This window comes from Bradyrhizobium sp. USDA 4461 (genome assembly GCF_054055655.1).
This window is the reverse complement of the sequence record NZ_JBSRXM010000001.1, coordinates 4,331,080-4,388,750: the sequence shown is the minus strand read 5'-3', so window position 1 is coordinate 4,388,750 and position 57,671 is coordinate 4,331,080. Positions and strand designations below refer to the sequence as shown.

At 58.9% G+C, this 57,671-nt stretch carries 37 protein-coding genes, 1 pseudogene and 1 riboswitch (2 of these 39 only partly in view); of the genes and pseudogenes, 20 read left to right on the top strand and 18 right to left on the bottom strand.

Annotated features, from left to right (window positions below; genetic code table 11):
• The 4 genes from ACVINW_RS20240 to hemN form a co-directional block, all read left to right on the top strand.
• A protein-coding gene (locus tag ACVINW_RS20240) for a universal stress protein (RefSeq protein WP_456752911.1) crosses the window boundary here: on the top strand, positions 1–139 show its end. The gene continues 695 nt to the left of window position 1, outside the view; the window shows 139 of its 834 coding nt (coding positions 696–834); its start codon lies off the left edge, out of view; its stop codon occupies positions 137–139.
• A 461-nt stretch (positions 140–600) separates the two neighbouring features.
• Positions 601–1,284, top strand: a complete 684-nt coding sequence (locus tag ACVINW_RS20235) for a helix-turn-helix domain-containing protein (RefSeq protein ID WP_456752910.1) — start codon at positions 601–603, stop codon at positions 1,282–1,284.
• Positions 1,285–1,432: 148 nt separating this feature from the next.
• A complete protein-coding gene (locus ACVINW_RS20230) occupies positions 1,433–2,032 on the top strand; it encodes a hemerythrin domain-containing protein (RefSeq protein ID WP_456752909.1) in 600 nt (199 codons plus the stop codon).
• A 582-nt stretch (positions 2,033–2,614) separates the two neighbouring features.
• Positions 2,615–3,967 (top strand): oxygen-independent coproporphyrinogen III oxidase, encoded by a 1,353-nt coding sequence (gene hemN, locus ACVINW_RS20225; RefSeq protein WP_456752908.1) that lies wholly within the window; start codon positions 2,615–2,617, stop codon positions 3,965–3,967.
• 629 nt (positions 3,968–4,596) lie between these two features.
• Here the strand turns inward: hemN and metE are convergent.
• Entirely contained in the window at positions 4,597–6,942 is a 2,346-nt protein-coding gene (gene metE, locus ACVINW_RS20220) for a 5-methyltetrahydropteroyltriglutamate--homocysteine S-methyltransferase (RefSeq protein WP_456752907.1), read from the bottom strand.
• Positions 6,943–7,044: 102 nt separating this feature from the next.
• A riboswitch (cobalamin riboswitch) is annotated at positions 7,045–7,243 on the bottom strand.
• Positions 7,244–8,530: 1,287 nt separating this feature from the next.
• Between metE and ACVINW_RS20215 the strand changes: the two genes are divergently transcribed.
• Positions 8,531–9,388, top strand: a complete 858-nt coding sequence (locus ACVINW_RS20215; RefSeq protein WP_456752906.1) for a nodulate formation efficiency C protein — start codon at positions 8,531–8,533, stop codon at positions 9,386–9,388.
• Positions 9,389–9,914: 526 nt separating this feature from the next.
• On the opposite strand, the gene ACVINW_RS20210 is transcribed toward ACVINW_RS20215, so the two are convergent.
• A complete protein-coding gene (locus tag ACVINW_RS20210) occupies positions 9,915–10,097 on the bottom strand; it encodes a hypothetical protein (RefSeq protein WP_456752905.1) in 183 nt (60 codons plus the stop codon).
• A 92-nt stretch (positions 10,098–10,189) separates the two neighbouring features.
• Here ACVINW_RS20210 and ACVINW_RS20205 point away from each other — a divergent pair, with 92 nt between their 5' ends.
• From ACVINW_RS20205 to ACVINW_RS20195, 3 genes are all read left to right on the top strand, one after another.
• Complete coding sequence (locus ACVINW_RS20205) at positions 10,190–10,537, top strand: hypothetical protein (RefSeq protein WP_456752904.1); 348 nt, start codon at positions 10,190–10,192, stop codon at positions 10,535–10,537.
• A 585-nt stretch (positions 10,538–11,122) separates the two neighbouring features.
• Entirely contained in the window at positions 11,123–11,848 is a 726-nt protein-coding gene (locus ACVINW_RS20200; protein ID WP_456752903.1) for a thermonuclease family protein, read from the top strand.
• An 8-nt stretch (positions 11,849–11,856) separates the two neighbouring features.
• Positions 11,857–12,606 carry a carbonic anhydrase gene (locus ACVINW_RS20195; RefSeq protein ID WP_456752902.1) on the top strand — a complete coding sequence of 250 codons (750 nt, stop codon included), beginning with the start codon at positions 11,857–11,859 and terminating at the stop codon, positions 12,604–12,606.
• A 191-nt stretch (positions 12,607–12,797) separates the two neighbouring features.
• On the opposite strand, the gene ACVINW_RS20190 is transcribed toward ACVINW_RS20195, so the two are convergent.
• Positions 12,798–12,968, bottom strand: a complete 171-nt coding sequence (locus ACVINW_RS20190; protein WP_456752901.1) for an IS1096 element passenger TnpR family protein — start codon at positions 12,966–12,968, stop codon at positions 12,798–12,800.
• A 721-nt stretch (positions 12,969–13,689) separates the two neighbouring features.
• Positions 13,690–14,832, bottom strand: coding sequence for an 8-amino-7-oxononanoate synthase (locus tag ACVINW_RS20185; protein WP_456752900.1), 1,143 nt, complete (start codon positions 14,830–14,832; stop codon positions 13,690–13,692).
• A gap of 1,014 nt (positions 14,833–15,846) precedes the next feature.
• Between ACVINW_RS20185 and ACVINW_RS20180 the strand changes: the two genes are divergently transcribed.
• Entirely contained in the window at positions 15,847–16,173 is a 327-nt protein-coding gene (locus ACVINW_RS20180) for a hypothetical protein (protein ID WP_456752899.1), read from the top strand.
• Positions 16,174–16,893: 720 nt separating this feature from the next.
• Here the strand turns inward: ACVINW_RS20180 and ACVINW_RS20175 are convergent.
• Together ACVINW_RS20175 and ACVINW_RS20170 are read right to left on the bottom strand one after the other, a co-directional pair.
• Positions 16,894–17,475: a LabA-like NYN domain-containing protein gene (locus ACVINW_RS20175; RefSeq protein ID WP_456752898.1), complete on the bottom strand. Its 582-nt coding sequence runs from the start codon at positions 17,473–17,475 to the stop codon at positions 16,894–16,896.
• A 353-nt stretch (positions 17,476–17,828) separates the two neighbouring features.
• Positions 17,829–18,689, bottom strand: a complete 861-nt coding sequence (locus ACVINW_RS20170) for a Crp/Fnr family transcriptional regulator (protein WP_456752897.1) — start codon at positions 18,687–18,689, stop codon at positions 17,829–17,831.
• A gap of 764 nt (positions 18,690–19,453) precedes the next feature.
• Between ACVINW_RS20170 and ACVINW_RS20165 the strand changes: the two genes are divergently transcribed.
• Entirely contained in the window at positions 19,454–19,762 is a 309-nt protein-coding gene (locus tag ACVINW_RS20165) for a hypothetical protein (protein WP_456752896.1), read from the top strand.
• A gap of 1,044 nt (positions 19,763–20,806) precedes the next feature.
• A pseudogene (locus tag ACVINW_RS20160) lies at positions 20,807–22,523 on the top strand (MFS transporter).
• Between the two features lie 233 nt (positions 22,524–22,756).
• Here the strand turns inward: ACVINW_RS20160 and ACVINW_RS20155 are convergent.
• Positions 22,757–22,894 carry a hypothetical protein gene (locus ACVINW_RS20155; RefSeq protein ID WP_456752895.1) on the bottom strand — a complete coding sequence of 46 codons (138 nt, stop codon included), beginning with the start codon at positions 22,892–22,894 and terminating at the stop codon, positions 22,757–22,759.
• An 861-nt stretch (positions 22,895–23,755) separates the two neighbouring features.
• Here ACVINW_RS20155 and ACVINW_RS20150 point away from each other — a divergent pair.
• The 7 genes from ACVINW_RS20150 to ACVINW_RS20120 all read left to right on the top strand — a co-directional run bounded on the left by ACVINW_RS20150 (position 23,756) and on the right by ACVINW_RS20120 (position 34,655).
• A complete protein-coding gene (locus ACVINW_RS20150; RefSeq protein ID WP_456752894.1) occupies positions 23,756–24,874 on the top strand; it encodes a branched-chain amino acid ABC transporter substrate-binding protein in 1,119 nt (372 codons plus the stop codon).
• Between the two features lie 1,487 nt (positions 24,875–26,361).
• The gene (locus ACVINW_RS20145) at positions 26,362–26,988 is read left to right on the top strand and encodes a Crp/Fnr family transcriptional regulator (RefSeq protein WP_456752893.1); all 627 of its coding nucleotides are present in this window, start codon (positions 26,362–26,364) and stop codon (positions 26,986–26,988) included.
• A 1,219-nt stretch (positions 26,989–28,207) separates the two neighbouring features.
• Positions 28,208–29,722, top strand: coding sequence for an FAD-dependent oxidoreductase (locus ACVINW_RS20140; RefSeq protein ID WP_456752892.1), 1,515 nt, complete (start codon positions 28,208–28,210; stop codon positions 29,720–29,722).
• Positions 29,723–29,750: 28 nt separating this feature from the next.
• Positions 29,751–31,061: an aminotransferase class III-fold pyridoxal phosphate-dependent enzyme gene (locus ACVINW_RS20135; RefSeq protein ID WP_456752891.1), complete on the top strand. Its 1,311-nt coding sequence runs from the start codon at positions 29,751–29,753 to the stop codon at positions 31,059–31,061.
• Positions 31,062–31,090: 29 nt separating this feature from the next.
• The gene (locus ACVINW_RS20130; RefSeq protein ID WP_456752890.1) at positions 31,091–32,032 is read left to right on the top strand and encodes a sulfotransferase family protein; all 942 of its coding nucleotides are present in this window, start codon (positions 31,091–31,093) and stop codon (positions 32,030–32,032) included.
• Positions 32,029–33,276: an MFS transporter gene (locus ACVINW_RS20125; RefSeq protein WP_456752889.1), complete on the top strand. Its 1,248-nt coding sequence runs from the start codon at positions 32,029–32,031 to the stop codon at positions 33,274–33,276. Before ACVINW_RS20130 ends, ACVINW_RS20125 begins: the two co-directional genes overlap by 4 nt.
• Positions 33,277–33,293: 17 nt before the next feature.
• Complete coding sequence (locus tag ACVINW_RS20120; protein ID WP_456752888.1) at positions 33,294–34,655, top strand: condensation domain-containing protein; 1,362 nt, start codon at positions 33,294–33,296, stop codon at positions 34,653–34,655.
• A gap of 1,044 nt (positions 34,656–35,699) precedes the next feature.
• On the opposite strand, the gene ACVINW_RS20115 is transcribed toward ACVINW_RS20120, so the two are convergent.
• Complete coding sequence (locus ACVINW_RS20115; RefSeq protein WP_456756450.1) at positions 35,700–36,347, bottom strand: FkbM family methyltransferase; 648 nt, start codon at positions 36,345–36,347, stop codon at positions 35,700–35,702.
• A gap of 481 nt (positions 36,348–36,828) precedes the next feature.
• Here ACVINW_RS20115 and groES point away from each other — a divergent pair, with 481 nt between their 5' ends.
• Both groES and groL read left to right on the top strand, forming a co-directional pair.
• On the top strand, positions 36,829–37,143 hold the full coding sequence (gene groES / locus ACVINW_RS20110; protein ID WP_456752887.1) for a co-chaperone GroES: 315 nt from the start codon (positions 36,829–36,831) through the stop codon (positions 37,141–37,143).
• Between the two features lie 83 nt (positions 37,144–37,226).
• Positions 37,227–38,867, top strand: coding sequence for a chaperonin GroEL (gene groL, locus ACVINW_RS20105; protein WP_456752886.1), 1,641 nt, complete (start codon positions 37,227–37,229; stop codon positions 38,865–38,867).
• Between the two features lie 1,484 nt (positions 38,868–40,351).
• Here groL and ACVINW_RS20100 read toward each other — a convergent pair.
• The 10 genes from ACVINW_RS20100 to ACVINW_RS20055 form a co-directional block, all read right to left on the bottom strand.
• A complete protein-coding gene (locus tag ACVINW_RS20100; RefSeq protein ID WP_456752885.1) occupies positions 40,352–40,564 on the bottom strand; it encodes a hypothetical protein in 213 nt (70 codons plus the stop codon).
• 297 nt (positions 40,565–40,861) lie between these two features.
• Entirely contained in the window at positions 40,862–41,533 is a 672-nt protein-coding gene (locus tag ACVINW_RS20095; protein WP_456752884.1) for a hypothetical protein, read from the bottom strand.
• 68 nt (positions 41,534–41,601) lie between these two features.
• Positions 41,602–42,774, bottom strand: coding sequence for an alanine racemase (gene alr / locus ACVINW_RS20090; RefSeq protein ID WP_456752883.1), 1,173 nt, complete (start codon positions 42,772–42,774; stop codon positions 41,602–41,604).
• A gap of 30 nt (positions 42,775–42,804) precedes the next feature.
• Positions 42,805–43,875 (bottom strand): NAD(P)/FAD-dependent oxidoreductase, encoded by a 1,071-nt coding sequence (locus ACVINW_RS20085; RefSeq protein ID WP_456752882.1) that lies wholly within the window; start codon positions 43,873–43,875, stop codon positions 42,805–42,807.
• On the bottom strand, positions 43,872–44,204 hold the full coding sequence (locus ACVINW_RS20080) for a cupin domain-containing protein (protein WP_456752881.1): 333 nt from the start codon (positions 44,202–44,204) through the stop codon (positions 43,872–43,874). The genes ACVINW_RS20085 and ACVINW_RS20080 overlap by 4 nt, the downstream gene beginning before the upstream one ends.
• A 56-nt stretch (positions 44,205–44,260) precedes the next feature.
• A complete protein-coding gene (locus ACVINW_RS20075; protein WP_456752880.1) occupies positions 44,261–45,571 on the bottom strand; it encodes a lysine N(6)-hydroxylase/L-ornithine N(5)-oxygenase family protein in 1,311 nt (436 codons plus the stop codon).
• 25 nt (positions 45,572–45,596) lie between these two features.
• On the bottom strand, positions 45,597–46,814 hold the full coding sequence (locus tag ACVINW_RS20070; protein WP_456752879.1) for an MFS transporter: 1,218 nt from the start codon (positions 46,812–46,814) through the stop codon (positions 45,597–45,599).
• Positions 46,811–48,472 (bottom strand): class I tRNA ligase family protein, encoded by a 1,662-nt coding sequence (locus ACVINW_RS20065; RefSeq protein WP_456756449.1) that lies wholly within the window; start codon positions 48,470–48,472, stop codon positions 46,811–46,813. Before ACVINW_RS20065 ends, ACVINW_RS20070 begins: the two co-directional genes overlap by 4 nt.
• A gap of 893 nt (positions 48,473–49,365) precedes the next feature.
• The gene (locus ACVINW_RS20060; RefSeq protein WP_456752878.1) at positions 49,366–56,904 is read right to left on the bottom strand and encodes a shikimate kinase; all 7,539 of its coding nucleotides are present in this window, start codon (positions 56,902–56,904) and stop codon (positions 49,366–49,368) included.
• Positions 56,905–57,555: 651 nt separating this feature from the next.
• A protein-coding gene (locus ACVINW_RS20055; RefSeq protein ID WP_456752877.1) for a hypothetical protein crosses the window boundary here: on the bottom strand, positions 57,556–57,671 show its final stretch. The gene runs 466 nt beyond the window's last position; 116 of the gene's 582 nt are visible here — the last part of the coding sequence; its start codon lies off the right edge, out of view; its stop codon occupies positions 57,556–57,558.

The window sequence follows — 57,671 nt, the reverse complement described above, 5'->3', positions numbered from 1 at the left end:
GTCGCTTGTCGCCGACGAAAGCCTCGACCTGCTGGTGATGGGCGGATCCGGCCGCTGTCGGCTGCGCGAAAGGCTGCGCGGGGGCCTCTCAGGAGACCTGCTTCGTGCAAACATCATCCCGGTCTTGATGTCGCAGTGAAGGCAAGAATTGGAGACGCGACATGCGGTCTGAACGCGGTCCATCGGCTCAGGGAAGTGCCGGCCGACCGCTCGTCTGAAGAACAGGAGCGCCGTCTGCTGACTTTCGCGGCCCGCCGCCGCTCCATCGAGGCGACATGTAACCGCTGAGCAGGCGCCGATGTTTACGAACACTGCACCTGCGCTACCGTTCTGGAGGAGCGACACCACCCCCCGACGATAACCGAGCTCAAGCTGAACGACCGCCAAACCAGCATGCAGCTTCCCAATTCAAACGCAGCCTGGTCGACTTTAAGCCGTATCCGATCAAACAAAGGGCCGCGCCGCACGTTTTGGGAGGATCCAGCTCTCGGCATACGTATAAATACTTAGTGGATTCTACTTAGGGGAAACATCCAAATTTTCCAATTCGTTGGAAGCGGCCAATCTGCGTCCTATCGACGTTCGAGGATCGAGTCCGCCATGTACGTACAGGCCGCGAGTATTCACGAGATCAGCCATCATCCGAGCAGGGTCTTGCACGGCCAGCCTCGTACCTATGGTCCGTTTGGTATGGTTGCGACCCCCATGCGGTTCGCCCGCAACAGCGAGATCTATGGCGAGGACGAAGCAGCGGAATACCTGTACCAGGTGGTATCGGGTGCTGTCAGAAGCTACAGGATTATGGTGGATGGACGTCGTCAGATTGGTGCGTTTTATTTGCCCGGCGACATTTTCGGCTTTGAGGCCGGAGACAACCATATCTCTTCGGCGGAGGCGGTCTGTGAAACGCACCTTTTGACGGTGAAGCGCAGTGCCCTCATTGGTCGCGCCAGCCACGAGAGCGAGCTCACACGGCAGCTCTGGGACGCGATGGCGCTTGAGCTCCGCCGCTTTCAGGAACATGTGATGCTCCTGATCGGCAGCGCTGAAGAGCGTGTTATGGCATTCCTGCTCGATATGTCTCGTCGTGCCACGAAGAACGCTGCGATCGAACTGCCCATGTCACGGCAGGATGTTGCCGATTATCTCGGTTTGACCATTGAAACCGTCTCACGCACGCTCACTCAACTTGAGCACAATGGCGTGATCGCGCTGCCGACCTTGCGCCGAATCGAGCTCCGTAGCGACAAACTGCCCAGCCGCGTGACACAGACTCTGGGCTAAGCTCAAGAGTCGCCGGGAACCACGCAAATTTCCGTGCACCGAACAGCCGGCAACTCGCAGCGCACGGCGGACACCCGAACCTCTGCTTGAGCGATCCAGGGCGGATGGCGGGATCGCCAGCTACATTGTTCCTCCGTGGAGCACCGCAATGATCATCGATTTTTTGCTTCGAGAACATCGCAATATTGATCTGCTTCTGGTCGCCCTCCAACGTGAATTGGAGATTTTTGAGCATGGCATCCGTCCAGACTATGAGGTCATTCGCGCGATTATCAGCTACTTTGAGGTTTACCCGGAGGTGTACCATCATCCTCAGGAAGACCTGATTTTCTCCAAGCTCAGAACTCGCGACCCGGACGCCGCTGCAATCGTGGGCGATCTGGCGCACGAACACCGGGAAGTCATCGACCGCCTGCACCACTTCGCTCGAGCTATCGATGGTATCCTCGCGGATCGTGAACTCGTTCGGCAAGAGGTCGGCAACATCGTACGCGACTTCATATTGCGGGAGCGGCGCCATATGATGTGGGAAGAACGAGATTTCTTCCCCGCCGCCGTCAAGGCTCTATCGGCTGAGGATTGGACCGAAATCGCATCCGCCCGCACTGATGCCGGGGATTTACTATTCAGCAAGACAGCGGAAGCGACATCCGATGCGCTAAGAGCGCATATTCTGGAATTGGAGCAAGAAGCTGAAGCCGAAAGGAGTTCAGTCGCGTTTTCGTCCGCCAAAGCCGATGGACCGTAGCTGATCGCTGATGTTTCACGATGGAAAGTGGACGTCAGGATCGTTCTTTTGAAATGAAGATGAAATCTTCCCGGCGCCCGCACGCTGCGCACGGCCGGGACGAACTCCGCGGTCGCTTGCCTTCGGTCAGCCGGTTGCAAATGACATGGCCGAAATCCATGCGCTCCGGGTCCGGCAGGTTCCATGGCTGAGCGTCGGTAGATGCAAGTGCCAGAGCATGGCTCGGCTTACGCAACACTGATAACGCGCCAGACGAGCCCTGCACGGACCGATCAAGATGGCCGGGGGCGGCCACTCGTCGAGCGCTGCGCCGACACGGAGTAGGATCTCAACCGATTGCAGCTTGGTTTGCTGACCGGATTGAATCACCAACGAAATACCGAGGCCCGCGCGGATAGGATGCGGCTCATTGCGACCGGTCAAGCGCTTGATTGCATTCCCAAAGTGCAATGCATAGGCCTCGGGTATGCCCTACCAATTTCGGCTTGATGGCTACGATGGTTGGGCGCGATATTTGAGCCAGCGCAAAGCTTATCTGTCGCGTGTCCGGTAATCGGCCCAAAGAGGAAGAAAGGCATCCGAATGCGACCGGACTTGGCAGAATCCTACGGGCAGCACCGGCTGCCGCGCTACACCAGCTATCCGACGGCCCCCCATTTCTCAGCATCGGTTTGCGAATCCGACTACCGAACCTGGCTCAAGTCGTTGGACGCCCAGCAATCCGCCTCGATCTACGTTCACGTGCCGTTTTGTCGAAGGATGTGCTGGTATTGTGGCTGCCACACATCCGTCGCGAAACGCCAGGAGCCGATCGCGATCTATGCAGCGGGACTGCGGACTGAAGCTTACCTCGTTGCAGAAACCGTTGGTCGACGGCAACCGATCTCTCACATCCACTTCGGGGGTGGTAGCCCGACGATCATGACACCTGAAACATTTGCTGATCTGGTCGGTTCGTTGCGCCATTCGTTCGCTGTCCTGCCTGATGCCGAGATCGCCGTAGAGATCGATCCACGCACGTTGAGCGAGCCGATGGCCGAGGCGCTGGGCTTTTGCGGGGTCAACCGCGCGAGCCTGGGTGTACAGAGCTTCGATCCAGTTGTTCAGCACGGCATCAATCGTCTGCAGAGCTTCGGACAGACCGCGATCTCGGTCGATCGATTACGCCGCGCAGGCGTCGGCCGGATCAATTTCGACCTGCTCTATGGGCTGCCCCTGCAAACGGTCGCTTCGTGCCTGGACACCGTCGCCAAATGCCTCGAGCTTCATCCGGACCGGTTTTCGGCCTTTGGATACGCGCACGTTCCTTCGTTCAAGAGACATCAGCGCAAGATCGATGCGTCCACCCTGCCCGACAGCGTCACGCGCCACCTCCAGTCCGAAACGATCGCGGAAGCTTTGGTCGATGCTGGATACGTTCGGGTGGGCGTCGATCACTTCGCCTTGCCGAACGACAATCTAGCCCTGGCGAGGCAGGAAGGCAGGTTAAGGCGCAACTTCCAGGGCTATACCGACGATTGCGCTGATGTCCTGATTGGTCTGGGGGCCAGCGCCATCGGCCGTATGCAACAGGGGTTTGCCGCGAACGCTGTCTCGACAAAGGACTACCTTGCTCGCATCGCCATGGATCAGCTCGCCGTCGCAAAGGGCTATTTGCTGACCGATGACGATCGCTTCCACGCCGAGATCATCGAGCGAATCATGTGCGACCTGGCAGTCGATCTTTCCGAGACATCCCGTCGTTACGGCCGGGATCCGAGATTGGCCGTCGTCGATCATTCTCGTCTCGGCAGCCTTATCGCTGACGGCGTCGTGGCGATCGGTGATGGCCGGCTCACTGTAGCCCGTGGCGCAGAGTTCCTGGCCCGGAGCGTCGCATCAGTCTTCGACGCTCACCTGCTTCGGTCCGGGGCTACACATAGTCAGGCGGTCTAGCGACTAAGCGGAACCCAGCGTTTCATATCCGAGCTCGGCATCCCCGCAACCGGTGCATGCTTTGGATGACGACCAATCGCACCGCTGAAGAACGCGTCGGTTGGTTATCCCGTTCGCCGCCCCGCTGCTGAGCCGCTCATTGGAACGGTCAGATGATATTTTTTTCCGTCGGCAGTATAGTGGCGTTGATCCAGCCCAGCGTTTTCCGGCAGAAACCCGTACCAACGTGCGCGCCTGATGCCGGGCCATGTTAGGGCGGCACTCCGCCCGACGTTGCCCAACCCCGCAACGCGTTGCGAACGTACACATCGACGACAAACCTTGGTTTAGAATTTTAATCCCGGGCAATATCGACGGCATACCACGGCATAATTGAGCTCCGCTGAGCTTGTGCATTAACTGGGGTCAGATTTCGGCGGATGTCCTCGCCGTGATCGAACCATCGGCTGGCTTCCCTCCGCCGACGGACGTCGGTGCGATGCATAGCAGCGTCGCTCCTCCCGGACGCACTTCGCCCGGCCGCTAAAGGCGGCCGGGCGTTTTTTCCTTTCCCAAGGCTCCTCACGATTACCGAGCGCGCAAGGCCCCAAAAGCGATCGGTTTCTCGACGAGAGACACCGGGCCGAGGATCAACGGTCGAAGGGAGCGGATCCAGCGCGCAGTTCGCGCGCGGCAGCGACCATGTTGGCCAACGCCGGGCGGACCTCCTCCCATTTCCGCGTCTTCAGGCCACAGTCCGGATTGACCCAGAGCTGCGAGTCCTGCAGCCGTTTTCGGGCCAAAGCCATGAGTTCCGTCATCTCGCCCGTCTCGGGCACGCGTGGAGAATGGATGTCGTACACGCCCGGCCCGATTTGATTTGGATATTTGTAGTTCCGAAACGCGTCGAGCAATTCCATCTTCGAGCGCGAGGTCTCGATCGAGATGACGTCGGCGTCCATTGCGGCAATCGCATCGATGATGTCGTTGAACTCCGAGTAGCACATATGGGTATGAATCTGGGTTTGATCGGCGACGCCCGATGAGCAGATGCGGAAGCAATCCCCGGCCCACTCGAGATAAACCGCCCACTCCGATCGACGCGGCGGCAATCCTTCGCGCAGCGCTGCTTCGTCGATCTGGATCATGGTCGCGCCAGCCTTCTCGAGATCGCTGACTTCGTCTCGGATCGCGAGCGCAATTTGACGGCAGGCCTCGCTTCGGGGAATATCATCGCGAACAAACGACCAATTCAAAATCGTCACCGGTCCGGTCAACATCGCCTTCATCGGCTTGTTGGTTAGCGATTGCGCGTAGCTCCACCAGTCCACCGTGATCGGCTTCGGCCGCGAGACGTCGCCAAACAGGATCGGTGGCCGGACGCAGCGCGATCCATAGGATTGTACCCAGCCGTTTTTGGTAAATGCGAAGCCGGCGAGTTGCTCGCCGAAGTACTGCACCATGTCATTGCGCTCAAACTCGCCGTGCACGAGGACGTCCAGACCAATGTCCTCCTGCCAACGTACGGCACGCGCAGTCTCTTCCTTGAGGAACGTGTCGTATTGCCCGTCGCTCATGGAGCCTCTCGCGTGCGCCGCGCGGGCACTGCGGACCTCTGCGGTCTGCGGAAACGAGCCGATCGTTGTGGTAGGAAACGCCGGTAGTTTGAAGCGCTCGCGTTGGATCTCGGCACGCCTGGCAAATGGACTGGCGCGCCGTCGCGCGGTCTGATTGATCGCACTCATCCGGGCGGCGACATTGGTGTCACGGATCTTCGGCGAAGTTCCGCGGCGGATGGTGACGCGCTCCGATTCCGCGAGAGCGTCGGCGACATTCTGATCGCCTGCGAGTGCCCGTGCCAACGTCGCAAGCTCGCGAATCTTCTGAACCGAGAACGCAAGCCAGCTTTTGACGTCGGAAGCAAGCCCCGTTTCGAGCTCAACATCGACCGGCACGTGAAGCAGCGAACAGGATGGGGCGATCTGTACGCGATCCCTGCCGAGTTTCGCAATGGCGGAATCGAGCCGCTGGCGCAGCGCCGATAAATTCGTCCGCCACACATTGCGGCCGTCGATCACGCCGAGTGAGATAACGAGACCACTTCGCCCGGCAGCAATGATCTGGTCCAATAACTCTGGCGCCCGAACCAGATCGACGTGCAGGCCGGCAACAGGTAGGCGCAAGGCGGTGTGAAGATTTTCGCCAAGGCCCCCGAAATAGCTGGCGACCATGATCTTGATGGCCGGCCCCTCCTTGACGAGCCGGTCATAGGCATGCAGCAAAGATTTTCTTGTCCCCTCATCCAGATCGAGGACCATGCAGGGCTCGTCAAACTGGACCCAATTCGCCCCGCGTCTGGCCAATTCCTGCAGAACCTCGATATAGACCGGTACCAGGTCATCCAGTAGTGCCAGTGGCTGGAACGCGGGATCAGCACTCTTGCCTAGCTTCAAGAAGGTGACCGGGCCGATCAGGACAGAGCGGGTTTGAAAGCCAAGGGCCTTGGCTTCCTCATACTCCTCGATAGGCTTGCGAGAGGAGAGCCTGAAAGTCTGCCCCCGATGAAATTCCGGGACCATGTAGTGGTAATTGGTGTCGAACCACTTGGTCATCTCCTGCGCGGGTGCGCCATAGCCGCGAGGTCGGTGACCGCAACTCGCATCCTGGCTGTCGCTTTGAGAACCGCGTGCCATGGCGAAATACGTCTTGAGGGAAGCAGGCTCGACTTTCGAGGCATAGACGTCCGGGATGGCGCCGACCATGACACTGGTGTCGAGCACCTGGTCGTATAGCGAGAAATCGTTCGACGGAATGATGGTGACACCGAGGGATTTCTGGCGCGCCCAGTTTGCCGCACGCAGGCCGGCTGCGTCCTCGAGCAACTGCTGTTCGTTGATTCTTCCGGCCCAATAGCTTTCGAGCGCGAGTTTGAGCTCGCGTCTTGGACCGATGCGCGGCGTTCCGAGCGTGGCAACCGGAAGTGAGAGAAGAGACATACCGTTAACCCCATGTTGGGGGCAAAGGCCATGGCGGACGCAGGCAGGAGACGTCACGCGAGCGACGGCTGCTTGGCGTACCACCGGGACACCCCGCCCGCGGACGAACATATTGTCGGGGCAGGTCTCCTGGCTCGCGGATCATCGCCACTGTCCGGCCTTCCCGAAGCCGCGCGGGCTTCAGTGACTCTGTTGGACAGCGGCTCGCCGCTTACAGTTGCGGGGGCAGCGCCGGCATCACCGGCTTCCCTCTTAGCTCCGGATCAAGCCGAACCGGAGAACCTCGACGACTTGGATTATCGGCAAGACAACTCCGCAGTCAACCTGTCAAAGTGATGCTGCTGACGATACACGGCCACTCTTGATCGCGACGTTGAAGCCACTCTCCAATCTGGATATCGGGATGACCATCTCCGAGGCGCGTTCGCGTCGGACCGCGTGTCAGATCGTGCAAGAGACGAATGCGGCCTTCGCGATGAAGGTCACGGTGCCGGGACAGGCCGCTCTTCACGCGATCCAGCTTTCGAAGCGCTCATCTAGCACGCTTCGATGCGCCCCCGGTTCTCCACCAACGACCAAGGATCAGCGTGAACAGGCACAATATGCGCAAAATCGGCAGCATACTGAGCGAGCATGTTGATCTACCACCAATCCTGGTAGGCGCCATGCGGATGCTTTTGGCGATACTGCGCAAAGCAAGCATAGTGACTCACCAACGAAAAGAGTAGCCCGTAATGAAAATGGCTGTTTGGAGTGCCCTCGGCGTCTTTGCTGCTGCCGTCTTTACGGTCGGCCTGTTCGGCTGGATAGCAAAGGCATTTATGAACCCGGCCGTCAGGCAGATGCTCTCGAGAATGTTGAGCAGCTCAAGCCGAAGCTAGCCCGACCTGAGACTTCCCTTCTTGTCCGGTCGATACGACTGCATGGAAGTGCAACTCCCCAATGTTGACTACGACGACGACCACATAGGCGCCCGCTAACGTGTCCTACGCGAGCGACGAATTTCATATCGCTTCGCCTGCGTGACTTTTGAACTTCCTTAGCGCCGATTCCAAATCGCTCGCCGCTGACGAGCGGCTTCGCCGCACTTTCCATCTCCGCAGCAGCGACAACGACCTCCGACCACATGGTTCGATGGCGGCAATCCTGCACCCAACTGTCGTCAGGCTTCCGGCAGCAAGGCTTCCCAACTGCGTTGCTCGAAGATGCAGCGCGTGACAGGAATCAGCCATTAAAGTCGAAAGTCGCCGCGAACAGGCTTAATGGCGACATAAATGAGGTAAGCAGGTCGGGAAGTCGACAGAGGCGGCACAAATCTGGTGCCAATTGCCTGGCACGAAGAATGCAAGTCTTCGCTCGCCCAGGCTTCTCCTCCTGGGCAGGTCCAGCATTGCAAGTTGACGCTTTGGCTGACCACTGAGGTTAGCGGCGCGTGACATCGAGGGACGCGCCTGCTCGCGCGGGACATCAGCAGGTGCTCGCGTCACGTTGCCGCTAACTTCCAACGATCTCGCAGGCACGTTGAAGATTGTCCTCTTTGGAATTGACGCGTGGATGAGAACCAGATGGGCCGGCAGCAATGAAGAGAATGGCTGGAACGCGCGTATTCTGGTTCTGTTTCGCTCGATCGCTGATTTGCCTGGCCGGGCTGGCAGCGACGAACAACAATGTTCGTGCCAACGACAGCGCTCTCGTCGAAAGGGTCAAGTCAACGTGGCGAGCGCAAGACGGCGAGACCATAGAACAAATCATCTCCAAGGTCTCGAAGGTGGCTCACTTCGTCCCTCGCTCGTGGGGAGTAGCCGAAGGGATTGACCGAACAGAGTATGTGTACTTTTCCTGGACCAGGCACCAAGATAACAAATCAGACGAACAGTACGCAATCACTTGGAAGATCGCGACCGACGGAACGATCAGACTTGCGTCGCCATATGCAAAGCCGATTGAATTGGGTTGGCGCGCCTTTGCCCTCTCGTTGATTGCCAGTGAAGTCACTGATGGCGAAAGGGACGCAAATCTTCGCTTTCTGCACGATCCTGTTAACTTTAACTTCGTGACGACCGCACGAGGCAAGCTCGGCATTCTTCTGCGGCGCGGCCGCTGCGATATCATTGAGCCCGTTGTGGTGGATTACGTGGCGAAATCGAATGACAAGCCGACAGCGAAGGGTGATCTGTGGCGCGTTTTGCTTTTGGTGAACTGTAAGATTCCGGGCCCCCGCTATTTTACCCACAACGGCGTCATCACTTTCGAGAAGCGCGAAGAACAGGATTGGCAGCCGCAATCTTTCCTTGCCAAGCGTATCGCGGCCTTTCCTCCAGGCTCCTGGTTCGATCGGATCGAGCCAAATGAACGAGAAACAAGAGAGAAGGCGCGAAGGGCCTCAGTCAATGATCGCACGGAGCAAGATCGCGACGCACGTCCTTGGCGCGCTGAGCAGCTCTGAGCAGCAGCCAAAGCACACGCACTCGGAAGCGTTGACCTGTGCTGATCTGTCTTTGCAACAGACCGGCAGCCTCTCTCGCATCTCGTCACAGGACAAAGGCAGGCAGCACCGTTGCTAGCGGCCCAATCCGCTAGAGACTCGATACCATGACCAGGCGACGACGTACCAGCTTACGAGAGCCGGCTTGGCCCGGCCCGCACACGTGCGGTGAGCGGACGCAATCTGCGGCGCGGCCATCTTTAAATCCCATGTTGCAGGGGAATTCGCCGGGGCCTCTTGATCAGGCGTGCGCGTAGCGCATCGCCTCAACGCAAAATGGCACCCGCAGGAGCGTGAGCATAGCGACGCCGAAGGCGGCACGCGGGACCGAGTGCAGCGACGAGACCGGTTAAATGGGTACCCGGGAACGGGGCAGTGATAGCGACGCCGTCATTCTTCATGGCGGCGGGCCCCTTTCCCGAGTACCCCCGGCGAGGAGCTCCGCAGCCATCCGCGATGGATGGACCACAGAATGGAGACGGAAGATCTAGATTTCCTCATGTGCATTCGTCTGCGCGTCATAAATCCTGATCTGAAGCATAGGAAAGCGCTTCTTTAATTCTTCTCCACCCGCGCGGGCGCCATCTCTCGTGGTAAATTCGGCTTTGAGTCGGCCGTCCACTTCAAGCCCGTAACAAGAGACCGGCAATTCACGGCTGGCTGCAACCATTTCGTTCCTATTGCGCAGTGAGGTGCTTGAGAACGATGCGTACGTGAGTCGCCCAAACTGCACCAGAGCAGGCTGCCTGAGTGCGATGACGCATGTTGTGGATCGATGCCTCGCACTGGCTGCGCCTGGGATGGGAATTCGTCCAGACAGGCGGCGCATTCAAGCCATCGGCTCGACATAGCTGCCCTCCCAGCTACCTGGGCCACGCGCACCTCGTGCTGAGCTTCGTGGTATCTGCCCTTCCGAATATTCGGGCAATTCAACGCAAGACCGTTGCGCACAAGCAATTCAGCAAGATCCCACCCGCGACCGAAAAAGTCGTGGCCGTTCCCGCGGCCTGCTGGGCGGCGAGAGAGGGATATCCACCCACGTACATCTTCGTCTCGATCTGGATCTGCTTCGGCAACATGTCTGTTGAAGCTCGCGAGCTTTTCGAGTGAGAAGGTAGGCGGCTGGCCGCCGGAATCGGATGCGATCCGTCTCTTTGGGCGGGATGCCCAGATAGCGCGGAGACGTCTGGGACAAATCGGCGCCATCGGGATCGATCCTTCCGGCGATGAGAAGCGGTGGCCCGAAGCGCTCCAATCCGATCGGCCACAGCGCCTCTCGGGGCCGCGCTCCCGACGGGAGCTCGAGAATTCCACCAAGAAGTAGAACGACCGCACCTTCGACGCGTCCGAGGGCTTTGCTATCGCCGACCATTCTTCGCGAGAAGATCCGATAACCGACATCCAAATACCTATTCTCCAGATTGCCTGGGGCGAGGGCTACGGTGTCGCGGGGCTTGTCGACATCGGATGAGGCGAACCCGTGCCAGCTCTTGGCTCGCCCATACTGGAAGAAATCACTTGAACCTCACGTCACGTCAGGGCGTAGGTTGGAAATCACAACCAAGCTTTCACTAACCGACGTCGAATGATGCAACACAGGTCAAATAACAGACATGGCGCGATCAAGCAGTCGAATGTAGCGACGCCGGATTGCACGTGGTGCTGAGCGGATGGACCAAGAGAAAGGTTGTCGGGATGAAACTGCGCGCAATGATGGCTGTATTGCTCGCGGCCATCACATCTCCGGCCTGCGCAGCGAAACTCAGCGGCCCTCCGCGCATCGTCGACGGCAATACGATTGAGATCGAGCAAACTAAAATTCGGCTCTCGGGCATCGACGCGCCGGAGACGGATCAGATTTGCCTCGACGCCCACGGTCAGAAATGGACTTGTGGCATAGTTGCTCGCGATGAACTTATCAAGCATTCGAACGGACGAAGTTGGGATTGTCATACCACCGGGCGAGACGAATACGGCAGGTCACTCGGGAGCTGCTTCATCGAAGGCGAAGACGTGAACGCGTGGATGGTACGCTCGGGTTGGGCACTGTCATGGGGTCGAAATATCCATGTCTACGCCGTCTATGAGGTTGTGGCGAGCCATGCCTATGCCGGCCTATGGTCGGGGGCGTTTATCACGCCTTGGGATTGGCGTCGCCGCAACAAGGGAACGATCATCATTGGCGCGAGCTCGGTACCAACCGATGCCCAGGAGCTCCTGCTCGGATCCGCTTTGCTATCGGACCCGCCCTCGCCCGAGTGTCTGATAAAAGGCACCGTGAGCGGCAACGGCGAGCGCATCTATCACTTGCCCGGGCAATTCGGTTATACACAAATCGACATGACAAAGAAGCAGGGTGAACGCTGGCTCTGCAGCGAAGCGGAAGCTGAAGCCACGGGATGGCGTAAAGCCGCGCGATGAGGCGACACATGCATGCCCACCATTCCCCGAATATATCTAGCGCGCTCATGAAAAAGCCTACGCGTCGGTCACTTTTGCTGTCGCTGTTGGCATTTTCGGCGGTTGGCATGCGGCTTGGCGACAACATAGTTGACGCCAAGGAAGCAAAAAGGCCACCCAAGCCGGATAATATCCTTGCGCCGGATGGCGCGCTCAGGCGCCTCGTCGAAGGCAATGACCGGTTTGTCCAAGGCATATCACGAGGCGGCGATTTCAAGCACGAGCGTCAGGTTTTGGTCGATGGACAAAATCCATATGCGGCGGTTCTGAGCTGCGCCGATTCTCGCATAGCGCCTGAACTTGCCTTCGACAGCGGACTTGGTGACCTATTTGTCTGCCGCCTCGCCGGCAATTTTGCCAACGATGACACGATCGCCAGCATGGAATATGCGGTCGCTGTGCTGAAAACGCCATTGATCCTGGTACTCGGTCACGATCATTGCGGCGCGATAGACGCCACGATAAAGTCGCTCAACGACGACAAGCCGTCGCCAGGACATATTCCGTCCCTCGTCGCTGCGCTTGCGCCTGCGGTACGGGAATCCCGACAGCAAACCGGTGATGCGTTCGCCAATGCCATCCGGCAGAACGTAATCGATAACGTTGACAAACTTAAATCGGCGGACCCGGTTCTGAAGGCGGCAGTTGAGCAGAACAGACTAAAGGTAGTCGGGGGTCTGTACCGGCTCGACACCGGCAAGGTCGATCTGCTGAACTGACGCTGGCACCTTCGCATTGTCTGAACGTCTAACGCGCCTTCGGTCGAGCCGCAAGCGTAGCTCTGCGGTCCCTTGATTGACGTTTGACGTCAATTTGAGCCGCGTGGAGCGACGCCCGGCTTCTAAAATCCGGACAGTGCGTTGACGGCGGCCTCGAGCGTCTTCCGCTCGACGACGCTCGGATCGAACTGTTAGGGTCCCCACAGGCGCATAGTTTCATGTCCTGGATGAGTAGGGTCGCCGATGCCCTCAAGGTAGTCGGCGTAGCCTGGCGTACCGCAGACGTCTTCGGACAACGACGCGCGGGCTCGAGGAAGTCCCTCTATCGTCGCGTTGTCGAACCATTTTTTGAATTTGATCATATGGTCCCAGCTGTCGCCGACGTCTTAGAGATAATGGATCGTCTTGGCGCCTGTCTCTTGAACGATATCGGAGAGCCGCGCCTTGCGGGCATCGATCGTCCGCGACGGACAGTGTCCGCGCCATCGTTCATTCCCTCGCCAACCCGGTTGACTGAAGCCGCAGAAATGCGCTGCGATATATGGTCGGATCTAAGCGCGGTCTCGGCGAGAATTTAAGCAACAATATCCTCGTCGGATCATTCGTCATGGAATCGATACGGATCGTCCGGTTGAGGCGTCCCCGGCTCAGCTGGGGCTAAAAATGACATACAGCAGAATTACAGCCACGACGGCTGCCCAGCCCGCTGATGTGAGGAACACTGTTGCTCGCGACGGCATCGGATGGTCTTTCTCCTTCATCAACTAACGAAGCGATCGCCGGTCTCGTAAACGCAGTATCGCTGGATCTTTATTAAGACCATTGCTTTGGCTCCGGCATAAGCCGTAACTTTCTTGCACGCAACGGTTGCGATCACCGGCTGGAACGCGGCCTTCTGCGCCTTCGCCTACACGCCTTGAGCCTGGCATTGAAGGATCGATGGACTCGTGAGAATGCTACCGGAAGCGCCGGTGGCCCCGCACAGGTGAGCCTTGCCAATCTGATTTCCAAAGGGCTCCATTCAAGAAGGAGCATCTGCGTGCGTCGAGCGCGCCTTTGACATGAGCCGCATGATGCGCGGCCTCATTGCACCTGTCCCCAGGTTTCTTCGACCAGCGCGTCGATCATGTCGGATACATCATCTTGCCCGACGTTAAGTGTCAGCGAGATCCGCAACCGTGCCGTTCCCACGGGCACCGTCGGCGGCCTTATCCCTCGAATATCAAAGCCCCGCGCCTGGAGTGCGGAGGCGAGTCGCATCGCGCGGGCGTTGTCGCCCACAACATAGGGAATGATCTGCGAGTTCGAGGAGCTCGCGCGACCGCACACAACGAGCTGCTGATGTGTGAAGTCGATCAGGTCGATCAGACGTCGTTGCCGCTCAGGTTCCTCCTGCAGAATTGAGATTGCCTCGCGTACCGCGACCGCCATCAGCGGTGATGGAGCGGTGGCGAAAATGAATGGACGGCACCGATTGACCATGAAGTCGCGCAATACGCCGGAAGCCGTGACAAGCGCGCCCGCCGCGCCCAGCGCCTTGCCGCAGGTGTGGACCACCAAAAGATTTTCGCGCCCCTCATAGGGCGCGGTGAGCCCCCGTCCCTGCTGGCCGTAAACACCTGTGGCATGAGCCTCGTCCACGACCAGGAACGCCTCGTAGCGCTCGGCGATCGCGACCAGATCTTGAAGCGGCGCGAAGTCTCCGTCCATACTGTAGAGACTCTCCACCACGATCCAGACGCGTCCCGTCCCGCCCTTGGCGCGCCAGTCGCCAATCGTGTCTTCGACCGACTGGGGGTCATTATGAGGGCATATCCGGACCTGGGCTCGGCCCGCTCGTGCGCCTTCATGAATGCTGGCATGTACGAGCGAATCGAGAACAAGCAAATCGCCCTGCTGCGGCAACGTCGTCAGAACAGCGAAATTTGCGATGTAACCGCTGCTGAAGAACAGCGCTGTCTGCGCTCGGAAGAACCGCGCGGCGTCAGCTTCGAGAGCTTCGTGCTCCTCGCAATTACCGCGGAGGAGCCGTGACCCACCAGCTCCTATTGGCGTGCCGGCATCCAGCGCCGTGCACAGGGCTTTCTTCATACGAGGCGCGCTCGCCAGCGCCAGATAATCGTTTGAAGCAAAATCGGTCCCTGTGCGCGGCTTCAGGCCGCGCTGCCGATCGTCTTCGTTCAAGGCTTCCAGGGCTGCGACATACCCATTGAGCGGCGTATTCATTGATCAATTATCCCTACCGCCCGCAGCAGGGCGCGATCAATCGAGCCTTCGTGGCACGGATGTTGGATTGTGTCACCTAGACGCGACAGACCTGCAAGAAAATCGAATCGCACCGGCCGAAGAACCAGGGCGCCTCCAGTCCATCGACAGAGGGACCGGAGTCCGGCGAACAAGCTTCATGTTCGGCTGGCTCACAATTCAGGCCGTCGCGACCAAGCGAGCCATGCTCGCTCAGCGGCATCACTAAACGCGCGTCCTTGACTTCGTTCCATAACGTGAATGAGCCAGCAAAACGAGCGTGCCGGCGCGATCGATGGGGATTATTCCCCCTCGCGCAGCTATTCGCAGATTGCGTATCCGCATGCGTGCGCAAACTTCGTACAGAACGGACAAATACGCGTTCGCTCGGCCATCGTGATCGAATTGTATCATAAGTGCGCGTTCCGCACCCCCGGCGCTCGCTAGCGCCATACCCAATCTTGGCGCGTCAAATCACCGATCTCCTTGGCACGCGTCACGACAGCCGCGCACCTGCATGTGGCGCGGCCAATCTCATGTTTGGTATCTCAGAATGCATCGTAACAGATGACCGCGCAGATTGTATTATCGTTTTCGTAAATTTAGTCGGCGTGCTGTGCCTGTTCAGATGTCACCCATTGCGCGGTTCAGCCAAAGTGATATGCGAGTGGCCAAATTCATCGTAGACCAGACCACGCCCGAACTTCGTATTCGCAAACGCAGTCGCGCCGTTGCCTGATGTGCATCGTCCGGAACACGGCTGCCAGCTTTGTACGAAACGGACGAATTCACATTGCTGTCACCGTCGACGTGCTCAAAGGGACCACAAGAGTACATCCTGAAGCGTCCGCGTCATGGTTATCGGACGCGAATAGTCGAGCCGTTCCGCAATGGCGGGCTCAAGCAGTAAGCAATTGTTAGTGCTCGATGCCACGGGGCGGTACAACAATCTTCTACTCACACTGGGGTCCTTCCCGGGCACAGGGGACCGGCGACATGTACGGGTACGTCGCGCGTGCCAACATTGATCGCTATCTCAGCGTGCTCTACGGCACTGACCTTACCCATCATGAGAGACAGACGGTCACGAAGTTGTTGCTCGGCGAGTTGGACAAGCTCCGTCATGCCCCCGCGCAGCTAGAGTTTGTCGAAAAGCGAGCCGCGAAGGGTCGCGAAAGGGTGAACCACGCCAGGCGTCTACGCGAATCCTATGCGCTCGGCACAACAGAACGCAAAGAATCGGACAGGTTGTTGGTAGACGTCGAAAGTCTTCAAAGCCTGCTGGACGCTTTCATCGTGGCTTGCACGACTCGCGGCATCTAAGACGGCGACTTGATCGTCGAATAACACCGGGTGCGGCACGAGATCGACTTGATCTTCGTCAGATCCCTGCCTGTCATCCGCTTCCAGCTCTGGCTCTACTATAGATTTCCATGGCGGAGATCGAATTTGCTGACCGCGGCTCTATGTCGTGAACCGCGATTCGTAGGATGAAAACCACCGAAATAGGCGCTACAAGGCCGATTTCAAGCGTCACCGGGCACCAAATTGCATTCAAACATCGCGCTCAGTGAAGACAATTATGCGATGAAAAGCGTCTCGCTGGCGAAATCTAAAATGGTCCAGGAGCAGCACATGGCCTGTCATTTCTGCCGATTGCTTTACCGATTCCGCATGCGCGCATATACTGAAACACTGTTTCGATGTAGCAGGCACGAGAAGCAGGAAAGACTCTGGCTGCAGTGCTGCTTGATGAGGCTTGGCAGTGAATTACGACAATCCGACCACTGGTCCGGCGCAGCGGGGCAGCCGGTGCAGAGCGCGGCCGACGCCATGTTCAGTCCCATCTGAGGATGCGCGAGGGCATGCTGTCGAGAACAGCGCGTTAGGCCGCAACAAGCGCCGCTGATGCCGGCGTTGCGAGCGGATGGCATCGGCATCTACAAACAACATGAACAGGTCCGAGGAGCTGTTGGATGGAGCCGACGCGCCGCTCGGCATCACGGCCACTTGCCATCAGTCTGGACCGCATCACCGCATGCGCTATTCTGCGCTGGCTGCCTCTGGCTTGCCGGCACCTGTCGTGGGCCCGAGCCGTTCAGTCGGATCGCACCCCAGCTTCGACTTCAGCTGCGCTAGTTCAATAAATTCGTCCGCCTGCCGGCGAAGCTCGTCTGCGATCATCGGCGGCTGGATCGCAATGGTGGAGATGACGGTGACACTGACGCCGCGGCGCTGCACCGCTTTAACCAACGAACGGAAGTCGCCGTCACCCGAGAATAGGACCATCTGGTCGATATGCTCGGCGAGTTCCATGGCATCGACTGCCAGCTCGATGTTCATGTTGCCCTTCACCTTACGCCGACCGCTAGCGTCGAGGAACTCCTTGGTTGCCTTGGTGACGACGGTGTAGCCGTTATAGTCCAGCCAGTCGATGAGTGGCCGGATCGACGAATACTCCTGATCCTCAGCAATTGCCGTGTAATAGAACGCCCTCAGCAACGGGCCCCGCCTTCGATACTCCTCGAGCAGGCGCTTGTAGTCGATCTCGAAGCCCAGCGCCTTGGAGGTAGCGTGGAGGTTGGGACCGTCGACAAAGAGGGCGAGCTTTTCGAATCGGGACATGATTGCTCCAACTTCCAAAATGGATGCGCGGGACCGCGCAGGTTGCGCCACTAGCCGTCTGCGAGGAAAAAGCTGGAGGATAGCAACCAGGATTCCTTCCAATGCCCCGGGACGAGATCTATGTCGTGCTCATGCGCCGTGGCAACAACCTCGTTACCTATCCAAGCATCTCATTCGGACCTTCAGCCCGAGGATTGACCACCTCCGATCAGGTCTTTGACACATCATGACCGAGCTTATGGTTCCCCAGTCCAAATGCCGCCGTCGCAAACCAGCGCAGCAACCCGGTCATCAGAGGTTGCGAAGGCTGGTGCAGTTGCTGCCCACAATAGAGTCAGCACCTTGTGCCTAAATCACCCAGGCGGGCCTCTCTTAGAGGTTGACGGATGGACTGTCCCAAGGAATCCACTCGTCTCAAGACAATGAACTGAAGAGGCATAAGCGCTCGAGACAAGCTTATAGCAACAGCAAGCCTTCTGCTCGAGGGACTTGCGATCATCAATCTGCAAAGCACCGCGCATCTTGCGAATAAGCCCGTGTTCTTCGAATCGGCCAAGCGTCTCACGGCGCAATCCGAAGGCTTCGGAAAGATAGTCATAGGTAACCGGCAGCATACGGGCGTCCATAGCATCACTTGCCAAACAGAGCCAGGAGGCGAGCCGCTGTTCGCGATCATGCCGAACTCCGCACAATCCTGTCTGAACGCACTGAAACGTCAGAGCTTGGATGTACCCAAAGAGATGCTTTCGGATCTCAGGGCGTTCCTTTGTCACTCGACGCAAATCCTCGACATGGACCCGCCGCGCGCTTCCGGCAAAGAGCGCGACCGATTGATGCGTCGAAAGGTGCCCTCCCCACAAGAATGAAGCGCCGACCACCCCCCGATATCCTACGACTGCCGCTTCCAGCATGCTTCCCGCCGTGACAATTCTCAGCGAAGCGAGACCCGACTCTATGAAGTAGACGTGCTCGACATGCTTATTCGGCTCATGCAGAGCCATGCCTTTTTTGATGGTGATCGGCTCGAGCGTCTCCCCTATTGCCGCTAGGTCTTGCAAGGAAAGTCGCGCCAGAATCGCATTCTTGACCAAGGGCCGCTCCTTGGGGTCGACCAAGGGAGGCCAAAGCGTCGGCCGCGTGCTGAACGCCCGCTTGTGAGCTGTACTTTTCGAACAGTCCAGTGCGTCGATGACGGCGGGCAGGTGGTCGGCCATGGTCCCTCTCCTGGCGTGCATTTTTTGTACCCCGCGCGGTAAATGGCCCCGCCCCCGCCCTGCGAGAGATTGAGAGTGGAGCATGGCCCCTTGCCCTAAAGCGGTAAGCCAAGCTGTGCCATAGACTCAAGGCGTTCTGGTCTTCCGCACGTTTACGATGTCGCGCAAGACAGTTTTAGATGGCGACACAACCAGCTCTTTGAAACGCGCATTCTCCAGCTTGCAACGTTCCGGGTGGCAGCCCTCGTCTGTCAATGCCGATGCTTTGCAGAGAACTTGTTGTCACGGTTCAGTCATGTACATGTAGAATCCACGGCGGTTAAGAATGCTCCCACAAAGACCGTACGCAAGGTACAAATAATCCAGCTTCTCGACAGAGTGCGTCATCTTGGCCTCAGATCGGATCATTTCGTGCGATGCTGAGAGCTTGGGACGGTTTTCATGCGCATGGTCAGAACAAAATATTCGCTTGAGCTCGGCTACGCCGGATGCCGGGATGTGGGATGAGCCTCGGCAGCATGTGCTACGTCACCGCAAGCAGCTTCGATCGATGCGACGCCTGCGTGGTCTGTGCCGCCGCAAGTAAGACGAGCAATTCCGCGAAATGGCCCGAAAATAACTAAACCATGACCACACGAAGCGGATTGTTATGACAATCGCGCCGTTCGCATTGTTGACGCGATATGACCGGTCCGGTGGAGGGCGAATGGCGCGGGGAATCACCGAATCGTTCCGTCGCAAAACAATCAATCCAGGAGACATGGATGAAGTTAGCGAAGACCTCTGTGATCGCATGCGCCCTTACGGCCTTGCTTGCGGGCCCTGTGCTCGCGCAAGGCCTCTCAGCCGACACCAAGGGTCGCAACGGCGCAGAGAGCGTACAGGGCGGCATGAGCGACGATGAGGATTCGTCTCCTGAACCCCGCGCCGCGAGTCAAACGGCCGGCACGAAGTCGACGAAATCGACCAGGGACACCAAGGGTTCAGCGGGCACCACCGGGACCGCCGCGCACAAGGGGATAGCCGGCGGCTCCGCAACCAGCGGCGCGCCGACAAGCGGCAAGCATCAATAACGCGCCCCCTCATCGGCAAAACCTCCGGTCGCGCGCTGCGGCCGGAGGTTTTATGCGGCGCCGATGGGCGACCGCCATGCGACACCGGCGCGATCATCGTTCGCGCCTCCTGTGAGAGCGGTGACTATATCCGTCCAGCGAACCGACGGTTGAATGGCATACGTGCTCGTTGGCGCCCCGATGAAATTGGGGCAGGTGATACTGCGCGCTGGCCGGGCCCATTGTCGGCTCAAGGCGACGACCGGCAGGGAAGAGAAGCTCTGCAGAAGACGACAAACGGCGGATCGCGGGATGCGGCGCGAACCGTATGTTGCTGCCTGAATGCCCTGCCACACGCAGGTGCCGAGTAGACATTGAACCGAATGTGCTTGAGCTGGCTGCAGGAACAATACACGCATCTGCTTTGCAGCGCGTAATCGCTCCCAAACCGATGACCACAGCGGGGCTGCGGTTGGAAACGTTGTTCCACGTACGGCGCGAAATAGGCGCACGGAGGCTCGATCCAGAACCCGATACCTCCTGGCGATGGCCTCCAATGCTCCACACTGACGGGAAACCACTTGGCAAGCGATAATAGTCTCCGTCAATCACTGCGCAGCTGAGAACTTCGGCGAGATCGCGTTTCGGTCGTTCGGCTTCTCGCGACGCAAATTGTTTCGCGCTTTAGAGATCCCGCGCGTTTGTCCGATTCGTACAAAGTTTGCAGCTGCCAGCGCAGCCCACTCTATCAATAACACCATGCAAGCAAGTGCGCTGGAGCGAATAGGTATGAGGCAGGCCTTCGATCTTTAGCGTCTACTGCGGCACGATGAAAGGTGATTCTATTGCTTGGAGAGCACGCCGGTGGTGGAGACTATTCCTGCTTTTTGCGGCGCTGCCTTTGCTGTGAGGCGGAAGGCGACGGAGGCAGTCGATCACTTTCAATCAAACGCGATCGAAGCATCTGATTTCACGGCCACGTCAGGATCTGAACGCGATATCGCGGCAGGAACTTCCTTGTGATCCCTACCAAGATCAAATCATGGTACATCATCATGAGTTGATATGACCGATTCACCCAAAGCCCAGACGCATAGTGTCGACGGCATCACGGCGCCGCTGCGGCACGCGACCTTCAGGCGCATCTGGCTTGCGAGCCTCTTGTCTAATGTCGGTATCTTGATTCAAGGCGTTGGTGCCGCCTGGGCTATGACGCAGATGACGTCGTCGGCTGACAAGGTCGCGTTGGTGCAGACTGCACTCTTACTGCCAGTGATGTTGATTTCGATGCCAGCCGGGGCGATCGCGGATATGTATGACCGCCGTATCGTGGCGGTGGCCTCCCTTGGATTGGCGCTCGTCGGGGCGACCGGGTTGACGCTCGTCGCCTGGCTTGGCTTGGCCACGCCAAACCTCTTGCTGATGCTTTGCCTCGTTGTCGGCAGTGGTATGGCGCTGATGGGGCCCGCCTGGCAATCGTCGGTTAGTGAACAAGTTCCGCTGGAAGCACAACTGCCTGCGGCCATCGCACTGAATGGCATCAGCTACAACATTGCGCGGAGTGTAGGTCCGGCAATCGGCGGGGTCGTGGTGGCAACCGGGGGTGTGGTGGCGGCATTTGCGCTCAACACGTTGCTCTATCTGCCGCTGATGATCGCGTTGTTGCTCTGGAAACGTATCAGCACGCCCCCGCGCCTGCCGCCTGAAAGATTGAGCCGGGCGATGGTGTCTGGCGTACGCTATATCAGCAATTCACCGTCGATCAAGATTGTGCTCACCCGCAGTCTGGTGACCGGCATCGTTGGCGGTGCAATCACCGCTCTAATGCCGCTGGTAGCACGCGATCTCTTGCATGGCGACGCCCAAACCTACGGCATCATGCTTGGCGCCTTTGGTCTGGGTGCGGTGGTCGGCGCATTGAATATCACCGAACTGCGCCGGCGGTTGAGCGGCGAGGCGGCGATCCGCGCCTGTGCGCTGTCCATGGGCGCGGCAATCGCTGCGGTTGCGCTCAGCCGCGAACCGGTGTTGACCGCAGCAGCACTCGTCCTGGCGGGGGCTGTGTGGATGATGGTGTGGGCGGTATTCAACATTGGGGTGCAGCTGTCGGCGCCGCGCTGGGTGGCCGGACGCTCGCTTGCAGCCTATCAGGCGGCGAGCTCAGGCGGAATTGCCGTCGGCAGCTGGGGTTGGGGCCGTCTGACCGACGCGGCCGGCGTCGAAACCGCGCTGCTGGTGGCGGCCGGCCTGATGCTCGCCTCACCACTCATCGGCCATTGGCTGCCCATGCCCCGTATCGGCGCACGCGGTGAAGAGCCTGAGCCGCTCGCCGATCCCGAGGTACGACTCGCCTTGACCGGACGCAGCGGCCCGCTCGTCGTCGAGATCGAATACCGCGTTGCACAGGAGAATGCGAGAGCGTTTCATAATGTGATGCAAGACGTTCAATTGTCTCGTCAGCGCAACGGCGCCCTACGGCTGGTCGATTGCGCGGGATATTGCCGATCCGGAATTGTGGACCGAGCGCTATCACTGTCCGACCTGGCTCGACTACTTGCGTTCGCGGAACCGCTCCACGCGATCGGAACGCACACTAGAGCAGCGGGCCATTCACTTCCATGTCGGCCCTGCGCCGGTACGGGTCCGTCGCATGCTGGAAAGGCCGTTCGGCTCGGTGCGCTCGAACGACGACACGACCGAGCGCGCGACCGGTGAAATGGGAGCCGAAATCGCAAACCCGCCAAAGGCACTCCGTAGCCGGCCGCTCCGCACCATCAAGTGACCCAGCTTGCTGGCAGGGTTGGGCCCGACGACAGCAATCGACGCGCGTCACACGAAAGAAGGTACCCAATATGGACGCTCTGTACATTGCTCTCGCGAAAATCTGCGGGAGCGTCGGACCGAGAAAGCGACAATCGCGGGGAGATTTCCGTCGAGAGCGACGAAAGGGCCGGGCTTTTGTCCACTCTTTTTCAAAACTCACGCTTGCTGCACCTTCGGTGGCTTCGTAGTCGGCTAGCCGTACATTTCCAGCATTTTGGCCGCGTCGCCGAGCTGATCCAGCAATACGTCGTGCTCACGACGTGCTGTCGGCAGACACGCAATTTCCCGGGTTACGAACCTCGGTTCCACCCAAGGCGTTTTTCTGGTCATTCCGAAACTCGTTCTGCTCTTCTCCTGCCGAACTTCAACAAAGTACGGCCGAATAACGCCGCAAAAATGCAGCGCAACCCGGGCGACGCAGAAATAGCACAATCAAAAGCGCATAGCTTGCTTGCGAAACTCAAAGTGACGAACTGCCGCTCCGGTCTCTTCTTAGGTACATTCGAGGGTGATTCATGGGCAATCATGACCTTGTCTCCGGTAGCCTCCTCGCGCTGACCGCAACCAGCTTCGCGCTACTCTGCTCGAGCTTGCTCGTCTTTGCCTTCATTTGAAGCCGTGCTGGTTGCCTGGCTCGCGCTATCGAGGCGATCAGGCTGTCGGAGCATGAAGTGCTTCTACGCTCCCCAAGGGACAAGGTTCGCGCACGACCTGAACGACCGTCTCTGCTTTCGGCTCAGCCGAGCGCTTGGTCTCAAGTGGTGGCGCTTCAGACGCGGCAAGCTCCGTACGTTCCGGACTGATCTAGTCCTTTCATAAACGCTCTGTTCAGTTAGTGTCCGGCAAGACAATCCTGCCACTGAGCTGGTGGGCGGTATGGGATCGGACGCGCGGCGAAGATGAGACTGGACGAAGGTTGTGTACGTTCTCGTTGCCTGCTCCCGTGCGCGTCGGCTCGTTGCCCTGCGGGAACGACATCGTCATGTATTGTTTCTGAGCGATGAGCGGTCCCCCGAACCTGGTCTCATCAAGTCAAGGTCGGTTCCTGCTCGCTCGTGGCGGTGCAATCGAACAGTTTGATGCGCGATCATGACTTGATATCTGGTGGCTTCCTGGCACTAACCGCCGCCGGGGTCGCCCTGCTCTGCTCGAGCTTACTCGCCGTTGTGTTCACCCTGTGAGGACCGCCCCATGAAATCACTCAAGCTGATCGGCTTTGCACTTGGAGCATCGATTGCAATGTCCACCGCGGCGTTGGCTGAGGAAATCACCATCGCGGTCGCCGGGCCAATAACCGGGGGCGAGTCCGCCTTCGGGCGGCAAATGAAGAACGGTGCCGAGATGGCGGTAGAGCAGATCAACGCTTCAGGCGGCGTACTCGGCAAGAAGCTCGCCCTCGACATCGAGGATGATGCCTGCGATCCCAAGCAGGCGCGATCGGTAGCGGAAAAGGTCGCTGCCGCTAAGATCCCGTTCGTTGCTGGGCACTTTTGCTCTTCGTCATCGATCCCAGCCTCGGAAGCCTATGCGGATGGCGGCGTGCTGCAGATTACGCCGGCCTCGACCAACCCACTATTCACCGAGCGCAAGCTATGGAACGTGGCACGCGTCTGCGGCCGCGACGACCAGCAGGGGCAGGTTGCCGCCCGGTACATCACGAAGCACTTCGGCGGCAAGAACATCGCAATTCTGAATGACAAGACCACTTATGGTAAGGGACTCGCCGACGAGACGAAGAAAGCACTCAACAAGGCCGGCATCACTGAGAAGATGTACGAGTCCTATAACAAGGGCGACAAGGATTTCAATGCAATTGTCTCGCGACTGAAGCATGACAATATCGAACTCGTCTATGTCGGCGGCTATCATCAGGAAGCAGGCCTTATCTTGCGCCAGATGCGCGATCAGGGCCTGAAGACCGTACTCATGTCGGGTGACGCCTTGGCTGACAAGGAATTTGCCTCTATCACCGGCGCAACTGGAGCAGGTACGCTCTTCACCTTCGGACCCGACCCGCGCAAGAAGTCGACAGCAGCTGCGATCGTCGATAAATTCAAGGCCAAGAACATCGATCCCGAAGGCTACACGCTTTATACTTACGCTGCGGTGCAGGTCTGGATGCAAGCCGCAACCAAAGTCGGCACCATCGACCCAAAGAAGGTGATGGACACGATCAAAGCGGGCTCTTGGGACACTGTGATCGGCACACTGGAATACGACGCCAAAGGAGACATCAAGCAGCTCGACTATGTCATTTATAGGTGGGACGACAAAGGCGGCTACAGCGAGACTGACCCGACCGCATTCTGACGCATCCTGGCGCGAGACATCAAAGTCAGCGTCCCCACGGAGGGTCGGACGGTAATGCCGTTCGATTGCTAAGACAGCAAGCTGCGGCCGGAAGAAATTGAATGTCTGAGCTCGGCCTATGCTCGGACCCTGCGCTCGCTCTGCCTGGTTGATTGAGACGATCCTATCGCCGGAATCATCGCAAAAAGGTCATCGAGGTCGGCGTAAGCGGGGTTGGCGATCCAGCGGGGATATCAAAGCGCGCCATCGAGCGGCTTGGTGTCCGCAGACCGCCATCGGTCCAAAGCGGGCACGCCCATGCGCAGTGTTGATCCTATTCCCGGACGCATAGTCTGCCACGGGTTCAATGCTCACGGGCTGGACTCAATGGCAGCTGGTCACTTGGCCCTAGGCAGATCTTTTGTGGCGAGCACGAGAGGTGTCGCTCGCCGGACTGCGGTCATCGGTTTCGGCTTATGGAGAGTTTCGACTATCGGACCGCGCGACGCGCGTTAGCTCAGGCACTCATCGTTCCACGAAGATGCTCGACCGGCAATTACGCGGCCCCGCCCCATAGAAATCAAGGGCGGGGCCGCCCTCCCTCCCCCGGGGAGGCCGCGCCGCCGATGACAATTGAAAGTCCAACTGCGATCCTCTGTCATTCATCTCATACGCCCAAGCGACTCACCTAGACCGCGGCTTTTGATCCTCAGTAACTTCCGCGACGTGCCGCAAGACCAGTTGAGAAAGCTGCACAACCAGATCTTTGAGACGCGCTATTTCCTGCCTGCACCGCGCCAACTCACATTCTTCTTCTGTCACTTTCGATACTTCATAGCGGTCCCCAGCCGCATGATTCATGTTGGACCTCAATCCGAGCAGGTAGTCACGAACGACAGCTAAAACATATCGTACCCCCGCACAATGCCAGAAAGCCCGTATTTTTACGTGGATAAACACCGTACGAAACGATCAAACGATATCGCCATCTCGGTCAGTGTGCCATCGCAGCTACAGATCTGAGCGTATCGTACAGAATCTCCCTGCCTGGCATGAGGGGCCGCGATCGAACTTTGTTCTTCTTCGAGTCCGGGCTTGCGCGGCGACCTCAATTGCCCCCGGCTGATCCGCGATCCACCAACCTGGAAACCATGCTCTATGCTGGGCCGCTTCGATCGCCGCTTCGTTGGGACCTTTCGCGGTCATACTCCATAGTTATCGAAGGCTCTTCGGTGCAGCGGAGGTCCACATCATGCGCGCAGTCCTATCTCGCGAAATGTCCGTTCCTTCCTTGATTGAGCGGTGACCACACTCGCACTCGCACCGACTACGCCGCGCGATTGCGTCGCCAACTCCATGGTGGGAATTGAGTTTGTTTGCGATACGAAAGATGTCAGTTGAGCCGACGTCAGCAAAGCCTTCCTGAACATTGACATCTGGTCGCTTTGGGCGACTGCGGCTGTGCGTTGGCGGGATTGCGCTCCCAAGAACGAGCTCGGCTCGAAAACATGCCGCACACCATCAAACGTTTTGCGAATGGCGAGTACTTGGCGCGCCAGGGAAACCGGCCTCTCAGCTGTGGCGTCGTGATCGGTGGCTTTCTGTCTCGTCAAAGAGTGGCGTCCGATCGAAATCAGATAACGTCCTTCTATGTACCGGGGAATATCCTAGATTTGCATACTCTTCACCTGCCGGAAATGGATCGCGATCTCTGCAGCATTGGCACGAGCACTATTGTCCTTGTGCCTCACTCATACCTCAAGGATGTCTCTGCAAGGTCCGCTGGGCTCACCCACGCATTTTGGCGAGAGACGCTGATTCACTCGGCTATCTATCGCGAATGCATCGAAAAGATTGGCTCCCCAGAGGCGCTGCCTCGACTTTCGCATCTTCTTTGCGAGATTGCCGCGCGGCTTGAGCTCGTGGGGCTGCTGGACAATGGTCGCCTTCATGTCCCTTTCACACAGCAAGACATCGCCGATGCATGCGGCCTTTCGACCGTGCATGTAAACCGGACAATCCAGGAGCTTCGGCACAGAAGGCTTATTGAATGGAACGGCCATGCTGTCGATCTTCTTCAGCGCGATCGGCTCGAATTGCTAGCGGAATTCCGCCCCTCATATCTCCTGCGCTGAATTGCCTGGGGTCTGCGCACTCTTCGCGCCAAAGCAAATCGACGAACGCCCCAGTGCCGACCCGCTCCGAATCTATTCGACTTGCAGTCGCGTTTGTCAGGTTGGTGTTGGCTCGAATTATTTGCACGCAGTTGCGGCCTGCGACCAGCCTGAGGTTACCGTCACGAAGCTTCGTCGCTGTAGAGGCCTCTGCGGAGAGTACGACAAATCGAGCCGGAGAAATCGCTCAATGTTCACGTGGTACAAACCCCATGCACCTAAGCAGATGCGACATGCACCCTTGCGGATCGCGCGCATTACTTAGCTGCCCGCGAGAGATCGGGTGGATTTTCATGGTGCACGCCGCAGCTCAAGCGACTTGATTCGCACCTAGCGTCACGTTGTAGCATTTCAAAGCAGGACGCGAAGGGTCCCGGGCGATCTGGCGGGGCCGCTCGGCCAGAGGCGTGACAACGATACCCATGAGGTCGGCGCTGCTCTAGGAGGATCTTCGAAATCATGCCGATCAGATGAGTGACGATGAACAGATGATCCGGGCGTCCGTGCATTCGGTGAATATCGACTTGGTAAAAGAGAAACAACACCAGACTATTCGACATCGATCCTTTCTAGAATTTGCGGTGAACGCTTCGCCGCAAACAACCGTCGGCAGCCCTCCCTCTGTCGACGGGAGCTGGCGCGACGCTCAGCAGCCTCGTGCGCCCAGACTGACTTCCGCCCGGCCCTCGAAATGAGGCCGGGCTTTTTTTCCGCATGATGTGCGGCTTTGGTGTTTCTGCCACCCGGCGCTTGGTGGGTTGCGAAGAATTCGGGAGATTCGATAGCCTTGGTCTGCAAAACGCGAGCCGCATGGCCTTAATCCAAGAAACTCGCGAGCGCCGCTCATCACACCAGGGACGCAGGTTAGCTGGACCGGACAACTGCCTGCCTGATCCCATAATTCTATTCGATGGTCTCGCGGCTTCTGAAGAACCATTAGTCATATTCATGCGGTTGCGGCTTGGATGGCCTTGAATCGTACGTAACGTCACATTGTACGATCTTGCGGTAGTTCACGATGATACTCGGGAGATGATCAGCTGAGCGAAACCACACCGGACAGTCTTGGGTAATCGTACAACTGCTGCGCGTTCACTACGGCAGCTGTCTCAGGCAGCCGGTCACTGATGAATGGGGCTTTGATTGCGCATCGTCGATATTTGTTGCTAAGGGCGGGATCATGAGGGCCGATATCGTTGATGTATGCGTAATCGGGAGTGGTGCGAGCGGCTCGACCGTTGCTTACGAGATCGCCCAGCACGGTTTGCGAGTGCTCCTCCTCGAGGAAGGTCGGGCGCTTCCTCCCGACGCCTCGCTGGCGAGCGTCCAAGATAGTATGGATACCGCGCTGGTGAAGTCTGCGGAAGATACGTTGACGCCGTTTGGACGTCCCTGGACCGCGTGCGCGCTCGGTGGCGGAATGACTTTGTACGCCGGAATAGCCTTCCGCTATCGGACCACCGATTTTGACGCGCGAGCGCGCGTGGCCGGAGACGCGCTTGACCCTACCTGGCCGATCAATTACGCCGAACTACGTCCGTTTTACGACGAGCTAGAACGGCGCATGGGAGTGGCCCGCCTGGCCGGCGCAGACCGGTTCGAACCACCGAGCGATCCTCCCGTTCTGCCCCCGCATGATTACAGCGCGAAGGGGCGGCTGATCGCCGATGCCGCCGGGCGCCTCGGCCAGTTACCGTTTCCCACCCCATTGGCTATCAACTCCGTACCCTATCGCGGCCGGCCAGCCTGCCATTGCAACGGAGCTTGCAACGAGCATCTGTGTCCTACCGGCGCGCGGGCCGACGCACGCTCGCCATTCACGGATGTCGCCCTTCCGCCCGGCGCGCTGACAGTTGCACCCGGCAGCAAGGCAGTGCGCATCGACCTGGCTAACGTCAGCCGCGCGGATTCCGTGGAATGGCTGGATACTCTCAGCCGACAACGCGCTCGGATCCGCTGCCGCTGCGTGGTGCTCGCCGGCAATGCAGTGCAGTCTGCCGCCCTGCTGCTAAGGTCGGCTCAGCGGGCGGCGCCCAACGGCATCGGCAACGCCTCCGGCATGGTCGGTAGTGGTATCTCGTTCAAGATCAGCGGCTACGTGTCCGGCAGCACCGCAATAGATGCAATGCCCGCACGCCCCGCCGGTGGCCCATTCTCCACCGTTGCGATTTCCGATCACTACCTGGACGACGAGGCTCCTTCGGGACTCGGCGGAATGATCTACGAAGCAAGTCGGGTTGAGCGCACGGACTGCGACGGGAAAATAACACTACGGCTGCATTTCCTGGCGGCCGACCAGCCGATGCGGAACAATGCGGTCCGACTGGCTACCAGCCTGGACCGGCTGGGTTTGCCGAAGATCATTCTCGATTACCGGACCCATCCGCTGGACATACGTCGATTAGGCTATTTGTGCCGACGTGCGTCGAACGTGCTGTCGGAGGCCGGGGCGAAACAGGTCGAGTATCAGGACTCCAATTATCAGTTTGGCAGCGGACACCTGCATGGCGGCTGCCGTGCCGGTGTCGACCCGACCCAATCCGTGGTCGACCGCTGGGGCCGGGTACATGACATCGACAATCTTTACGTCGCGGATGGCGGCTTCTTTCCCTATTCGGGAGGCGTCAATCCGACATTCACCATTCAGGCGAACGCGTTACGGATCGCTCGAAGAATAGTCACGCAGCTCGCCTAAGGGCATGATTATCAAACGGAGACGGCTCATGTCCATCGCCACCCCGACTGCTCCTGCGGCCGTGACCGACGCGCGCGGATCACCACTACGCCGTGCGTTGCGCGTCACCGCGTCGGAGAAGTGGGATCTCAACAGGCGTTTTCCGGTCGTAATGACGCGCGCTTCGGGTGCGCATGCATGGGACATCAATGGAAGGCAATATGTCGATCTAACCTCCTGTAGTGGAGCTGCGCCGCTAGGAGCCGGATACGAGCCGGTCGTGGAGCACGCAGCCGCCGAGATGCGCCGTACTGGCGGCATATTGCCCGGCCCCCTGTCCGTGCATCGGGTCGAATTGGCGGAGCGGTTGGCGGAGATCTTCCCCGTCGCGGAACGTTCAATGTTCTTCCGCACAGGATCGTGTGCGACCACCGCCGCCGTCCGCCTTGCCCGCGCGTTCACAGGCCTGAACCATGTGCTTACCAGCGGATATCATGGCTGGCACGACTGGCAGTTGCAGGACCGGCCCGAGATGGGGTTGCCCAATCGGGATCGAGACAGCGTGGATTTCCGCTACAATCTGGACTTGCTCGACGAGCTGGCAAGTGTCCAGCGCGTCGCCGCGGTGATCATCACTCCGGAAGTCAACTTCTTTCCGCCCGAATACCATCAGGAATTGCAAAGGCTGGTGCATCGGCACGGCGCCTTGCTCATCCTTGACGAGGTGATGACCGGATTCCGCTACGGCATTGGCGGCTACCACATGGCGGTCGGCCTCACGCCCGACCTGATCACGCTAAGCAAAGGATTGGCCAATGGAATGGCACTGTCCGCGGTCGCGGGGCGCGCGGACGTGCTCGCCGCCGCCGAGAAGACATACATGGGCAACACTTACCAGCGCGAGGTTACCCCGTTCGCAGCCGCACTGAGCACCCTGCACGCGCTGCGCGACGGGACCGTGCTGGCCCGGATGCGCGAGGTTGGCGATCAACTGATCAAGGGGCTTAACGAGGTCTTCGCCAGACAGCAGGTCGCGGCATGGGCATTCGCCTGGCCGACTATGTTCGATGTCGTATTTGCCAACGCCGAACTTGGCCACGGCTTTTTCCAGGAGATGTGGGCGCGGGGCTTTCTTATGCAGTACGGCGGCCGCTTCATGCCGTCGGCGGCGCTATCCGGCGCCGATGTGCAGGCGGCCATCGAAGCCGCTGGAGAGGCTTTGCCGGCGGCGCTGTCCCGCATGGAAAACATCGGCGGCGATCCGGATCCAGTCGCAGCCGCTGTACGGTTCGCCAGGGACCATTTCGTGGCCACTCCGGGGGCGGTTCGGCGCTGGTTCACCGCGCCCGGCTGCGGATGAGCACGCATTTTCCAACGGAGAACACGGCCATGCCGCTGCCCAATCCATTTTCCACATCCCCGGTGCTGCTCGGCGGCGAGAACCGCTCGGGCACCACATTGCTGAGCATCGTGTTGGATTCGCATCTGGATTTGGTAGTCGGACCGGAGATAGACTTCCTCGAACCACTCAATCTCGGTCCGCACGTCTTGCGCGCGATCGACCTGCTGGCGTCCGGCGATTCCCGGGTCGCGGGCATGACCAAAAACACTGTCGACCCGATCTGGTATGACGGGGTGCATTTCGTGGTCCAGTGCCGCCGCTTCGGCCTCGACTTCGATGACATGCGTGAATTGGTCAGCAAGGTGATGGCCGAGACGGGCGACGATATTGTTTCGTTCGCCGCCCGATGCCGCCTTATCAACGAGATCGGCGAATTGCGTCGAGCACGTAGCGGGGCCCAGCGCTGGGGCTTGAAACTGCAGCGTAAGATCGCCCAGACCGACGACTTCGCCCGGCTGTGGCCACGCGCACATTTCGTTCATATCGTGCGGGACGGCCGCGACGTAGCCGCCTCTCATCTGAATACCGTTCCTGATTGGGGATATCGAACGGTTTCCGATGCCGCGCGCGGTTGGCTCGAAGTGGTGTCCCGGCCGCATCGAATTGCGCCGCCTGACCGTTATCTTGAGGTGCGTTACGAGGATCTTGTAAGCAGTCCCCGTCCCACTCTGGCTCGAATTCTGGACCACCTCGGCCTGCCTTGGGATGAGGCCGTGCTGCGTCACGCTGAATACGAGCACGTATTGTTCGAACAACCGCACGGCCATCCGGCGGCCGAGGCTGCGGGCAGGCCGCTGCACCAGGGCAGGATCGGTCGGCACGTCCAGGATCTGGCGCGAGCCCAGATCGATGAGTTCGAGCAGATCGCGGAAAGTGAGCTGAGCCGACTGGGATATCTGTCGGTTCGCAGCCTGTCTGGCGACGCGTGAGCCGCCCGCGCTATCCCGCTCCGCTGCGCGGACTGCCGCGAAGTTATCTCGCGTTGCTCGTCGGCCAAACTATTTCGCTGCTGGGCTCCAATGTAACCATGCTGGCGCTGCCGCTAACCGCAATCACCTTGCTGGATGCTGGCCCGACGCAAACGGGGCTCCTGCTGGCCTGCGGTCGGGCGCCGTACCTGGTGGTGAGTCTGTTCGCCGGGGTCATCGTGGACCGCCTCCCGTATCGGCAGATCCTTTTGACCGCCAATTTGGCGATGGCGACGACGCTTGCCACGATTCCCTTGTTCGCCAGCCTTGGACATCTTGGACTGGTTCAGTTGTACATGACAAGCATGCTGGTTGGGGTCGCTGCAGTGATCGCCGACGTCGCATATCTGGCGTGCATACCCACCGTTCTGGAGCGCTCCCAGCTGGTTCGGGCGCAGAGTTCATTGGAGCTCAGCCAAGCGGGCGCGATGGCGGCAGGTCCGTTCCTGGCCGGTTGGCTCGTCACCGAATTCTCCGCCCCGTCCGCAATACTGGCGGACTCGGTTTCGTTTCTGGTTGCCGCCGCGTTGCTGTCGCTGGTGCCGATGCGTAGCGGTGGGGGCTCGGAGGCCGCATCGAGCGCGGTGCTCGGCCAAGTGGCAGAAGGGCTGGCGAGCGTGTTCGGCAATCCGATTTTGAGGGCAGTCACGTTGGCCAGCGCGACATTCGTCTTTTGGCACAACGCGTATTCTGCGGTCTTTCTGCTGCATCTGACCAAGGGTCTCGGGTTCGACGCCCAGATCGTCGGCATGGTGCTCGGCATCGGTGCGCTGGGCGGAGTGGTCGGCGCGGCGATCTCCCCGCGGGCGGGCCGGGCAATTGGCCTCGGCCCAATTTTAATGGTTGGTCTGGCAGTGAGCGCCGGAGGAATGGCCGTGACGGCCCTCCTCACCCAACCCTTGTGGGCCGCAGTCGCATGCGTGGCGCTCTCCCAATTCATTCTGTGGATCGGCCAAGGAATTTACAACGTGCAGCAGGTCCCCATTCGATATGTGTTGGTGCCGCAGCACTTGCAGGGCCGGGTCAATGCGAGCATCCGCAGCGTGGTGTGGGGATTGGCCTCATTGGGTGCGCTGGCCGGCGGCGCGGCCGCTGCTGCAACGAGCCTGCGTACCACGTTACTCGCGAGCAGCGTGCTTGGCACGGCCTCGATAGCGTGGATTTTGCGGTCGCCGCTGCGCACCACGCGCAGCTTGCGTCCGTGACTGCGAGGCACCCGCTCATGGACCTCAAAGAGTTCGTCGATCTTGATCGGCGGCCGGGCCGGCTCCTGGTGTGGCGAGTCAACGTCCCAGCCCCTGTCAGGTGGCGCCCTGACCCACGCCGGCCCTCCTATGTTCAAGAGGAACATCTTCGCTCTGCGGACGATGGCCAGCCGGGTTGGCTTGGCGCAGCATTCGAGTTGCCAGGTGAGTTCAACGCCGCCGCGCTACGCAAAGCGATCCTCGGCTGGGTCAACCGGCACGAGGTATTACGCAGCCGCTTGACCAAGGAGGGATCTACAATTCATCGCACAACGATTGATCCAGACGCGGTCGCGCTTGAGAAGACCGTTGAGGGTGAGCAGGTCGATGCCGACGACTTTGCTCAGCTCCTGGAAAAGCTGTTCGACGCGGAGACCAATCCCCTGCGCTGGCCAGCATATGTCTTTGTGACGATCAGCCGGCCGACATCGACGAGCCTCCTGCTCGCCTGCGACCACTCTGTTAGCGATGCCTATTCGATGGCCTTGGTACCGCATGAGATCCGCGAACTGTACACAGCCGCGATCCATGGAGTGGCCCCCCTGCTGGCACCGGTGCACAGCTATCTGGATCACGCCGAGGTCGAGCGAGAGCGACTGACAGGCCTAACCGATGACCATCCCGCGATCGGCCACTGGCGCGAACTGATCGGGGCGAACGGCGGTCAATTACCCGACTTTCCGCTACCATTCGACGTTCCGGCGCGATGCCTGCAGCGCAGCGGGCAAATGTGGCTACTCGATGCGGCTGGGGCATCCGAATTCGATCGCGGCTGCAGGTCTCAGGGCGGAAACGCGGCGACGGGAATATTCGCCTGTCTGGCGCTGGCAGGAAAGACACTGGCGAACCAACGGCAATTCCACGCCGTTGCGCCCTTTCACACCCGGTACGATTTGCCATCGATGCGTTCGGTTGGATGGTATGTCGGGATGAGCCCGGTGAGCTTCCGGGTGGCCGATACGTTGCCTGAAATCCTGCACGCCGCCCGGCTCGAGCTCAAACGCGCCAAGAAAACAGCTCAAGTGCCGTTTTCGAAGGCCATGGAGCTGATCGGCACCACGCTGCGCGACCGCTTTATGGTCTCTTACATGGACAACCGGACGGTGCCCGGGTCGGACTGTTGGCGCCATTGGCGGACGAAGTTTCTGATCAGCCGCAGCTCTGATGCTTGCGAGACGTACCTATGGGTCAGTCGCTGGCAGGACGGGATTTCCGTGAACTTCCGCCACCCTGGCACAGCCACCGCGCGAAGCGCAATGGACCACTATCTTGCTGAAGTGGCTGCGCAGGCTCATCTGATCGGCCGCGCACGTCCACCGCCGCGACGCTCCATCGACTGACGAAGGCAGCTGACAGTTGACCAAGAGCCGCCCGCGCTACAATCAGATCATCCGCGATTGGGTGATCCGAAGCGAGGTCAAATCCGGGAGGTCCGATCAAACCCTACCGGGACCGGTACCTGCAGGGAGGCCGGCGCAAGCATATGCCTATGCGCTCCATCTTCTGGTTTGGACGAACTTATCACGGATGGCTTGCGAGCGATCAAGGTGATCGTGATCAGCCCGACTCGACACAATTCGTATTCCTGAAAGTAACAAACACAGTGCCGACCTGCATGTCGGATTTAGAAACCGATCAACTGCGAGGCAGCATCCCCGTATGCGGTTTTTCCAAATCGAGTTAGACTATGGCACGGCCGTTGCAAGTCTACGTTCAATGAATGGATTCCTTCCTGCATGGAACGGATTTTTTCGCGATTTTGTGCTGATGCAAATGTATTGGCAACGTGATGACGCAGAGGCACCCATCGACGATGCTTTCTAACAGCGATCCAGAATACGAGCTGCAGCTGACGAAGACGACCAACGCGCTACCAACCTCACTGGGCGATTGACTTGGGCTGAACAGGACTGCTTCAGCATGCCTTCTGATCGACACAATAAAAGTACTAGGCGCGCAATCGAAGTGGCGAGCCTAAAGGATCTACGAGAACTGACGCAGTTGCTCTGGCATTTATTCAAGACAGTTGACCGGCTTCCCAGAGGGCCAGAGCATGCAGCAGCAGTTCAGACGATCAAGCGCTTAGAGCGTCGGCTGGCGGTTCTGGTTCATGCATCTGAGAAAGCTCGAGCTGCTGGCCCCGGGGTCGCTAGCCCTGCCAGCTCGCTGAATAAATGATTGCCACACGATCAACAAAATCATCGAAAGATCCTACCTATGGAGCATCGCCAAGACCCGCATGGCGACTGGAGATCGTGAAAGAAATGTTCAAAGCGCACCTATCCGGACGACAGCATCGTTGTAATCGGCCGTCGTGCAGCGGCACGCGGGAGATTACGCGGCAAGTCTTACAGGGCTGAATGAGGGCCGGATAGTCGCGGGCGCTAAAAGCGCGTATTCCTGAGCAGGATATCACCTTCCACAGCGCGTGGATAATGGGCCGCCACTTCGAACGACGGCAATAGTTCGAGAATGGCTTGCATCGACAGCTGCCCTTCGTAGAGCTCTCTGTCGCTATATTCCGTGTAGATGAATCGCGTGTTGCTCAAGGTCTGCATGCCGCCGGCGATGACGTCGGCCTCCGCGCCCTGGACATCCATCCAGATGAAATCGACCGTATTCACCTTGGCGTCGCTGCACCAATCGTCCAGCCGTCGGGTTTCAACCGAAAACGGGCGATCGAACCGAACCCAATCATACTCGGTAAGATGGTTTTTCGGCCGGCGTATTGAACCGGAAAGATCCCATTCTTTTGCATCTCCATCCGCATTGCTTGGATGGAAATCGATCGTCCCGTTGCGATCACTGATCGCGATTTCAAGCAGCTTCACCTTCTCGAGGGAAGGACCCAACTTCTGTTTGAAGCGCGCGATCGCCCGAGGGTCCGGCTCAAAGCAGTAAAGCCGAGCTTGTGGGCACAGGGCAAGAAAATGCTGCGTATCGGTTCCGTCATTGCAACCGATATCCAGGATGACCGGATCCGGCTTCTGAAGAAGCGAGATGATGTGCTGATGTACTTCTACAGACGACACAGGTTGTTTTTCCATTGGCGCGGAGATTGGTTGAATTCGTCCTCAAATCCGCAATCACACGGCAGACGCTTCGGCACAACGTATATCAACGTATATAATTTATACGCTGGTCCGATCCCTCAGCGAAATGCCGTCGATATCAACCAGGCCGGCCGCATAGTTGCTCCCCAGCCGAGTTCGTACGAGCAGATTTGGTCGCGGGCCGAGAAAGACGAACCGCGGAGAAGCTATGGAAAGAGACTGTCGGCGCTCGATTACCGTCAGGTCGCCCTCCTGAGGAAACGCAATGTCGGATTCGTAACAGCCTGGGAAGCTGTGTACATGAGAGTGCTTGCTTCCGAACGAACACAGAGCCGGCCAATACGCGATTCAGCAGAACTGCAGGCGGATTACTCTGCTCATCTCTGGCCTGGCTCTTGCAACAGTGGGGCTGTTCACAATGTGCCCATCGTCCACTTGTTCAAATGCTCAGGAGGCCTGCATGAATTTCCGTCCGCTTCACGACCGCGTCGTGGTCAAGCGCATCGACGCTGAAGAGAAGACAGCTGGCGGCATCATCATTCCCGACACAGCCAAGGAAAAGCCCTCGCAGGGCGAAGTCATCGCGGTTGGCCCAGGCGGCCGTGACGACAGCGGTAAGCTGATTCCGATCGATGTGGAGGTCGGCGATCGCGTACTTTTCGGAAAGTGGTCAGGAACCGAGGTCAAGGTTGACGGTCAGGAGCTGTTGATCATGAAGGAAAGCGATATCATGGGCGTTCTCACCGATGTGTTTTCCAAGAAGAAAGCCGCCTAGTCCAGCGCTCCCACCGCTCACCCCCGACGAGCGCCCTGCCGGGCGCACCGCAGGATGAGAAACGACACAGAGGAATTCGATTTATGACAGCCAAGGAAGTCAAATTCGGCGTAGAAGCGCGAGACCGCATGTTGCGTGGTGTCGACATCCTCGCCAATGCCGTGCAGGTCACCCTCGGTCCGAAGGGCCGCAATGTGGTGCTCGAGAAGTCGTTCGGCGCTCCCCGCATTACCAAGGACGGCGTCGCCGTCGCCAAGGAAGTGGAGCTTGAGGAAAAGTTCGAGAATATGGGCGCCCAGATGGTGCGCGAAGTCGCGGCCAAGGCAGCGGACGCGGCCGGCGACGGCACCACCACGGCGACCGTGCTTGCGGCGGCCATCGTGCGCGAAGGCGCCAAGTCGGTTGCCGCCGGCATGAACCCGATGGATCTGAAGCGCGGTATCGACCTCGCGGTCGAAGCCGTCGTGGCCGACCTCCAGAAGAACTCGAAGAAGGTCACCTCGAACGAGGAGATCGCCCAGGTCGGCACCATTTCGGCCAACGGCGATGCCGAGATCGGCAAGTTCCTCGCTGACGCCATGAAGAAGGTCGGCAACGAGGGCGTGATCACGGTCGAGGAAGCTAAGTCGCTCGAGACCGAACTCGACGTCGTCGAGGGCATGCAGTTCGACCGCGGCTACATCTCGCCCTACTTCGTCACCAACGCCGACAAGATGCGCGTTGAGATGGACGACGCCTACATCCTCATCAACGAGAAGAAGCTCTCGTCCCTGAACGAGCTGCTGCCGCTGCTCGAGGCCGTGGTGCAGACCGGCAAGCCGCTGGTGATCGTCGCTGAAGACGTCGAAGGCGAAGCGATCGCCACCCTCGTCGTCAACCGCCTGCGTGGCGGCCTGAAGGTCGCGGCCGTCAAGGCTCCGGGCTTCGGCGATCGCCGCAAGGCCATGCTGCAGGACATCGCGATCCTGACCGGCGGCCAGGCCATTTCGGAAGACCTCGGCATCAAGCTCGAGAACGTCACGCTGCAGATGCTCGGTCGCGCCAAGAAGGTGATGATCGACAAGGAGAACACCACGATCGTCAACGGCGCCGGCAAGAAGGCCGACATCGACGCCCGCGTTGCCCAGATCAAGGCGCAGATCGAGGAGACCACCTCGGACTACGACCGTGAGAAGCTGCAGGAGCGTCTCGCCAAGCTCGCAGGCGGCGTCGCGGTGATCCGCGTCGGCGGCGCGACCGAAGTCGAGGTGAAGGAGCGCAAGGATCGCGTTGATGACGCGATGCATGCGACCCGCGCGGCTGTCGAGGAAGGCATTCTCCCGGGCGGCGGCGTCGCCCTGCTGCGTGCCTCCGAGCAGCTCAAGGGCCTGCGCACCAAGAACGACGACCAGAAGACCGGCGTCGAGATCGTGCGCAAGGCGCTCTCTTGGCCGGCCCGGCAGATCGCGATCAACGCCGGTGAAGATGGCTCGATCGTAGTCGGTAAAGTCCTAGAGCAGGGTGAGTACTCTTACGGCTTCGACGCCCAGACCGGCGAGTACGGCAACCTTGTCTCCAAGGGCATCATCGACCCGACCAAGGTCGTGCGCATCGCCGTCCAGAACGCTTCCTCGGTAGCGGCACTCTTGATCACCACGGAAGCGATGGTTGCCGAGCTGCCGAAGAAGATCGCGCCGGGTCCCGCAATGCCTCCGGGCGGCGGCATGGGCGGCATGGACTTCTAAGGTCCGGCCGCTCAAGGCGATCCACGAAATGCAGAACCCTGGCAGCAATGCCAGGGTTTTTCGACTTCGGCCAGTCTTGCACCCGCGGGGGGCTATTGCCAGCCGGAAGCTGACGGCTGGCCCCGAAAAACCCGACGGCCGACCATTGAGCCATTATATCAGCGCCTAAGTTAGCTAGCCTGACGTCTTCGGGCGCCGCGCGGCCTTGAGCAGAATGAATGGGCATCAGCATAGCGGCGGATGAACCCGTAGTGTATGCTACGGAAAATACGCTGACTGTGTTCCACCGCGTGCCGGAATGCGTTTTGCCGATCACCACCGAATATTGATGACGTTCCATGAGCACATGTCCTCGGATCGCGGGTTTCGGACCTCTCAATTCGAAGCCAACGTTCCAGATCGATCCAGGGATCTGGTGTGTGTCAGCATGTTATCTAGTTGAACTGGGGGAGCACAGGGCCGCTTAGATGATGGGGTATGAGTTTTGACTAAGGAGCAACTTGCTCGAGACGCCGCAGAGATATTTCGATTGCTGCGTGCATTTCGATCGATCAAAAATCAAGCCGCGCGGCGCCGCGTTATCGAGGCTGTAGAGGCAATGGTCGAGGGCCGCAGAGCCGACGAAGCTCTGAACGAAGCCGCGAGCGATGTACATTTACTATAGAGTTGCGTTAGCAAGCCGCGGACCTCGACATTCGGGTGGACAACGTTTCTTCCGAACACGGTGTTTGGCATTGTCGCAGCTATCTGACCAGGACAGTTGTGGCGGCGTGCCAAGATACTTCTCGGGAAAGCAGGGCCATCTGGCGGTGGCCAGGAATAAGTTCGGCCCGGGCGATAGAAAGTCGCTGCGGAGGACACCGCGCTAACGGATACGTCACGAGCGCGCTCGTTACTCGAATCTCCTTCAGGCATGGACGATCGATCCGGCTGATCGAGCTTGGGAGAAATAGCGCCGACAAGCTCTCTGGTAGCACCCTGATTAGCCACAACGCACCAAGATCACGTAAAGAAGCGGCCCACCGAGGGGTTGAAGCTAAGCTCACCGAGCCGCCGGTCGCCGAAAATCAGCGGCCGAAAAACACGAAATGAAAATAGCCCCCCGCTGCGCTCGCATCATCGGAATGCATTTGGGTTCCGGAAATGACGCGTGTGACTCTCAGCCAATACGCGTCAACGTCCCGCCTGACGGGTACCACGATCCTGCCCTTTTGTTTGCTCACCGGTGTCTTCGCGTACATCGGTTTGGACGAGCATGCCATTAATCGCGTCCACTCCGCGAAAGCGGGAAATAGTCCCATAAAGCCGCTCGCTATCACTGTAGGCAGGTGCGATCGTTTGGGTTGTTGCAAGCGCTGACGTCTCGTCCGGATCACTGGAAGGCGCTCGCTCGCGAAAGGAGCTTTGGCACTCTCGGCCCGCCAATAAAACGCCGCGAATTTACGGTCGTTCGCAACCTATTTGCAGATCACTCGTTGTAAGTATCAAGCCGGCGTGCCAGCCAAGGTTTTCATCGAGCGACTTAGCGGGAGCTTTCGCCGATGGTAGCCATGGATTCGGACATCTTCGCGGATTTGCTCGCTGACCGAGCGAACGACACGTTTCTTTCGCCAGTTCCTGTTGAGATCGATTGGAATGCAACTGCCTCGAGGAACGACGAGAAGGTCGTTCCGTTCGTTCAGGTAGACGTCGTACATGGAAGTCCTCTCTCCGGCTGAACATAGGCCGAAGCTCAGACTCTTTGGTGACTTGGACGACACAGTCGCGAGAAAGTGCACAAGGGATTTGCTTTCGGAACGCCGAAGGCTGCGCAGTACGATTTCAGCCTCATCGCAAGAAGCGGAGCGAAGCCGAAGCAACACTCCGCGACGCCGCCTCGATCGGCACGAGCCTCAGCTCTCGGTTTGGCACGGCCCTATCCTCGTCGTTGCCTCATTGGGCTGACAAATGACGGTAGCATTCCTTGTTGCTTGTTGCCGCCTGACGTCGACGATCTAACATCTGCGTTCAGCATCTTGACCAGCTATTTCCTGGTGACTCTTCTTGAAATGGAGGAAGTTACAGACATCAAAATATTCTATGTCGTTCAAGCGGAAGCCATACGCCGATACGTGGTTCACGAGAAAGATCGGATCGAAAGCGAACGCTTGGAACCCGTTCGAGCAATCTAACCGAACATAGTCATCCGTGCGCACCACCTCCCGAACGGCAATGCCGCAAAGATCATAGTACTCGCGGCGAGCCAATGTTGCCGTCTCGCTCGTCGAAAAAAGCGACAAAGCTAGATCAAATGGCGTTTTACAGACCAGCGTCAGAAAGTCGATCGGCGCATCCATCGTACCAAGAAAATTAAATGGCAGTATGCAAAGCACCCTTTCCTCATATCGGCGCATTATCTCCTCGATCAGCCGTGTTCTTTTGAAGAACTTTCCGGCCTCACAACGGATCACTGCTCCTCTCCTGCTCTTTAACCGGCGCACATGAGGTGGACTTATATCGATGCCAAGATAATCATTGTCGTCGCTTTTGATGCCGATAAGGCGATAGCCGCTGCAACCTACTTCTATGATCAACCCGTATCGGGTCGCATCCAGGAGATCGAGGTAGAACAGTTTCTCGCGGCGGTGGAATCGACGCACCTCAGCGGTGAAATAGGTCGGACGCATGAGACGTATGCCTTCATCGCCTAGATAAATCGCCCGATTGACTTGCTGGGATCTGCAAGTGGAGGAGTTCACCGGTGCCTCATATCATTTCGTTCGGATGAGACGTAAAGCCTGCGGCATCGCCGTCCGATGCCTGTGGTCAATTCATCGCTCAGCATTTTCGCGGATGACGCCATATCTCCAACGGTTTGCTCGGGGCAAATGAGGTCCACCACCGTACCGGGCCGCGTCCAATTCTCGTGCAGGTCAGTTACATCAATGGTAATAACATCCATTGAAACGAACCCGACGATAGGGACGCGACTCCCACATATGAAGACATGCCCCCGATTGCCGAGCGTACGCGGAAATCCATCGGCATAACCAATAGCGGCCGCCGCGATCCGCATCCGCTTCTTCACAGTGTAGGACCTGAAGTAGCCAATGGTTTCTCCGCGCTCGACTACACGGGATTGGATGATTTTCGTTCGTAGACGGACGACTTGCCTTGGTTTGAAATCGGGATCATCGGACGTCGAGAAGCCGAAGATTCCTCCACCCGCTCTTATGAGATCAAAGTGAAATTCATACCCGGCGAGCAATCCCGCCGAATTCGATAAAGAAAGAATCGCATTCGGGAACAAATGGGCAAGTCTGCGAAACCGATTTAGTTGCTCGAGGCAGACCTCGTTTCGCCACTCTGCACAAGCGAGCTGGCTCATGAACAGCACGACAGGCATTTCCGATAACGCGCTTCCATTCCTGGCGATCGTGTGCAGCTCATCAACGGAAAAGCCCAACCGAGACAGGCCCGTGTCGACGTGAATTCCTGCTGGCAGCGCACGATTCCGAAGCCGGCAATGCCGAAGCCAAGCCTCCAATTGCTCCCTGCTGTTGAGGATTGGCAGCAAATTGTGCTGCTCGGCCGCCAGCTCCATGCCTGGCATAGCGCCGTGGAGCATATAAATCTTTGCGAACGATGGCACCTCATCGCGGAGGGCAATGCCTTCCTCCACATCGGCTACGAAAAAGTGCGCGCAACCGAGCGAAGCCAGGAAGGGCGCGATCCGTGCCGCGCCAAGACCGTAGGCATCAGCCTTGACAACGGCGCCGCAAGCGCTGCGAGGCGCAAGCGCCTGGCACTTGCGATAATTGGCTTCAATGGCGCTGAGATCGACGATCATGGTCGATCTCGACGTCTCGCGGCCAGGAGCTGCAAGATCATGCTGGGGATCGGCTTCCATACTAATCGTATCTGGCATTTGTCTTCTCATCACGGCACGCCGGCGAACCTATCGGTGGTGAGAATACAGAGATCCTATTGCGTCTTCCGCACACGCGGGCCCGAAGCGAAACCCGTTACCCGCTCCGCCGCCAATGACATACAGTCCGGCGACATCTTGAGCTGGACGAGAGAACGGAACACCATCGTCTGAATAGCAATCGCAAAACACACGCGCTGATGCCACCGCAGGCATGTCCGGGGAAAACCATTTTGCCAGGATTGCGTTGGCTCGCGCCAGATCGTCCGTACTGACCTGCAGCCCGCCGGCGTCAGGCCTCACATCCCATTCTTGCGATGTGAAGCTGAACAGCCAATACCCCTCCTCCATCATGGGAATGAGGAATGCGTAGTCATCGAACAAGCCGATCATTGGACAGTTCGCGGTAGGACGCGCCGCCAAGTGAAGTGCAACGACCTTTTTTACTCGCAATCGCGGCTCGTCCGCGAGATGCGCGCGCAACGGTGATCCTTGAAGCCATGGACCGATTGCCAGAATGGCTCGCCTTGCCGAGCGTTCGGTATCATCAGAGGCCTGAAGAAGGATACGGTTTGACCCCTGCCGTATCCGTTCGATAGATGTGCCCTCGCATATCGAAATTCCCCCGGCTTTGAGCCTTTGGGCCAAGTCCTGAAGAATGGAACGGACCGGGCAGTAAGAACCACGATCCAGCATCACGGTCATATCGTCGGGAACCAAAAACCGCGGCAGCGAGGAAAGCCTCTCTGTGAGCGTGAAGGATGCTGATGGGACGGTATCGCCCACGCAATTCATCTGAGCGAGTTCACTCGGATGACGCGTCAACCAGAACACGTCACAGTTCCGACCATCGGGCCACCGCCCATCGGGATAAAGCTCTCGCCAAATCTTCGAACCGCGATTGAACAGGCTTCTTTCCCTTTCATTACGGCCGATGTTAATTTGGATTCCTGGAGCAAATCCACTGGCACCCGCCCCTACCGTCTCTCGTTCGAAGATGACGATTCTGTCCCGAGGACTACTACGCGCAGCAATGAAGGCGGCACTCAGGCCCATGACGCCAGCTCCAATGACCGCCAGGTCATAAATGCTGTCGGTCATCGGGCCCGCTCCCAGGCGATGGACAAAGCACTCAGAACTTCGCTGCCACGATTTTCTAGATAGTGGGTTCGATCTGGCTGCAAAAACACCAGATCGCCTGCCTTAATAGCCAACTCTCCATCATCCGTTATCACCCGACCATGGCCGCTTGTGATGCGCCAGATCTCGCAGGAAGGATGGGAATGAGGCGTCGACACCGCGAACGGATCCAGTCGGAATTCGATGAGTTCGACGGGACAGGCGGTCTCTGACTCTCGGACGGGTTGCAAGATTACACCAGGACTATAGACCGTCATTTCACCCAGGGTCATCAACTGTGCGTTCTTCATGGTATACTCCGAATGACTATCGGCTGGTCGTGACATGCCGCGGACCCGTTCGCCGGTCAGCAGGAGGCCTCAAGATCAACGCCATCCCACTTGACGGCACCCGTTGCAGGCCCGCAATCGTAAGCTGCGCGGCCGATGATCGAATTGAGGATCAGCGAGGCGCGCCAAGGAACCAGGCTGAGATTTGTATCAGCGATGCCATGTTGAAAGCGTGCGCCGTTTTGGACGTACAAACGGCACTTTCCGGGACCGTCAAAGCGTGCCGAGAACTCCTTGTCGACCATGATCTCTTGGGAGCCACCCGGGGCATCCAAGACCGTGAGCCGACCTTCGATCGGCTTTAGAAACGAAGGGATTTCGGTGCGGTAGCCTGTCGCCAAGACGACAATGTCTGCGACATGCTGTGAACAAGTGCCCGTCTGCTGGTGCCGCAAGCGCAAGCGAAAGGGAGAGAGCCCGCGCAAGTCTTCAGCCGTCGTGGCGACGCGTATTTCCACATGCTGCGGGTAGGACCGCTTGTGAACTTCGCGATCGTACAATGCATTGTAGATAGCGCGCAGTGTCGAGCCATTGACGCCGTCGCTGGCCAATGACTGTCGCTCAAGAATTTCCTTCCGGGCCGCCGCACTCTTGTCAAAGAACCAATCACTATATTGTGGAAAGAACCATTCATTGACAAAAGGACTGTCTTCGAGCGCGAATATGTTCGCGCGGCGCGTCACCCAGGTCAGAGTTGCCAACGAACCGCACGCGCCACCGAGCAGATGAAGAAATATTTCGGCTCCGCTTTGGCCGCCGCCTACGACCACAACGCGCTTGCCGGAAAGCTCACGCCGCCGCAGGAGAAGGGTGCTCCCGTGAAACACCTCGTTTGGTGGTGCATTACGGCCCCATTCGGGGACAGACGGTACCCTGCCCACGCCAACCACAATCGTACTGGTTTGGTAATTGCGGCAACCCGTTATGATATTGAAGAGCTCGCCGCGCAATTCGACTGCGGTAACGTGCTCGCCAAATCGAATGTTTGGGAGCTTCGCCGCTGCCCAGCGCAAATAGTCTTCAAATTCACTGCGGCCGACACACGCCAGTCCCCGCACAATGGCTTGATAAAGTCGCCGTTTATCATGCAAATAGGCGAGGAAGCTGTATGCGCTCGTCGGATCCGCCGGCGTGACCAGGTCTTTTAGCGGGCTGGTTTGCATGACCGACCCTGCTATGAGCAGGCCGGGATGCCACTTGAGGGTCTCCGAACTCTCGAGGATGTTCAAGGAGACTTCCGGAATTGGAGTTGCGAGCGCTGCCAAGCTCAGATTGGCCGGACCCGCGCCAATCGCGACTACGTCATGGTTATCGGTTTGCTTCGGCATCCCGTGATTCTCCGCAAGAAGCTGGTCAGTGCGGCCGGCCGGCCGAGAACACCTGTGTCGCAAGAATTGCCGTATTGGCGACGACAAGCATCATCATGCTCATCAGAAGATGATCGAAGCTGCTGGCCTTCACGATTTGTCCGGCGATGCTCGGAAATCCGAACAGGCCGACGAAGTAGGAGAGCGTGAATACCTGAGACGCAATGGCAAGGGGGGTCCCATCCTGATCGGCAAGATCGACGGCCATGCTGTTCAGCGTCGAATAGCTTAGACCGTATCCCAGCGCGAACACCATTGTTCCGAAGATGTAGATCGCCGTACTGTCTACATTTACGAAGAGGATCAGCAGTCCGGCAATTGTGCACATGAAGAGCACGGCGATCGTGCGTTCAATGCGGAATTTTCCGATGATCGGTGCAACCGCAAATCGCATGAAAACGGCGGTCAGCGTGAAGACGAGAAAGAACGTGTCGGCAGATTGCGCCCGGGACGCCGCGTAAAGCGTTTGGAACGTGAAAAGACCTGCGAAAACGCATCCCCCTACGCCGATCATGATGATCGGATAGCGCGTGCTCGATCTGAAGACCTCCATCACGCTGTCCAGGGTGAGACCTAGATTCGGCATTCTCGGTTGAGCAGCGTGGGCCACCCTGCTGCCGGCAAACTCGAAGAAGGTCGCGCCGACCAGACATGCCGCGGCGAACAGGGCATAAACCGCAATATAGGATCCTGCAGTGTCGGCGACGGCGCGCGCGAGAGGAACAGCAAGTCCAATACCAAGCATTTGAGACCCTGAAAGCAGGGTAAGATACTTGATACGAGCCTCAGACCGGACGTGCCTCAGGACTTCGAGCGGCGCCAGCATATAAAAGCTGGACCACCCAATGCCGAGAAAAAATCCACCGAGGTAAGCGAAGAGCGTCGAAGTTGACGCTGATGCGAAGCATGCCATCGCGATCGTCATCATCACCGCGGCCGCGCTGATAGTTCGCGTCAAGCCAAGTGAATCGGCGACACGGCCGACGACGAGCGAACACAGTATTGTCGCGATCGTGCCGGTCGAAATGACGGCGCCAGCGGTCGTGGCGCTCTGCCGAATCGACCCTAGGGCATCCACGAGGAAGAAGCTTGAGCCATAGGATGTGGCCAGGCTGATACTACCAAGCATGAAAGGGATGGAAACTTCCAAGGGGACCGTACTGGGCAGTTTCTCCGCCGGAGCGGTGTTTGCGGCGCGCGTCATGCTGCAATCTTCCCCGGAAGGCATCGTGCAATATCCGCAACCGCCAACCTGCGCCCACCGATCTGCGGTGCGGTTCCGCATCGTTGGAATAAAGGTGTCGATGCACGTGCAGCAACGGGATGTCCACCATGACCGAGCCAGTGCCACAAGGCTCCTGCTATCTTGGGCATCAGCGGCCAAGCCAGTATGCTGAAGCCCATAAGCCAAGTGTAAGCGCACTGATGGTCCGGCGCGCCGTCAAGATGATCGACCCAATCGATGACCGGTCTCGACACTTGTGATACGCGCAGATGATCGAGCGAAAGTGCGGCGCACTGCTTCTCATAGAGCCCATCCAGCGTGACCATCATGGCGCTATCGACGTGACATCCAGCAAGAGCCGGCATCGCGTCTATGGCCTCCGTGCAGCGGTCGATGGCCGCAGATAGCTTATCGAGAACGGCATTGTAACGATGGACCAGTTGTTCTGGCACCAAATCGGTCTCAGCTTCTTCCGGGCAGATTTCGGACAGGTAGACTCTAAGTACATCGACGGATATATCTGGAATCCTGGCAATTTCACCTGCCCAGATCACGTGCCCGCGACTGGTCGAGAACTTCGATCCGTTCAGCCGAAGGAAGTGATTAAAGAAAATTCGATCGAACGAACGAAACGAGTTCTGGCTTAACGCGCATCCAGTAACTCCGACAAGCATCGGAATGGTGTTATCGATACCGGTACCGCCGATGAGAAACGCATCGGACTCGCGCGCAAAGGGACTTGGCTTGCCCGCGTCCTCCCTGTCCTTTTCCCCGCAATAGAGAGAATGAGCGTAGAGTAGCGAGGAGTAGCTAAACAGTATCTGCTGGGTGTCGAAATGCCGCGACTTCCAGGCCACCCCGTGGAGTCCTGGCACGGTCAGACGCATTCGCTGTCCTTTGCGCGCGACATATCGATGTCCTATCTCCAGAAAGCCGGCTTCGATGGCAGTATCGTCCCAAGCTCTTAGAAGCAGGTCCTTTTCCGAAATTGAAAGGAACGCGGAAATATTCTCTGGCCACTCGACAATCCGCCCGCGCCTCGATAACGGATTCAACGCTTCCTCGGGCTCGAAATGATGTCCACACCGTTCGCAGAAGAAGCTACCTGCTGCGGCCAGGCAAACCGGACAGGTAGCACCGAACCAGCCTCCGATGCAGAACCGCTCTTCCCGTGGTGTGGCGGCAGAACCCGCATCGTCCATTGGCAAGTGCACCGCGGAGAAATGCAGCGAGCCCGCTGCAGACAGGGCGCCCATGAGCGCGTTGCCGACCTTCGAAAAGCGCCGCAGATTCCTGCCATACGCCGGATCATCGAAATGATCGAAAACGACGCCTACCGAGGCGAGATCCTCGACGATTTTTCTATGGAAAGCATGGGCTAGGTCGGACGGATCGACGTTCTCACGGGCCGCTCGAACCAGGACATGATTCTCGAAACCGTCGGTCGTCAGTCCCGAACGGACATGATGGCCCGCTCTCTTGAGGTGCTTCTGCACAATATCCATTCTGAGGTACGGCCCCGCGGCATGTCCCAGATGTGCTCTGCCATTGGCTGTCAAGTTGACAGGAGATACGTACACATCGACGGGATACGCATTCGCTACGTTCAACCGTGAGATCGTCGGGCTTCTTCTCATATCCGCACGAGTGACTTCTATGAACAGATATCTGGAGCGTCCAATCTCTGGAAACACCAAGGCGCACGCGGCTCGCGGGCTCGTGGACCCGATCGGAGTGCGTATTTCGAACTTGGCTTCAGACGTCGAAGAACTGCAACGTTTAGTTCAGGATTCAGTGCAGACGACGCTCTTTCGCTGGATACTCGACGTATCGCTCCACCACAGCTAGCAACATAGGTAATCTCCTGCTGACGCCGTGAATGAAGCAAGCGGCGCGCCAACTGAAGTCGCTGTTCTACGCGCTTTCTCAGGGCCTGAGTACGTCAGCTTTCCGACATTCGTCACGAACCGCCGGCGCGGCTTCCACATTTCCGACAATGCGTTGACGGCGGCCTCGAGTGCCCTCCAGTCGACGACGCTGGGATCGAACTGCTCGGGCCCCATGGGCGCATTTGTTGTGTTACGGATGTGATCGTATCCCTGAGGCCCATTTGATTGGCGCTTGACATCTATTTTGAGCGCGTGGCGCAGTCGGGGTCGCTGATGGCGTCGAGGTATTCGGTATAGCCTGGCGCAGCGCCGTTGCCATTCTGGTCGTGGACAATCCCATTAAGGTTTCCTGAAGGTTATTTCGCCGCCAGCAGATGACTTTGCGTGGGCCCAACCAGCCGCGTCTGCCCCGCAAGAAACTGATCATGCCCCTGCAACTGCTCGTGCGGCAGAGCGTAATCGGCCGCGATATCATCACCTGGCAAATCCGTGGCCGCCGTCCACGAGGCCGGCAACGGCCAGGGCTCCCAGATTTGAAATGTTTGACATCACAAGTCGTGCGGCGTCGACGGAAAATCGAGCACAGGTCCGGCACTGCGATGGATGTCTGACCGGAGAGCCGTAGTCGATAGTGACGTGGGTCATGGCATCTGCTCCTGCGCGACCGAAGCTCGCGGCCTCACGGCGCTTGAGGCAGCGGGCTCCTCCTTAACCGAGCCAGATTGTCCAGCGTCTAGCCTGCCGCCGGCGCAGAGATAGCCGTGCAGCTCGCTAAGACAAGCATCCGCGCTCTTGAGTTCCCGCCGGTCCTGTGGGGCAATCGTGAGATTGGCGAGCTGATACACTGGATTGCGCTGCTCCATCAGCTTTGTGATCATCTCGTCCCGGTCTGCGGTTTGTATTTTCGGACGGTTGGTGTCGTGTCGCAGGTTGCGCCTGATCACGTCCTCGTTGGTATTAAGCCAGATCGAAACCGCCTTCTCGCCGACACGACGCCGGACTTCTTCGGACATGAAGGCTCCACCACCGGTTGCGAGCACCAGCGGCCCCCGATCGAGCAGCCGGCTGATCTCATTCGCCTCGAGATCCCTGAAATGCGCCTCGCCGTCCTCCGCGAAAATCTTGGTTATGGACTTACCAGCCTTCGCCTCGATCTCCTTATCGGAGTCGACGAATGTCAGCCCCAGCTGCTTTGCGAGTGCAGGTCCCACAGTGGATTTCCCGGCCCCCATCATGCCAACGAGCACGATCGGGCGGTTGTCGAGGGCGCCCACAATCTCTGTTGCGCGCGCCGACCGCGGTGCGCGTGTGGGCCGGGCCACGTTCGACACACGAGCAGGGCCAGCGCCAACGCTGTTGCCGGCTTTGGCTTCCCAATGGGGGATCTCTGCGGCACCCTCTGGGATCACAACCTCGGTGCACGCCCGTCGCGCGCGCTCCAGGAGTTGCTCGGCTATAGATTCATCCCGGGGCTCTTCGCTCCCTCGCTGTAGCCGTCTGAGCTTCTGCAGCTCCTTGTACGTCTCATGATTGTCGAGCTTGGCCTTGTAGCTGTCTGCCGTGTGAAACTCGAGCTCAAAACGGTAACCGCCAGGGGTGGCGAGCACTGTCTTGATGCCAGCGAAGGTCCGCGATCGCGTCCTGAACCAGTTAGTCGTGCTGACCTCGCTATACCCGCTCTCCTCGAACGCTAGAATGGCTTTCTTGAAGGCACGTGTAAAATCCCTGTCAGAGAATTCGAAGACGTGTCGTACAGCGTTGTTGAAAAGCTGGACGCCGGTCTCAGAGCTGGCCTGGATTCCGGTGAGCTCGTCTGTCATTGAGCTTGGCGATCTAAGACGCTTTGCCAAATGGGGCATCTTCACCTCGATGCCGGCACCCTTTAGGGCTTCGGCAACCGACTTTGCCGTCCGGGTGATGTCCTTCTCTTCGGCTTGAGCGCGAGAAGTCTCCATTTGGGCGCGCTGTGCCGCCTCCTCGCGAGTCAACGTGATTGTGGTGGCGACATCTTCGGCAGCAAGCGTTAGAGCCGAGGGTTCGCGCAGAATCCCCCGCTCGGCAGCAAGCTTGATCGAGGCTTGCATGACCGAAGCCGCCAGCGTCGGATTGTCCTTGAGATCCTCCAAGGCCGCATCGACATCGAAACGACCTTGGTTGAGGGTAGCCGCCAAGCTCTTGGTGTATGGAGCCGATTTCAACCCGGGTGTCTGTTGCAGCAGGCGCTGAAGCTGCCTGCTCTTGATCATAAAGGCGTAAGCGCCAGTGTCGGATTTGTAGGCGTCAGTTCCGACCTTGATGCCGATGCTCAGCAGGTTTTTTGCACTTTGCACGAGGTCGTGCGGCATGTAACCATCCGGTCGGGGGTCGATGCGCGTAGGGTAGCGATCGACCAGAAGCTGGACGCGGTCCCGTGGGTGAGCCGTCGCCGGATAGGTCTCGGCTAGCGGCGGAAACAGCTCGCAAAGCTCTTGGCTCATTACGAGCTGTCTTTCATTCGCAGGGGCGGCTGTTTCGGGCGGGAGTTCGGGCGGGACTTGCCGGTCGAGACCTGCGGCCCACGCCTCGAGTTCGGTGAGAAGCAACTCGGCCGTCTCGCGCGCGACGGGATGGTGTGCGAGCTCGAAATCGTGCCGCGCCTTCTCGAGCTTGTCCCGGACGTCGTGAGCACTAACCTGTTCCTGCTCCAGGAGGGCGCGGATGTCTCGCTTGAGCTCTCGGTCAATGCCTTCGTACGTGCCGAATATGGCACGTTCGGCAAACCACTGCCGGGCTTCATGTGATTGAGCCAGAAAACCTCGCTGCAGGCCGGTATAGGTTTCCAGAACGTTCCGCGTGGCGGCAAGAATCTGGCTAGCGCGACCGAAATTATAGCGACCGTCCTCAATCGCCGGGGTATGGGATTTTGGCGGCTTGAGCGAGCGGAGTCCGCGAGCTTGCTCCTCTTGGTCGAATTGCCTGACATGCTCGTAAAGCTGCGGCCGGTCGGCAATGATAATGGCCGTATCGCCATCGAAGTCGCCGTCGAGTTTTTTCTGTTCATCAGGCGGGATGGCAACCAGGGACCCCGGAGCGAAGATCTCAGTGGCCTGCAGGATCCCGATACAATCGAGCGCGCTGTCCGCCGTTACGCGGTCCTTGCCCTTGATCCAGCTCGAATGGCACTTGACGTCCTCGGCGGACATCACCAAGCCACGGTCGGCGAAGTCGGCCGGCCACATTTCATCAGGCACCACGATCAGAAGCCCCTTGGCAAAGAAAGTCGGATCATCGACTGCCAGATCCTCCCCCGACTTCTGGGCGACGTTGAAGCTGTATTGTATGGTCACGCACTGATCGAGAAACGCCGCAGTCGGGTCCCCATCCGCGGCTGACCTGACCCGATCGAAGGCGAACGGACGGAGGTTGGGTTGGTCGTAGGGCGATCGCCCGATCAGCACGCCACCCCCGGTCAATGTTTCGCTCTTGAGCCTCGGCACATGCAGACAGCCATCACCGGATGGGATGGCGATGGCGCCCGGACCATTGATGTTCGCGGCTGTTACGACCCGAAACAGCTCCTCCGACGTCAGTTCTTGCTTTACCCGACTCTCAAGCCAGCTCATCGCCTTCTGCCGGGCCTCATCGGCTACTTGCTCGCTGCGCGGATAATGTTGCAAGGCCATCGCTGGCAAGGACGCTCTCGTTCCCTCGGCAAAGGCATGCACGCGGTCAGGACCTTCCTGCTCACCGGCGCGGCGAACAGCTGGCATAAGCTTGGCCAGCGAGGCTCGGATGAAGCCGCAGCCGTCGTGCGGTCGCAATGCAATGGGTCCGTCCGGCCCCCTCAGCTGGAACGGATGCCCCTCGTTCGCAGGGCGGTCCGGCAGCAGCGCCAGTTTGAAGGCGCCTTCCAGCGCGGAGTCGTGGGGTGACAGGCCTTTGATCGCCGGAGGCGCCGCAAAGCCTCTGCGCTGAGTATAATAATAGGCCTCTTTGAAAGGGGCCCACGCGCGCGACAACTGCTCGAATGCTGTACCCGGCGCGGTTTCGGCATAGGGAATCGCCAGCAGCTTTCCCCCCGACGGCTTTGCCTGTTCGTCTCGAGTGCGGCTCGCAATTTGAGACACAGTCAATCGTGGCGGCTTTAACCTGCTGCCGCCGAACAGGTCCATCCGGTATGGGATACCGTTCACATTTACCGTACGCGCTAGCATGAATGCGCTCGGGGGTGCCGGGAGTTGTACCGCCACGACGGGTAGGACCCCCGAAGTCAGGCGATGGAAAATCGAGTACCGCGTCTCCGGCTCCATGGCCAACGGGCCCCCATGCATGTCCACGACCGGCAGCTGCATCAGTCCCGCCTCACCCTGCGGAGACCTCGGGGCGTGGTCCATGGCTCGCAATACCTGATGCACGTCGAACACCGACGGAGGATGTTGCGCCTGGATCGCCGCCGCATCCTGCTCCATGAACAAGTCCAGCGCGTCCACCGGACTGTCCGCCTCGATCTGCGCAATCAGATTCCAGCTCATGCTGGACAGATCACCTTGAATCAGGTCGCGAGCGCTTGCCAGGATCTCTCTCGTGCCGCGCTGCAGCTCTTTCTGCCTGGCCCGTAAATTTGCCCCGTTGCCCTCGACATAGGGTGACCTGAACAATCTCTCCAGCGCCGCACGGGCCTTGAGCGTCTGATAGATCGATAAAGCGGGGCTCCGGCTCGCAAGGGGCCCACGAATCCGCTCGGCATCGCCCGCGTTCAGATGCGCCTTGATCTTTTGCTCGAGCACGGGCTGAAGATCGTTGAGCACGTTGAGAGCCTGCCTGCGGTGCCAGCGCAGTGGCTTCTCTAGGCTGCGCGCGAGCGGCAGCAGAGCAGCACTCAGATTACCCATGGTTTCGAGGTTGTTCTCGGCGGAAAAACCAGCAGCTGAATGCAATTGAGAGAGCCGACTCAAGCCGGTCGGCGCGAGCAAACCGAGATCATCGAATAGGCCAGCCTTACCCAGCGCCTTGAAAATGTTCGTGATACTCAGAACCTCAGCCTTCGACAGGCGATCATTATCATAGTGCAGGTAGTGGGCGAGCTTGTGCAACCGATCCTTCGGCAGAGCAGCATCCGTAATCTCCCCACTCTCCTCCGCCCTCATGATCGTTCGGGACAGAGCGTTGGCGAGCATGGCCAGTTCAGGCGTGGTGAACACACCAAATCGCTGCGCTCCAGCTCCCAATTCGCGCGCGATGTCCATGGTGGACTGCCAGCATATAGGCTCCTCAGGCCACTTGCTGAAGCCGTTCAGAAGGTTCGCCACTGCCTGTGGAGGGAAATTGGAGAGCTGATGCTGACGGGTTTCCCGGGCGATTGCCATCGTGGCTTTGAGACAATCCTCACTCTCCGGCCATTTGCTGAAGCCGTTCACCAGGTTCGCAAAGTCCTGACTATTGAAATCAGAGAGTGCAAACTCACCGCGCGCGCCGCGGCGGAGGACCTCACCCGCAATGGCAAACGCAGCCTTGCGACAGTCCGGCGCCTCCGGCCACTTGCTGAATCCGTTCACCAGGTTCGTCAATCCCTGGGGGCTAAAATCAGAGAGTTCGGCGCGGTGAAGGACCTCATGCGCGATCGCACAGGTCGCGCCGCGACAGTCCTGCGCGTCCGGCCACTTGCTGAACCCGTTCACTAGGTTTGCCAGTGCCTGCGGAGCAAAATCGAGGAGTTCGGCGCGAAGGACCTCACGCGCGATCGCAAACGTGGCCTCGGGACAGTCCGGCGCGTCCGGCCATTTGCTGAAGCCGTTCACAAGCATCGCCAAGTGCTGGTCGCTAAAATGCCGGGTACCGCGACGAAGGATCTCACCCGCGATCGCAAATGTGGCGCCGCGGCAGGCCGGCGCATTCGGCCATTTGCTGAAGCCGTTCACCAGGTGCGCAAAGTCCCGACGATTGAAACCAGAGAGTGCGAACTCACCGCGCGCGCCGCGGCGAACGACCTCACCCGCGATCGCAACCGTAGCGTCGCCACAGTCCGGCGCGTCAGGCCACTTGCTGAAGCCGTTCACCAGGTTCGCCACCTCCTGCGGAGTAAAATGAGAGAGCTGGGTGCCGCGGCGAAGGACCTCATGCGCGATCGCAGACGTGGCCTCGCGGCAGTCACGCGCGTCCGGCCACTTGCTGAAACCGTTCACCAGATTAGCGAGGTGCTGGTGGGAAAAATGGGAGAGTTCGGCACGGCGAAGCAGCTCACCCGCGATCGCAAACGTCGCCTCGCGACAGTCCGGCGCGTCCGGCCACTTGCCGAAGCCGTTGACCAGGTTCCCCAGCTCCTGCGGAATAAACTGAGAGAGCCGGGCGCTGCGGCGAAGGACCTCACCCGCGATCGCAACCGTTGCGCCGCGACAGTCCGGCGCATCCGCCCACTTGCTCAGCCCGTTCACCAGGTTAGCCAGTTCCTGGTAGGTGAATTCAGAGAGCCGGACATGGCGGTCGCGGCGAAGGACCTCACCCGCGATCGCAAACGTGGCGTCGCGCGTATCCGGCTCGTCCGGCCACTTGCTAAAGCCGTTCACCAGGTTGGCCACTTGCTGGTGAGTGAGTTTAGAGAGCCCGGCATAACGGTCGCGGCGAAGGACCTCACCCGCGATCGCAAGCGTAGCGTCACGACAGTCCCGCGCATCCGGCCATTTGCTGAAGCCGTTCACAAGCATCGCCAAGTGCTGGCTTTCAAAATGCCGGGCACCGCGGCGCAGGACCTCGCCCGCGATCGCAAACGTCGCATCGAACGAGTCCCGCGCGTCCGACCACTTGATGAAACCGTTCACCAGATTTGCCAGTTCCTGCGGTTTAAAATGGAAGAGCTCGCCGCGGCGAAGGACCTCACCCGCGATCGCAAGCGTAGCGTCACGACAGTGCCGCGCGTCCGGCCATTTGCTGAAGCCGTTCACCAGGTTAGCCAGATTCTGGTGATTGAATTCCGAGAGCCGAGCACGGCGGTCGCGGCGGAGCACCTCACTCGCGATCGCCAACGTGGCCTCGCGCGGGTCCGCCCCGTCCGGCCACTTGCTGAAGCCGCTCACCAGATTCGCCAGTGTCTGCGGCTCAAAATCGGACAGCCCGAACTCACGGCGGCGAAGAACCTCAGACGCGATCGCAAACGTGCCGTCGCGACAGTCTGGCGCGTCCGGCCATTTGCTGAACCCGTTCACAAGCATCGCCAAATGTTTTTGCTCAAAATCAGCGAGCTCGCTGTCGCGGCCGGCACGACGGACCACGCGAGCGATAGCTTCCGTGCCCTCACGAGTCCCCGCCTCCTGCGTCCACTTGCTGAAACCGTTCACCAGCAGCGAGAGATTTTGGCTATTCGCCGCGACAAGTGCCTTGGGTTCGTCGCGACAAAACTCGGCAATTCTGATGATTCCATTGCGGCATGTCTTCGACTGCTGTTGCCGACCGAATGATGTCGCGAACAGCGCAAGCGCAGCGGGCTTAAGTTCGCGCAGTAACGTATTGGAAAGCTGGGACACCCGAGATGCCACCGCCTTGCAAGCTTCAAGGCCTTCCTGACCGCCGGCCTCGCGACTCACAGCGTTGCATGCCGTGGCGTAGCCGAAGGATTCCCTACGGCGGATATCATCCTCGAAGTGAGTGACAAATTGGCTTCTGAGCTGGGCGGCAGCCTTTTGCATAAAGGCCGCATGGATCTTCTTGTCCGCCCGCTGCAGCCGCTTGTCGTTTTCCACCACTGCACGTGAGAATTCGGCAATGTCGCGAGCGAAATAAATGGCGTCCAGAGCGGCGTTACATTGCTGTTCTGAAATCGCAGCTTGCGTGCCCTGCGGGACGACATAATCCAGGCGCCGCCGCTTTGGACCTGCCTCCAGGTCCGATATAGATTGCCCGTGCGAGGAAGAGGCACCTCGTGAACTCCCGGGCTGATCGGCACGGCGGCTCTCGGCGCCAGAACGCGACGAACTTTCTTCCCAATTTGGCGCGCCGCGATGCGCCAAATACCGCAAAGCTGGTTCGTCGACATGCGTATTTGCGGAAGGATCGGTTGACGTGCGGCGTCGGGCATCGCTGGCCGAAGTCGGACGGGCCGAGCCCGCAGCCGGGTCCTGATCTTCAGAGCGCAAGCCCTGCAAGACAGAACTGAACTTCGAGCGATCGTTTCCGCCGCCAAGATCCGCTTCAGGGCTGGACCAGTCCATCTCTGATCCGCGGGCTTCCTTCGCTCTCCAGTCGGCTCTCGTCAAAATCAATCTCCCATGCGAGCTAGAATGCGCCGATTACGACGGCGGCATAGAGGCCCGTGGCGACGGCCTCAACGACTTTTGCTTCAGAGCGGAACCGCTTGGCCGCGTTGACAGGACGTCACTCGCCACCAACCTGACGTGCGAGTGAGCTTTGTACAATTGTGCGCTCTAGCGCTTAAGATACGTCTTGCACCTGACGTAAATCTGACTGGCGCACATCCGACTCGGGATTCATCGGAGTAGTTTCATTGGATTACAGCCTTGGATCGCAGCGGCCGACACCGAATGTACACGGTCGCCCTCAGCGCAGGGGTAGGCTGCGAAACCCCTCCGGCTCGCTCGGGTCACCACATCTGAAAACATCGACGTAATTCAAACGCTCGGCCTGGCGGCAAGGCGGTGTCCTTGATCCCGCCAGAACGGGACGGCCTCCACGCTTTGATCGAATCCACCGATGCCGCCCTTTGCGTCGGTCTCGCGAACGACATTCACAAGGCCGGCGCGGAACAGTTCTTGCTGGGTCTCTGAACGGTCGATAGCTCGAACCGACGGCCGCAAGGCTCTAGCAAAGCCCGTCTCCGCTGGTTCAACGATGGCCCGGCGCTCTCACGCAGCCCGCCTGAGCCGAACGAATCCTCCATCCATTAGCTCGGCATTGTAGGCCCGACCATTAAGCGCAATGGTTGTTGGGTTGTTCGGGCTAGGCATGAAACCCGTTTCCC

Bases quoted from the DNA above. Each gene is read 5' to 3' on its own strand.
- ACVINW_RS20065 (WP_456756449.1), bottom strand. From the start codon at position 48,472: ATGAGAAGAAGCCCGACGATCTCACGGTTGAACGTAGCGAATGCGTAT.
- ACVINW_RS20150 (WP_456752894.1), top strand. From the start codon at position 23,756: ATGAAATCACTCAAGCTGATCGGCTTTGCACTTGGAGCATCGATTGCA.
- ACVINW_RS20195 (WP_456752902.1), top strand. From the start codon at position 11,857: ATGCATGCCCACCATTCCCCGAATATATCTAGCGCGCTCATGAAAAAG.
- metE (WP_456752907.1), bottom strand. From the start codon at position 6,942: ATGTCTCTTCTCTCACTTCCGGTTGCCACGCTCGGAACGCCGCGCATC.
- hemN (WP_456752908.1), top strand. From the start codon at position 2,615: ATGCGACCGGACTTGGCAGAATCCTACGGGCAGCACCGGCTGCCGCGC.
- ACVINW_RS20140 (WP_456752892.1), top strand. From the start codon at position 28,208: ATGAGGGCCGATATCGTTGATGTATGCGTAATCGGGAGTGGTGCGAGC.
- ACVINW_RS20210 (WP_456752905.1), bottom strand. From the start codon at position 10,097: ATGGTTGCAGCCAGCCGTGAATTGCCGGTCTCTTGTTACGGGCTTGAA.
- ACVINW_RS20060 (WP_456752878.1), bottom strand. From the start codon at position 56,904: ATGGACTGGTCCAGCCCTGAAGCGGATCTTGGCGGCGGAAACGATCGC.
- ACVINW_RS20235 (WP_456752910.1), top strand. From the start codon at position 601: ATGTACGTACAGGCCGCGAGTATTCACGAGATCAGCCATCATCCGAGC.
- ACVINW_RS20175 (WP_456752898.1), bottom strand. From the start codon at position 17,475: ATGTCCCGATTCGAAAAGCTCGCCCTCTTTGTCGACGGTCCCAACCTC.
- ACVINW_RS20170 (WP_456752897.1), bottom strand. From the start codon at position 18,689: ATGGCCGACCACCTGCCCGCCGTCATCGACGCACTGGACTGTTCGAAA.
- ACVINW_RS20205 (WP_456752904.1), top strand. From the start codon at position 10,190: ATGTTGTGGATCGATGCCTCGCACTGGCTGCGCCTGGGATGGGAATTC.
- ACVINW_RS20230 (WP_456752909.1), top strand. From the start codon at position 1,433: ATGATCATCGATTTTTTGCTTCGAGAACATCGCAATATTGATCTGCTT.
- groL (WP_456752886.1), top strand. From the start codon at position 37,227: ATGACAGCCAAGGAAGTCAAATTCGGCGTAGAAGCGCGAGACCGCATG.
- ACVINW_RS20130 (WP_456752890.1), top strand. From the start codon at position 31,091: ATGCCGCTGCCCAATCCATTTTCCACATCCCCGGTGCTGCTCGGCGGC.
- ACVINW_RS20185 (WP_456752900.1), bottom strand. From the start codon at position 14,832: ATGAATACGCCGCTCAATGGGTATGTCGCAGCCCTGGAAGCCTTGAAC.
- ACVINW_RS20135 (WP_456752891.1), top strand. From the start codon at position 29,751: ATGTCCATCGCCACCCCGACTGCTCCTGCGGCCGTGACCGACGCGCGC.
- ACVINW_RS20165 (WP_456752896.1), top strand. From the start codon at position 19,454: ATGAAGTTAGCGAAGACCTCTGTGATCGCATGCGCCCTTACGGCCTTG.
- ACVINW_RS20075 (WP_456752880.1), bottom strand. From the start codon at position 45,571: ATGCCGAAGCAAACCGATAACCATGACGTAGTCGCGATTGGCGCGGGT.
- ACVINW_RS20095 (WP_456752884.1), bottom strand. From the start codon at position 41,533: ATGCGTCCGACCTATTTCACCGCTGAGGTGCGTCGATTCCACCGCCGC.
- ACVINW_RS20145 (WP_456752893.1), top strand. From the start codon at position 26,362: ATGCCGCACACCATCAAACGTTTTGCGAATGGCGAGTACTTGGCGCGC.
- ACVINW_RS20070 (WP_456752879.1), bottom strand. From the start codon at position 46,814: ATGACGCGCGCCGCAAACACCGCTCCGGCGGAGAAACTGCCCAGTACG.
- ACVINW_RS20215 (WP_456752906.1), top strand. From the start codon at position 8,531: ATGGCTGGAACGCGCGTATTCTGGTTCTGTTTCGCTCGATCGCTGATT.
- ACVINW_RS20085 (WP_456752882.1), bottom strand. From the start codon at position 43,875: ATGACCGACAGCATTTATGACCTGGCGGTCATTGGAGCTGGCGTCATG.
- ACVINW_RS20200 (WP_456752903.1), top strand. From the start codon at position 11,123: ATGAAACTGCGCGCAATGATGGCTGTATTGCTCGCGGCCATCACATCT.
- ACVINW_RS20190 (WP_456752901.1), bottom strand. From the start codon at position 12,968: ATGATCAAATTCAAAAAATGGTTCGACAACGCGACGATAGAGGGACTT.
- ACVINW_RS20100 (WP_456752885.1), bottom strand. From the start codon at position 40,564: ATGTACGACGTCTACCTGAACGAACGGAACGACCTTCTCGTCGTTCCT.
- ACVINW_RS20180 (WP_456752899.1), top strand. From the start codon at position 15,847: ATGTACGGGTACGTCGCGCGTGCCAACATTGATCGCTATCTCAGCGTG.
- groES (WP_456752887.1), top strand. From the start codon at position 36,829: ATGAATTTCCGTCCGCTTCACGACCGCGTCGTGGTCAAGCGCATCGAC.
- alr (WP_456752883.1), bottom strand. From the start codon at position 42,774: ATGCCAGATACGATTAGTATGGAAGCCGATCCCCAGCATGATCTTGCA.
- ACVINW_RS20080 (WP_456752881.1), bottom strand. From the start codon at position 44,204: ATGAAGAACGCACAGTTGATGACCCTGGGTGAAATGACGGTCTATAGT.
- ACVINW_RS20120 (WP_456752888.1), top strand. From the start codon at position 33,294: ATGGACCTCAAAGAGTTCGTCGATCTTGATCGGCGGCCGGGCCGGCTC.
- ACVINW_RS20155 (WP_456752895.1), bottom strand. From the start codon at position 22,894: ATGACCAGAAAAACGCCTTGGGTGGAACCGAGGTTCGTAACCCGGGAA.